Annotated in this window: 9 protein-coding genes; all 9 read right to left on the reverse strand. The window is 73.9% G+C overall.

Annotated elements, in window-relative coordinates; genetic code table 11:
- On the reverse strand, positions 1–8,559 hold an 8,559-nt coding region (locus ACSC1Q_RS41125), incomplete at its 3' end, for a type I polyketide synthase (RefSeq protein ID WP_436764170.1).
- Between the two features lie 28 nt (positions 8,560–8,587).
- Positions 8,588–9,478 carry an FG-GAP repeat domain-containing protein gene (locus ACSC1Q_RS41130; RefSeq protein WP_436764171.1) on the reverse strand — a complete coding sequence of 297 codons (891 nt, stop codon included), beginning with the start codon at positions 9,476–9,478 and terminating at the stop codon, positions 8,588–8,590.
- 287 nt (positions 9,479–9,765) lie between these two features.
- A complete protein-coding gene (locus ACSC1Q_RS41135; protein WP_436764172.1) occupies positions 9,766–10,539 on the reverse strand; it encodes an ABC transporter permease subunit in 774 nt (257 codons plus the stop codon).
- Positions 10,536–11,435, reverse strand: coding sequence for an ABC transporter ATP-binding protein (locus tag ACSC1Q_RS41140; protein ID WP_436764173.1), 900 nt, complete (start codon positions 11,433–11,435; stop codon positions 10,536–10,538). The genes ACSC1Q_RS41135 and ACSC1Q_RS41140 overlap by 4 nt, the downstream gene beginning before the upstream one ends.
- Before the next feature lie 30 nt (positions 11,436–11,465).
- Positions 11,466–13,010: an isochorismate synthase gene (locus ACSC1Q_RS41145; RefSeq protein ID WP_436764174.1), complete on the reverse strand. Its 1,545-nt coding sequence runs from the start codon at positions 13,008–13,010 to the stop codon at positions 11,466–11,468.
- Positions 13,011–13,025: 15 nt separating this feature from the next.
- Positions 13,026–14,645 (reverse strand): (2,3-dihydroxybenzoyl)adenylate synthase, encoded by a 1,620-nt coding sequence (locus tag ACSC1Q_RS41150; protein WP_436764175.1) that lies wholly within the window; start codon positions 14,643–14,645, stop codon positions 13,026–13,028.
- 29 nt (positions 14,646–14,674) lie between these two features.
- Positions 14,675–24,373, reverse strand: a complete 9,699-nt coding sequence (locus ACSC1Q_RS41155; protein WP_436764176.1) for a type I polyketide synthase — start codon at positions 24,371–24,373, stop codon at positions 14,675–14,677.
- Positions 24,374–24,402: 29 nt separating this feature from the next.
- Entirely contained in the window at positions 24,403–35,382 is a 10,980-nt protein-coding gene (locus ACSC1Q_RS41160; protein WP_436764177.1) for a type I polyketide synthase, read from the reverse strand.
- Between the two features lie 33 nt (positions 35,383–35,415).
- Positions 35,416–41,802, reverse strand: coding sequence for a type I polyketide synthase (locus ACSC1Q_RS41165; protein WP_436764178.1), 6,387 nt, complete (start codon positions 41,800–41,802; stop codon positions 35,416–35,418).
- Positions 41,803–41,902: the final 100 nt, after the last annotated feature.

A 41,902-nucleotide genomic window follows, 5' to 3' on the forward strand; every position in this document is an offset into this window, starting at 1 on the left:
CGACCAGTCCACGTGCGGCGAGGGCTCCTCGGCGTGCAGGGTCTGCGGCATGACGCCGTTGCGCAGCGCCATCACCATCTTGATCACACCGCCGACACCGGCGGCGGCCTGTGCGTGACCGATGTTCGACTTCAGCGACCCCAGCCACAACGGCCGGTCCGCGGGCCGGTCCTGGCCGTAGGTCGCGATCAGCGCCTGCGCCTCGATCGGGTCACCCAGAACGGTCCCGGTGCCGTGCGCCTCGACCACGTCCACATCGGCGGTCGACAGGCCCGCGTTCGCCAGCGCCTGGCGGATCACCCGCTGCTGCGCCGGACCGTTCGGGGCGGTCAGGCCGTTGCTCGCACCGTCCTGGTTGATCGCGCTGCCCCGCACCACGGCCAGCACCCGGTGACCGTTACGCTCGGCGTCCGAGAGCCGCTCGACGAGCAGGACGCCGACGCCCTCGGCCCAGCCGGTGCCGTCGGCCTCCGCGGAGAACGCCTTGCAGCGCCCGTCCACCGACAGCCCGCGCTGCCGGGAGAACTCCACGAACGTACCGGGCGAGGCCATCACCATCACGCCGCCCGCGAGCGCCAGGTCGCACTCGCCCGTACGCAGTGCCTGCGTGGCCAGGTGCAGCGCGACCAGCGACGACGAGCACGCCGTGTCGACCGTGACCGCGGGACCCTCCAGGCCCAGGGTGTAGGACACCCGGCCGGAGGCGACGCTGGCCAGGCCGCCGGTGAGAAGGTAGCCCTCCACGGACTCCGCGCCCTCGAAGCGCCGTGGCCCGTACTCCATGGGGGCGATGCCGGTGAACACCCCGGTCTGGCTTCCCCGCAGCTCCGCCGCGTCGATGTCGGCGTGCTCGATCGCCTCCCAGGACGCCTCCAGCAGCAGCCGCTGCTGCGGGTCCATCGCGAGCGCCTCACGCGGCGAGATGCCGAAGAAGCCCGCGTCGAACTCGGCCGCGTCGTAGAGGAACCCGCCGTACCGGGTGGAGGAGGTGCCCCGGTCGTCCGGGTCGCCGGAGAACAGCCGGTCCAGGTCCCAGCCACGGTCGGTGGGGAACTCGCCGACCACGTCGGCACCTGCGGCCACCAGGTCCCACAGGTCCTCGGGCGAGGACACCCCGCCGGGGAACCGGCAGGCCATCCCCACGATCGCGATCGGCTCGTCGTACCCGGCCGCCCGGACCGCCGGGGAGGCAGAAGACACCGCCGTCGTGGTGTCGCCGAGCAGTTCCGCCCGCAGGTACTCCGTCAGCACCGCCGGTGACGGGTAGTCGAACAGCAGCGAGCTCGGCAGCCGCAGGCCGGTGGCCGTGTTGAGCCTGTTCCTGAGCTCGACCGCGGTCAGCGAGTCGAAGCCCGCGTCCTTGAACGCGCCCGTCGCGCTGATCACGTGCGGTGTCACGTGCCCGAGCACCAGGGCCGCCTGGCCCCGGACCAGGTCGAGAAGCGTGCGCTCCTGCTCCTCCGCGCTCATCTCGCGCAGGAGCTGCCCGAGCGCCACGTCGCCGGACGCGCCGGTCGCGCGGCGCTCGATCGGCTTGCGCAGCAGGGCGCGCAGCATCGCGGGCGCCGGGTCGGCGACCTTCGCGAGGCTCAGCCGCGCGGGAAGCGCCGTCTCCGCCGACGCGGCGAGCGCCTCGTCGAAGAGCGCGAGCGCCTGCTCAGGCGGCAGCGGGGCGACGCCCAGCCGTGCCCACCGCGCCAGGTCGGCCGTGGCGAGCGTCGCCCCCATGCCGCCGAACTCCGAGGAGTTGTCCCACAGGCCCCACGCGAGCGCCGTCGCGGGCAGGCCGAGCGTGCGGCGGTGCCGGGCCAGGCCGTCCAGGAACGCGTTGGCCGCGGCGTAGTTGGCCTGGCCCGCGCTGCCCAGCGTGCCCGCGCACGACGAGAACAGCACGAACGCCGACAGGTCGCGGTCGCGGGTCAGCTCGTGCAGGAGCCAGGCGGCCTCCGCCTTGGTCCGCCACACGGCGTCGAGCCGTTCCGGGCTCAGGGCGGAGACGACGCCGTCGTCCAGGACTCCGGCGATGTGCACGACCCCGGTCAGCTCCGGGCAGGAGTCGACGAGCGCGGCCAGCGCGTCGCGGTCGGACAGGTCGCACGCGGTCAGCTCGACCCGCGCGCCGAGCGCGGCCAGCTCGGCCGCCAGCTCGACGGCCCCGGCCGCCTCAGGGTCGCGGGTGGGCAGCACGAGGTCGCGTACGCCGTGCGCGGTGACGAGGTGCCGGGTGACCACTCGCCCCAGCCCGCCCGTGCCGCCGGTGACCAGGACGGTGCCGCCGGGGGTCCACGGCGCCTCCCCGGGGGGCAGGTCGCGCTTGGCCAGCCGGGGGACGAATATCCTTCCTTCGCGTACGGCCAGCTGCGGCTCGTCGTAGGCGAGGGCGGCGGCGACGACGTCCTGGGAGGCGCCGTCGTGGTCGAGCAGCACGAACCGGCCGGGGTACTCGGTCTGCGCGGACCGCACCAGACCCCAGACGGCCTTCGCGGCCAGGTCGGTCCCCTCGCCGGTCGCGCCCTCGGTGAGGATCACCAGCCGCGAGGACGAGGGGTGGTCGCCGGTGAGCCGGTCCTGGACGGCGGAGAGCACGCGCAGCACGGCTTCGCGTGCCCGTGCCGTCTCGTCACGCTCGTCCTCGCCCTCGTACTCCAACCAGTCCAGGAACGCGTCGTCGGAGGCCGGGGCGCCGCCGGTCGCCGGTACCGGGACCCAGTCGACCGCGAACAGCCCGACGTGTTCCGTGGGCACGCCGCCGGGGCCGCCTGTCTCCAGCCAGTACCGCTCGCGCTGGAAGGCGTAGGTGGGCAGCTCGACGTGACCGGCGGGCACCGAGGCGAAGTAGGTGTCCCAGTCGACGGCGGTGCCGCAGGTGTGGAGCCGGGCGATGGCCTGCACGAAGGTGCGGATCTCCTCGCGCTCCTTGCGCGCGGCCGCGACGAACACGCCGTCGGCGAGCGTCTGCTGGGCCAGGCCGGTCAGGATGCCCTCGGGTCCGACCTCCAGGAAGACGTTCGCCTCGGTGGCGCCGATCGCGTCGGCGAAGCGGACCGGCCGCCGCACGTGCTCGACCCAGTACCGGGCGTCGGTGAGCTGCCCGGGGGTCGTGAGGCCACCGGTGACGGCGGATACGACCGGGATGTGGGGCTCGTGGTAGGTGACGGTGGCCGCGATCCGCCCGAACTCGGCGAGCATCGGCTCCATCAGCGGCGAGTGGGAGGCGTGCGAGACCCGCAGCCTGCGCTTGCGCACGGTGACCCGCTGGGCGATCTCCTCGACCACGGACTCGACACCGGAGATCACCACCGAGGTGGGCGCGTTGACGGCCGCGATGGCGACCTGGTCCTCGCGTCCCTCGATGAACGGCAGCACGTCGGCCTCCGACGCGGCGATCGCGAGCATCGCCCCGCCCGGGGGAAGCGCCTGCATCAGCCTGGCCCGTGCCGCGACCAGCGTGCAGGCGTCGGCCAGGGAGAAGACTCCCGCCACGTGGGCGGCGGCGATCTCGCCGACGGAGTGGCCGGTCACGACGTCCGGCGTGACGCCCAGGGAGGCCAGCAGTCGGGAGAGCGAGACCTCGAAGGCGAAGAGGGCGGGCTGGGTCATCAGCGTCTCGTCGAGCACGCCGCCGGGGTCGGCGAACATCGTCTCGCGGAGCGGGTGCGGCAGCTGCCCGTCCAGCAGGGCGCAGATCTCCTCCAGCGCCTCGGCGAACACCGGGAAGGCGGCGGCCAGGTCGCGGCCCATGCCCAGCCGCTGGCTGCCCTGCCCGGTGAACAGCAGGGCGAGCCTGCCGCCGTGGCCGCTGCCGGTCACCACGTCGGGCGCCGCCGTACGCCCGGCCAGTGCCCGCAGGCCCGCCAGCAGTTCCTCTCGGTCGGCGCCGACGACCACCGCGCGCTGTTCCAGCGGCGCGCGTCCGGCGGCCAGGGCGGCGCCGGTCGCGGCGATCGGCGTGTCCGGCGTCGTCCACGACGCGAGCCGCGCGGCCTGCGCCCGCAGCGCCTCCGGGCTCCTCGCGGAGATCAGCCAGGGCGTGACGGGCGGTTCGACGGCGTCGGCCTCGACCTCGTCCTCCGCCGGACCCTGCTCGATGATCACGTGCGCGTTGGTGCCGCTGATCCCGAAGGAGGAGATCGCCGCGCGGCGCGGGCGGTCCTCGACGTCCCACGGGCGAGCCTCGGTCAGCAGCTCGACGGCTCCGGCCGTCCAGTCCACGTGCGGCGAGGGCTCCTCGACGTGCAGGGTTCGCGGCAGCGTCCCGTGCCGCATCGCCATCACCATCTTGATCACACCGCCGACACCGGCGGCGGCCTGGGCGTGGCCGATGTTGGACTTCAGCGACCCCAGCCACAGCGGCCGGTCCTCGGGACGGTCCTGGCCGTACGTGGCCAGGATGGCCTGCGCCTCGATCGGGTCGCCCAGCATGGTCCCGGTGCCGTGGGCCTCGACCGCGTCGACGTCGGCCGCCGACAGGTTCGCGCTGGCCAGGGCCTGGCGGATCAGGCGCTGCTGGGAGGGGCCGTTGGGAGCGGTGAGGCCGTTGCTCGCGCCGTCCTGGTTGATCGCGCTGCCGCGCATGACCGCGAGGACCCGGTGGCCGTTGCGCTCGGCGTCCGAGAGCCGCTCGACGAGCAGCATGCCGAGCCCCTCGGCCCAGCCGGTGCCGTCGGCCTCCGCGGAGAACGCCTTGCACCTGCCGTCCGGGGACAGGCCGCGCTGCCGGGAGAACTCCACGAACATGCCGGGCGAGGCCATCACGGTCGCGCCGCCCGCGAGGGCGAGGTCGCAGTCGCCCGACCGCAGGGACTGCGCGGCCAGGTGCAGCGCGACCAGCGACGACGAGCACGCCGTGTCCACCGTGACCGCCGGGCCCTCGAACCCGAACGAGAACGCCACACGACCGGAGATCACGCTGCTGGTGGTCCCGGTCAGGACGTAGCCCTCGGCGTTCCCGGTGGCCTCGTGCAGCCTCGGGCCGTAGTCCTGGGCCGTCGCGCCGGCGAACACCCCGGTGCGGCTCCCGCGCAACCGGCCGGGGTCGATCCCGGCCCGCTCGATCGCCTCCCACGAGGTCTCCAGCAGCAACCGCTGCTGCGGGTCCATGGCCAGCGCCTCGCGCGGCGAGATGCCGAAGAAGCCGGGATCGAACTCCGCCGCCTCGTACAGGAATCCGCCGTGCCGGGCGTAGGACGTGCCGCTGCTGTCGGGGTCCGGGTCGTACAGGCCGCCCAGGTCCCAGCCGCGATCGACGGGGAACTCCCCGATCGCGTCCCGCTCCGAGAGCACCAGCTTCCACAGGTCGTCGGGAGAGACCACACCCCCGGGGAACCGGCAGGCCATGCCGACGATCGCGATCGGCTCGTCGTGGCCCACGGCCCGTTCCACGGCCGGCACCGGCGCCGAGCCGGCGGGGTCGCCCGCGAGTTCCGTACGCAGGAACGCGGCGAGCCCGGCCGGCGTGGGGTAGTCGAACAGCAGCGAGGTCGGCAGCGTCAGGCCGGTGGCGGTGTTGAGCCTGTTCCTGAGCTCGACCGCGCTGTAGGAGTCGAATCCGAGCGCCTTGAAGGCGGTGCCCGCGTCCACGGTCGCGGTGGTGGCGTGGCCGAGCACGAGCGCGACGCAGGTCCGTACGAGGTCGAGGAGCACCTGCTCACGCTCCGGCCCGGCCAGCCCGGCGAGGCGGCCGGCGAGCGGCCGGGTGTCGTCGGCCCTGTCCGATCCGGATCCGGATCCGGATCCGGCGGCGGCGGGTGGCGGCGGGGCGGTGTCGGTGAGCCAGTGGCGCGTGCGCTGGAAGGCGTAGGTGGGCAGCGGGACGCGCCGGGCGCCGGGGAACAGCGCCTCCGCGTTCACCTCCGCGCCACCGGCCCGCAGCGCGGCGAGCGCGAGGGCCGCGGTGAGGGGTTCCGGCCGCCCGTCCCGCAGCGTGGTGACGAACAGCGCGCCGGAGTCCGGCGGCAGGCACTGCTGTCCCATCGCGGACAGGACGGCGCCAGGGCCGATCTCCACGAACGTGCTCACGCCCTCGGCCGCCAGGGCGCGGACGCCGTCGCCGAACCGCACGGCCTCGCGCACGTGCCTGACCCAGTGCTCGGGCGAGCACAGTTCCCGGCCGGACGCGGTGGCGCCGGTGAGGTTCGACACGATCGGGATGACCGGCTCGTGGTAGGTGAGCGACTCGGCCACCCGCCGGAACTCCGCCAGCATCGGATCCATCAGCGGCGAGTGGAAGGCGTGGCTGACGCGCAGGCGACGGACCTTGCGCCCGCGCCCGCGCATCTCCTCGGCGATCTCGGCGACGCGGCTCTCCGCGCCGGAGACGACCACGGACTCCGGCCCGTTGATCGCGGCGATGCTCGCCGAGGCGTCGAGGAGGGGGAGGATCTCCTCCTCCGTGGCCTGGACGGCGACCATCATCCCGCCGGGCGGCAGGTCCTGCATCAACCTGCCGCGCGCCGAGACCAGGGCGCAGGCGTCCTCCAGCGACAGCACGCCGGCGATGTGCGCGGCGGCGATCTCACCGATGGAGTGACCGACGAGACGGTCGGGGCGGATGCCCCAGTGCTCGTACAGCCTTGTGAGGGCGACCTCGAAGGCGAAGAGGGCGGGCTGGGTCGTCCCCGTCTCGTCGAGCCGCCCGCCGGGGTCGGTGAACATCGCTTCGAGCAGGTCGCCCTCGAAGCGGGCGGCGACCTCGTCGAGGGCCCGCGCGAAGACGGGGTACGTGTCGTAGAGCTCCCGTCCCATGCCGGGGTGCTGGCTGCCCTGCCCCGCGTAGAGGAAGGCGATCTCGCCGGTGCGCGGCCGGCCCGTCACGATCTCGGCGGCGAGCTCGCCGCGGGCCAGCTGCCCGAGTACGTCGGTCAGGCGCTCCGGCTCGTCCAGGACGACGCTCGCCCGGTACGGGAAGGCGGTGCGCGTCGTGGCCAGCGAGTAGGCGACGTCCACGGGGTCGGCGCCGGGGGTGGCGAGCAGGTGCTCGCGCAGCCGTACGGCCTGGCCGCGCAGCGCGGCCTCGCTCTGCCCGGAGAGCGACACGATCAGCGGCCCGGCGAGCGACGCGGACGACACGGGTGGCACGGACGGCGCGGGTGGCACGGACGGTAGGGACGACTCAAGCGGCGTGGATGACGCAGGCGACTCGGACAGCTCGGACGGCTCAGACGGCTCAGACGGCGCGAGCGATGCGGACAGCTCGGACAGCTCGGGCGATGCGGGCGGCTCGGACGGCGTGGGCTGCAGGGGCGGTGCGGACAAGGCGGACGGCCCGGAGGGTGCGGGTTCCTCTTGCGGGTACTCCGCGAGCACCATGTGGCAGTTGGCTCCGCCCATGCCGAACGAGCTGACCCCGGCCACCAGCGGCACGTCGGCGCGCGGCCAGGGGCTCAGCTCCGTGTTGACCCGGAGGTTGAGCTCGTCGAGGGGGATGAGCGGGTTGGGCGTCTCGAAGTTCAGCGACGCGGGCAGCTCGCGGTGGCTGATGGCCAGCGCGGTCTTCAGGAGGCCGACGATGCCCGCGGCCCCTTCGAGGTGGCCGACGTTGGTCTTGGCCGAGCCGACGAGCAGCGGCGCGCCCGGCTCCCTCGCGGTGCCGATGGCGGTGCCGAGCGCGCGCGCCTCGATGGGGTCGCCGACCCGGGTGCCCGTGCCGTGCAGCTCGACGAACTGGACGTCGGCGGCGCTCACCCCGGCACGCTCGCAGGCCAGGCGGATGACCTCCTCCTGGGCGTGCTGGTCGGGGACGGTGAGGCCCTCGCCTCCACCGTCGTTGTTGACCGCGCTGCCCGCGATCACGCAGTACACCCGGTCGCCGTCGGCGAGCGCGCGGGACAGCGGCTTGAGCACGACGATCCCGCCGCCCTCGCCGCGCACGTAGCCGTTGGCGCGCGCGTCGAAGGTGAAGCACCTGCCGTCGGGGGACAGGGCGCCGAAGCTGGCGGCGGCCAGCGTGCTGTCGGGGGTGATGTTGAGGTTGACGCCACCGACGATGGCGAGTCCCGACTCGCCGTTCCGCAGGCTCTCGCACGCCAGGTGCACGGCGGTCAGCGAGGCCGACTGCGCCGAGTCGACGGTCAGGCTGGGGCCCTGCAGCCCGAGGGTGTAGGAGATCCGGTTCGCGAGCAGGGCGCGGCTGAGGCCGGTCAGGCTGTGGCGGGACACGTTGCCCTGGAGCAGCTGGGCGTAGTCGCCGGCCATGGCGCCGATGTAGACGCTCGTGCCGGTGTCGCGCAGGCTCTCCGGGACGATGCCCGCGTCCTCCAGCGCCTCCCAGCTCAGCTCCAGGACCAGCCGCTGCTGGGGGTCCATCATCGCGGCCTCGTTCGGCGCGATGCCGAAGAACTCGGCGTCGAACTCGGCGATTCCGTCGATGAAACCGCCGCGCATCGAACTGGTCTCCGGCGAGTTCCACCGGCCGTCCGGCACCTCGGTAATGGCGTCACGGCCATCGCGAAGAAGGCGCCAGAAAGATTGGGGATCGGGAGCGTGGGGAAGGCGACAGGATATGCCGACGATCGCCACAGCGTCGTCGGAAAAAGTACGGGAGGAGAGTTCGAATTGCATTGAACCTATCCAGATTCCGACGGAGTGATCAGCTGATGACGTCGTACATCCCGAATCCGGTGGCGACGGTTACCGGCTCCTGGAAAAGCTCCAGCGGGGAATCGGGATTGAACTTCCCGCTGTGCCGGTAGGCGGCGAGCGTGCCGTCCTGGTGCAGCCCGAGCAGGTCGGGGTGCCCGTCCATGTCGATGTCCGTGAGCGCCATCAGGCGCATGTCCTGCCAGCCGGTGGCGACGGTGTGCCAGGTGCCCCCGGTCGCCGTGCCCGGCTTCCCGTCGAACTCGTACAGGGCGAGGTCGCCGTTGGCCCGGCGGACCAGCAGGTCGAGGTCGCCGTTGCCGGTGAAGTCGGCCATCGCGACGGGGAGGTCGTCGACGTCGATCTCGGTGAGCCGCACCGGATCCTTGTCGTAGGTCTCGTTGCGCAGGACGCCCAGGTCACGGTGGGGGAACACGTCCACGTTGCCGGCGTCCTTGCCCCGGCCGAACGTGTCGTCCGTGCCGGTGCCGGTCACGTCGGCGAACCCGATCGTCTCCCACTGCCGGCCGTCGTCGCGCCTGCCGGACACCCGGATCGGCTCGTCGAACGGGCCGATCTCACCCGGTGCGCCCAGGTTCCGCAGCAGGAAGAAGCCGTGCTCGCCGTTCTCCCCGGGGTTGATGTCGAACTCGTGGGCGCTGAACGCGCAGATGTCCGCCTGCCCGTTCCCGGTGGCGTCGATCGCCCGGACGAAGAAGAAACGCCACCAGCCGAAACCCTCACCGATACTGACCGGTTCATCGAAGGTGGCGGTACCGTTGAATTCACCGCTGTGCGGATATACGAAGAGCTCGCCCGTTTCCGTGTTTCGTACGAGCAGGTCCGGCCGCCCGTCCCCGCGGAAGGACCGGCACTGACCGTTCGCGAAATTCGGTGCCATTCTTGTAGCTCCTCCCGCCGGGTTTACCGAACCTCAGTATTCGCGAGGCGGGAGAAATCGGGTAACCCCTAAGGGCCATTAAAAGCGCTGGTAGAGCCACCTATAGGGGGCGGAACACGGCGACGCCCGGCGGGCCGGAGCGGCCACCGGGCGTCGGGCATCGGCGCCGGGCGCCGAGTGTCGGACACCGGACGTCGCGTCAGGCGCCGAGCGTCGTGCGTCGTGCTGAACACCGGGCGCCGGTGTCGGGCCCCGAGCACCGAGCATCGGGGCCGGGGCCGCCGCCGTCAGGCGTCCCGCGTGCGGAACACCGCGAAGGCCACGACCAGCAGGACGGCGGTGAAGGCGGCCATCAGGCCGAGCCCCGTCCAGGGCGCCAGCCGCTCCGCGTTGTGGACGGTGGTGGTGACCCGGAGGCCGGCCGCGATCGGCCAGTACGTGCTCACCCAGTCCCCGACGGCCTCGGGCATGAGCCTGGGCCCGATGATGGGGATGATGAAGTTGACGGCCACCACCACGGTCGTGGCGGCCATCGTGTCGCGCAGCAGGCAGCCGAGCGCCACGCCGGTGAGCCCCACCAGGACCCAGATCAGCCCCATGCCGACGACCGCGCGCAGGACGCCGGGCTGGCCGAGCGTCGCGGACGGGGCTCCGGCGCCGCCGATCACGGTCTGGCCGACGAGGAACGCGCCGAAGGCGGCGATCTCCCCCGCCACCAGGGCGGTCAGGCCGAACGTCCAGACCTTGGCGGCGAGCAGCCGTCCCCGGCGGGGGACCACGGTCAGGCTCGTGCGGATCATCCCGGTGACGTACTCGGAGGACACCACCAGCACGCCGAGCGCGCCCACGGCGATCTGGACGAACAGGAACCCCCCGTACATGCTGATGTAGGTGGGGTCGAACGCCGCTCCCGCCTCCCGATAGCCCCTCGCCGCGCCGTTGGCGGTGAGCGCGCCCGCGCCCACCATGACGGCGACGGTCGCCAGCAGGATGGGGACGTTGGACGGTATCGTCCGGAACTTGGTCCATTCCGACCGCATCGTGTCCGCGACGGCGCTCATGCCGCGCTCGCCTGGAACTCGACGCTGTCGCGGGTCAGATCCATGTATGCCTGCTCCAGCGATCGTTGTGGTGTCAGTTCCGTCAGTACGACCCCGGCGGCCAGCGCGGCCTCGCCGACGCGCCTCGCCTCCAGCCCGGTGACGACGAAGGAGCCGTCGGTCCCCTCCTGGACGGAGCCGCCCGCCTCGACCAGGTGGGGGACGAGCCGGTCCTTGTCGTCCGTCCGCACGAGCACGTTGGAGCCCTGCCGGACGAACTCGCCGATCCCGATGTCCGCGATCAGCTTCCCCCTGCCGATGACGACGAGGTGGTCGGCGGTCTGCGCCATCTCGCTCATCAGGTGGCTGGAGACCAGGACGGTGCGGCCCTCCCCGGCCAGCCCGCGCATCAGCTCGCGGATCCACTTGATGCCCTCGGGATCCAGGCCGTTGACCGGTTCGTCGAACAGCAGCACCTTCGGGTCGCCGAGGAGCGCCACCGCGATCCCGAGCCGCTGGCCCATGCCGAGGGAGAAGGATCCGGCCCGTTTGCGCGCCACCGACTCCAGCCCGACCAGCTCCAGCACCTCGTCCACCCGGTTGCCCGGGATGCCGTTGGTCTGGGCGAGACAGAGCAGGTGGTTGCGTGCCGTACGGCCCTTGTGCAGCGCGCGGGCGTCCAGCAGGGCGCCCACCTCACGCATGGGCCTGGCCACGCCCACGTAGTCGTGGCCGTTCACCGTCACGCTCCCGGCGTTCGGCGCGTCGAGGCCGAGGATCATTCGCATCGTCGTCGACTTGCCCGCTCCGTTCGGGCCGAGGAAGCCGGTGACCCGGCCGGGCTCGACGGTGAACGTCAGGTCGTCCACGGCTGTCCTGTCGCCGAAGCGCTTCGTCAGTCCGTCTATCTGGATCACGTTGAAGTGCCTCTCGTGCGTGTTTCCCGATCAAGAGGTTCTCGCCCCGTCCGGCCCGTACGCGGGCACGGCAAGAGCATCGAGCATAGGGCGGAACTTGAGCCCGGTCTCCTGGAGCTCCACATCCGGGTCGGAGCCCGCGACGATCCCGCAGCCCGCGTAAAGAGTGGCGGTTCCCTCGTACAGGTGGGCGGAGCGGAGGGCGACGGCGAAGTCCCCCTCCTGGTCGGCGTTCATCCAGCCGACCGGGCCCGCGTACCAGCCCCGGTCGAAGGGTTCGGTCGCGGCGATCCAGTCGAGCGTCCCCTTCCGGGGGTGGCCGCCGACGGCCGGGGTGGGGTGCAGCCGCTCGACGAGGTCGAGCACGCCGGTGTTCTCCGGGTCGGCGATCTCGCCCTCGACGCGGCTGTGCAGGTGGCGCAGGTTCGGCAGGTCGAGCACGTGCGGCTCGTCGGGCACGGAGACCTCCCGGCACACCTGCTCGAAGGCGTGGCGGACCATCTCGGTGACGACCTGCTGCTCGCGCCGGCACTTCTCGTCCTCCAGCAGGGCGGCGCGCAGCCGCGCGTCCTCTGCCGGGGTGGCGCCGCGCGGCATGGACGCGGCCAGGCTCATCGACCGGGCCCGTCCGGCGTGCAGGCTGACCAGCCGTTCCGGGGTGGCGCCGACGAAGGCGTGCCCGTCGGCCGCGACGGCGAAGACGGTGGTCCCGGACCGCTTGCCGAGCAGGGAGCCCAGCACGGACGGCACGTCGTAGGGGCAGGGCGAGGTCACGCGCAGCTGGCGGGCGAGGACCGCCTTGTCGAACCTGCCCCGGCCGATCTGGTCCGCCGCCCGCGCGACCAGCGCCTTCCACTCGGCGGCGGGCGGGATCTCCGTGACGGTCGTCCCGGCGAGGTACGGGCTGGGGCACGGGCGCCCGCCCGCGGCGGCGAGCAGGCCGCACGCCTGGGCGATCACCCCCGCCACGTCGTCCCGCACGGGGTGACCGGGATCGACGCTCACGCTGAGCACGAGCGTGGTCCGCCCGTCCCGGTCCCGGGCGACCAGGATCCGGGGCACCCACATCAGCGCCTCCGGGAGCGGCCCCGGCCGCGGGGCGAAGGCGAAGCCGCCGACCAGCGACGGCGTGCCGCGCGGGCCGGGGCCGCCGGTCACCGCGTTCTGGAGGGTCCTCTCCCAGCTCGCCCGGACGCCGGCGAACCGGCCCGCGCCGCGTTCGACGAAATCGGCCGCGCTGCCCATCGCGATCACACTCGACTCCGGCGACACCCAGACGAACGCCCGTCTCGTCCGCGCGAACACCGGCACGAGGAGCCCGGCCGGATCGACGGGGTCGATCTCCTGGCGCCACGTCGCGAGGGTCCTGCTCGCGCTGTTGCGCGCCTCGGCGGTCGCCTTCGCGTGCACCTCCAGGAACCCGGCCAGGTCGATGTCCGGCAGGCGCGGGTCGATGCCGGGCGGGTACGGGGAGATGTCCGGCGGGTACAGATCGGTGCCCGGCGTGCGCGGGCCGGTGTCCGACGAGTACGGGTCGGTGTCGGGCGGGTACGGGTCGATGTCTGGCTGGTGCATGGAGAACGTCCTCTGTTAACCGAACATGCCCACGAGCTGTTTCTTGCTGACCTTGCCGAGCGGCGTGACGGGGAGCGCCTCGACGATCTCCAGGCGGTCGGGGAACTTGAAGGCCGCGACGCCGCGCCCGCGCAGGAACGCGGTGAGCTCCGCCAGCGTCGGGGGCGTGCCCCGGGGGACGACGCAGGCGCAGCTCCGCTCGCCGAGGATCTCGTCGGGCAGGCCCACGAAGGCGGCCTCGCGGACGTTCGGATGAGCGAGGAGGTGGTTCTCCACCTCCTCCGCCGCGATCTTGTCGCCGCCCCGGTTGATCTGGTCCTTCACCCTGCCCTCGAAGATCACGTGCCCGGTCGGCAGCAGCCGCACCAGGTCGCCGCTCCGGTAGAACCCGTCCGCGGTGAACGACCGCGCGTTGTGCTCGGGCGCCCGGTAGTAGCCGCGGGTGGTGTACGGCCCGCGGGCCAGCAGCTGGCCCACCTCGCCGGGGGCGACGTCTTCGTCGTCCTCGTCCACCACCCGCACCTCGTCGTCCGGGGAGACGGGCAGCCCCTGGCTGATCAGGACCACGTCCGCCGGGTCGTCCGGCCGGTGGAAGCCGCACAGGCCCTCCGCCATGCCGAAGGCCTGCTGGAGGCGGCAGCCGAGGGCGGGCTCCACCCGGCGGGCCAGCTCGGGCTGCAGCTTCGTGCCGCCGATGGTCACGCGGCGCAGGCTGGAGATGTCGTGCTCGCCCCACTCGGCGGCCTCCATCCAGAGCAGGGCCGCGCCGGGGATGAGGCCGGTCTCGGTCACCCGCTCGCGCTCGACGAGCGGGAAGGACTCGTCCGGGCTGGGGCCCGGTGCCAGCACGAGGGTCCCGCCCGCGTGGAAGGTGGCCAGCAGCCCGTGGGTGAGCGGCCAGTTGTGGCTCAGCGGCAGGCTCACCAGGTGAACGGTGTCCTCGTCGTAGCCGCAGGCCTCGGCGACCGCGCGCCCGCTGTAGCTCCATTCCTGGTGGGCGCGCGGCACGAGCTTGGGGACCCCGGTCGTGCCGCCGGACAGCAGGAAGAGCGCCACCCCCGCCGGGTCGGGGCGGGGCAGATCGGGCAGGGACCCGCCCCGGACGTCGCCCAGCGCCACGAACCCGCACGAGCCTTCCGGGTCACCCGGGCCGCCCGGGTCTCCCGCGACGAGGACGTGTTTGACGGTGGGCACGCGGGCGACGACCTCGGCGGCCAGCTCCCGGTAGTCGAACCCGAGATGCGTGTCCGCGACGACGTACGCGACCGCCTCGGTGAACTCGCAGAAGTAGGTGATCTCACTGCTGCGGTGCGCGGGCAGCGCCAGGACCGGCTGGGCGCCGATCCTGAACAGCGCGAAGAACAGCGTCACCAGCTCCGGCACGTTGGGCAGCTGCACGACGACGCGGTCTCCGGCGCCGATGCCGAGCTCGTGCAGCCCGGCCGCCATCCGGTCGGCGCGCGAGTCCAGCTCGGCGTAGGTCCACCGGTGCGAGCCCACCACGAGGGCGGTCTTCCCCGGGTGGGAGCGGGCCAGCCGGCGCAGGAACTCGCCGAGGTTCTCGTCGGTCCAGTGGCCCGCCGCCCGGTAGCGTTCCGCGAACTCCTCTGGCCAGGGGGTGAATCCTTCGAGCACGGGGGCGTCCTTTCCTTCTCAGCTCCGTCTCAGCCCGCGGTCGAGACCGCGACCGGGAGTGTGGCCGTGGCCTCGGCGAGCAGGTGTTCCGCCAGCTCGGCCGGGGTCGGGTAGTCGTAGACCGCGTCGGCGGCCAGCGCGATGCCGGTCAGCTCGCCGAGCCGGTTGCGCAGTTCCACCGCGGCCATCGAGGAGAAGCCGAGTTCGAAGAACTCCGCGTCGGGCTCGACCGCGCCGGGCAGCGGAAACCGCAGGATCGCGGCGGCCTGGCGGCGCACCACGTCGAGCAGGATGCCGTGGTGCTCCTCGGCCGGGCTGTCGTCCAGCAGGCGGCGGAAGGCGGCGACGCCGTCGACCACGTCCTCCGGCTCGTCCTGGAGGAGTACCGCCTCGGGGATGGCGTCCAGCAGCCGGGAGCGCGTCGCGGCGGCCAGCGCGATCCAGTCGGGGTCGGCGACGACGAGCGTCGTGTCCCCCTGGCGCAGCGCGTGGCGGATCGCCGCGACCGCGTCGGCCGGTTCCCTCAGGCCGGCCGCGCAGGACAGCACCGGCAGCCCCGCCTCGCGCCGCCCGGCGGCCAGCGCGTTGAAGTACTCGTGGGCCGACGCGCCGTCCTCGCCCCAGGCCGCCCCGGCCGGTGCCAGCATGACGAAGGCGGACAGGTCCGCCGGGCGGGTCCGCTCGTCGAACAACCGGGCCGCCTCCGGCGTCGTGCAGACGACGGCGGTCACCGGGAGGTCGAGGAGGGCCGAGAGAGCCGGGAGACCCGAGAGGCCGTCGCCGATCGCCCGCACGACCACGCCGGGCTCGTCCGCGAGCCTGGCGTCGGGCTCGGTGAGGACGACCTGGTCCGCGCCGTTGCGCGCGGCCCATCTGCCCAGCTCCGCGGCGGTCTCGTCGAGCGGCCCGGCCAGCATGACCGTGCCGCTGGGCCGCCAGTCCGTCCCCAGCGCCGCTCCCCGGCACGGTGCCGGTCGCAGCCTGCGCGCGAACACCCCGCCGGGCCGTACGGCCAGCTCGTCCTCCCCGGTCACGCCGGAGAGCGCCACGCACAGCTGTCGCAGCACGTGCTCGTCCAGCCTGGCCGGGAGGTCGACCATCCCGCCGTCGCGCAACAGCCCCTGACGGGCCATGGTCCTGAGCGCGCCCCATGCCCGTACGGTCACCGGCACGACGTCCCCGTCGGACGGCGAGACCCGGACCGCGCCCCGCGTGAGCACCCATACCGGCGCCGAGCCGGGCGCGACCTCGGGAAGGGGCGCGCCCTCCGGCAGCAGGTAGACGATGCCCGCCGCCCCCGCGTCGGAGGCGGGCGGCTCGGGGAGTACGACGGTGTCGGCGCCGTGCGCGGCCAGCCCGGCCGCGAGCGCCCGGCCCGCCCCGGTGGCGTCGTCCGGCGCGACCACCGGCCAGGTCCCCGACAGGACCGGCGCGGGCAGGTCGGTGAGCGGCTGCCAGCCGAGCTGGTAGCGCGGGTGCTCGTGCTCGGCGCCGGTGGCCCCGTCGCCGCCGTGCAGCCTGGCCAGCGCGGGCAGCAGGTCGTCCAGCGTGGCCCCCGCGCCGAGGCCGAGGGTGGCGAGCAGCCCGTCCAGGTCCTGGCGCGCGACGGCGTCCCACAGCTCCCGGCCGGGCTGCGCGGCCGTCCCGGCCGCCGTGGTCGAGGCCGGGGGCGGGTCGGGCCAGTAGCGCTGCCGCTGGAAGGGGTAGGTGGGCAGCCGCACGGTCGCGCCCGCGCCGACGACCGCGCCCCAGTCGACGTCGGTGCCGTGCGCGGAGACCCGCGCCAGCGCGTCGAGCAGCGCGGCCGCCTCCGGCCGGTCGCGGCGCAGCGCCGGAACGGCCACCCCGTTCCAGCCCTGTACGCAGTCGCCGACCATCGCCGACAGCACGGCGTCGGGGCCGAGCTCCAGGAAGGTGGTGACGCCACGACCCTGCAGCGTCCTGACACCGTCGCAGAAGCGCACGGCCTGCCGCAGGTGCCTGGCCCAGTACTCCGGCGAGGTCAGCTCCTCCGTGGTGGCGGGCTCGCCGGTGACGTTGGAGATGACGGGGATCGCGGGCGGATGGTAGGTCAGCCCCCTCGCGACGTCCAGGAAGTCCTCCAGCGCCGGTTCCATCAGCGGCGAGTGGAAGGCGTGGCTGACGGCGAGCCGCTTGGTCTTGTGCCCGCGCCCGGCCAGCAGCTCCGCCAGCTCCAGCACGCTCTCCTCGGTGCCGGACAGGACCACGGAGGCCGGTCCGTTGACCGAGGCGATTCCCGCCCGGTCCTCGTACCCGGCCAGCAGCGGCAGCACGTCGGCCTCCGCCGCGCGCACCGAGACCATCGCCCCGCCGGGCGGCAGCGCCTGCATCAGGCCGCCGCGCGCGGCGACGAGCGTGACCGCGTCGTCCAGCGACAGCACGCCCGCGACGTGCGCGGCGACGAGCTCGCCGACGGAGTGGCCGGCGAGGAAGTCCGGGCGCACCCCCCACGCCTCCAGGCAGCGGAACAGGGCCACCTCGACGGCGAACAGGGCGGCCTGGGTGTAGCGGGTCTGCTGGAGGAGCGCGGGGTCGCCGGTGATGACGTCGCGCAGCGGCCGGTCGAGGTGGCGGTCGAACCGGGCGCACACCGCGTCGAACGCCGCCGCGTACTCCGGGTAGGCCGCGTACAGCTCCTCACCCATCCCCTGCCGCTGGCTGCCCTGGCCGGTGAACAGGTACGCGAGCCTGCCCCTGGCGGCCGAACCGGTGATCACGTTGTCCGCCGGCCGCTGCGCCAGCGCGGCGTCCAGCCCGGCGGTGAGCTCGTCGCGGGTGGCGCCGAGCACGACCATCCGGCGCTTGAACGCCGAGCGCGTCGTGGCCAGGGACCGGGCCACGTCGGCCGCCGAGTGCCCCGTCCACGACTCCAGGTGGCCGCGCAGCCTGCGCGCCTGGGCCCTCAGCGCGTCCTGCGTCTTGGCCGACAGCACCCACGGGATCAGCGGGCGCTCGGGCGCGTCCCGCGTCTCCGCGGGCTCCTCCGGCGCCTGCTCCAGGATGACGTGGGCGTTGGTGCCGCTGATCCCGAAGGACGAGACGCCCGCGCGGCGCGGCCGCGCGGTCTCGGGCCACGGCGTGGCCTCGGTGAGCAGGCGCACCGCGCCCGCCGACCAGTCCACGTGCGTGGTCGGCTCGTCCACGTGCAGGGTCCGGGGCAGCACGCCGTGCCGCATCGCCATCACCATCTTGATGATGCCCGCGACCCCGGCGGCGGCCTGGGTGTGGCCGATGTTCGACTTGATCGAGCCGAGCCAGAGCGGCCGGTCCTCGGGACGGTCCTGGCCGTACGTGGCCACGATGGCCTGCGCCTCGATCGGGTCGCCGAGGGTGGTGCCGGTGCCGTGTCCCTCGACGGCGTCGACGTCGGCGTTGGTCAGCCGGGCGTCGGCCAGGGCCTGCTCGATCAGGCGCTGCTGTGAGGGGCCGTTGGGAGCGGTGAGCCCGTAGCTGGCGCCGTCCTGGTTGATCGCGCTGCCGCGTACCACCGCGAGGACCTGGTGGCCGTTGCGGCGGGCGTCCGACAGCCGCTCCACCAGGAGCATGCCCACGCCCTCGCCCCAGCCGGTGCCGTCCGCCGCGTCGGCGAAGGACTTGCAGCGGCCGTCGGCGGCGAGGCCGCGCTGGCGGCTGAAGTCGACGAAGACCGCGGGGGTGGAGAGCACGGTGACGCCGCCGGCGAGCGCGAGCGAGCACTCGCCCCTGCGCAGCGCCTGCATCGCCATGTGCAGCGCGACCAGCGAGGAGGAGCACGCCGTGTCCAGGGTGACCGACGGGCCCTCGAAGCCGAACGCGTAGGACACCCGGCCCGAGGCGACCCCGGCCGAGACGCCGGTGCCGACGAAGCCGTCCAGGTCGCTCGGCACGTTCTGCAGGTGCACCCCGTAGTCGTGGTACATCAGCCCGACGAACACGCCCGTGCTGCTGCCGCGCACGGCGGCCGGGTCGATGCCCGCGTGCTCCAGCGCCTCCCACGAGCCCTCCAGCAGCAGCCGCTGCTGGGGATCCATCGCGACGGCCTCCCTCGGGGAGATGCTGAAGAACGACGGGTCGAACGCGGTGGCGTCGTAGACGAACCCGGCCTCCCGCGCGTAGGTGGTGCCGGGGTGCTCGGGGTCGGGGTGGTAGAGCTCGTCCAGGTTCCAGTTTCGGTCGGGGGGGAACATCGACATCGCGTCGCCCTCCCCGGCCACCAGGTTCCACAGGTCGTCCGGGCCGGTGACGCCGCCGGGCAGCCGGCAGCTCATGCCGACGATGGCGATCGGCTCCTCCGCGCTGATCGCGCCGTGAGCGGACACCGCCGCCTTGGGGCCGTCGAGGAGCCTGCCGCACAGATACTGGACGAGGGCGACGGGCGTCGGATAGTCGAAGATCAGTGTGGCGGGCAGCCGCAGCCCGGTGGCCGCGTTCATCCGGTTCCGGAACTCCACCGCCGTCAGCGAGTCGAAACCGGCCTCGTTGAGGGGCCGGTCCTGCTCCACGGCGCCCGGGTCGGGATAGCCGAGCACGGTCGCCACCTGGTCGAGCACCAGGTCCATCACGACCTTGTGGTGCTCGCTCTCCGGCAGGCGGGCCAGGCGCTCGCGCAGCTGCGACGCGGCGGCCGGGTCGGAGCCGACCACCCGCCGCTTGGAGACGGGGACCAGCCCCCGCAGGATCGCGGGCAGCGCGCCGAACTGCGCCGCCATCCGCAGGTTGCGCAGCTCCAGCCGGATGGGGACGAGCGCCGCCCGGTCGGCGGCGCAGGCCGTGTCGAGCAGGGCGAGGCCGTCCTCGGTGGTCAGCGGGACGACTCCGGTACGGGCCAGCCTGGCCCGGTCGGCGTCGCCGAGAGTGCCGGTCAGCCCGCTGTCCTGCTCCCACAGGCCCCAGGCCAGGGAGAGTGCGGGCAGGCCGAGCCTGCGCCGCCGTACGGCGAGGGCGTCGACGAACGCGTTGGCCGCCGCGTAGTTGCCCTGGCCGGGGCCGCCGAAGACGCCCGCGGCCGAGGAGAACAGCACGAACGCGGAGATCGGCAGGTCCTTGGTGAGCTCGTGCAGGTTCAGCACGGCGTCGGCCTTGGGGCGCAGCACGGCGTCGATCCGCTCGGGCGTCAGGGTGGCGAGCACGCCGTCGTCGAGCGTGCCCGCCGTGTGGACCACCCCGGTGAGCGGGCGCTCGGCGGGGACGGTGGCCAGCACGGCGGCGAGGGCCTGGCGGTCGGCGGCGTCGCAGGCGGCGACGGTCACATCGGCGCCGAGTTCGGCGAGCTCGGCCACGAGCCGGTCCGCGCCCTCCGCGCCGGGGCCGCGACGGCTGGTCAGCAGCAGCCGCCGCACGCCGTGCGCGGTCACCAGGTGGCGGGCGACGAGGCCGCCCAGGGTGCCGGTGCCCCCGGTGATCAGCACGGTCCCGCCGGCCTCCCAGCCGGTGCCGGTCCCGGTGCTGGGCTCTGCTCCGGTCTCGACGCCGGTCTTGGGGCCGGTCTCGATCGCGTCGGATCCGGCACCAGGCTCGGTGATCGAGTGGCGGGCGAGCCTCGGGACGAGGACCTCGCCCTCGACCAGGGCGGCCTGGGGCTCTCCCGAGGTGGCGGCGGCCAGTACGGCCCGCCACGACGCGTCCGTGCCGTCGACGTCCAGCAGGACGAAGCGGCCGGGGTTCTCCGACTGCGCCGAGCGGATCAGCCCCCACACGGCGGCGCCGGGCAGGTTGTCGCCCGCCACCACTCCCTCGGTGACGACGACCAGGGGAACGTCGGCGTACCTGTCCTGGTCGAGCCAGGACTGCGCGACCGCGAGCACCTCGGTGGTCGCCGCCCGCGCCCCGTCCGCCGGGTCGACGTCGCCGACCGGGCTACAGGGCAGGAACGCCAGCCTCGGCACCGGCCCGTCCGGGTCCGGCGCGCCGACCCTGGCTCCGGCCGCCTCCAGGACGGTGCCGAGCCGCGAGCCGTCGCCACCGGCGATGACGTAGTGCGCCCCGCCGGGCTCGCCGGGCTCGACAGCCGCCACGGGCTGTGCCGCGACCCAGTCGAGGGCGAAGAGCGCGTCGCGCAGCGGGTCGGTGCCCGTCTTGAGGTCCCCGGCGGCGAGCGCCCGTACGACCAGGGAGTCCACGCAGGCGACGGGCGTGCCCGCGGTGTCGGCGACCTCGACGCGGACGCCGTTCGTCCCGGCGGGCGAGAGCCGCACGCGCAGGGCGGCGGCGCCGGTGGCCGCGAGCCGCACGTTGGTCCAGGCGAACGGCAGCATCGGGCCGCCGGACGCCCCGGAGGTCCCGGAGGTCCCGGAGGTCTCAGCGTCGAAGAAGCCGCCCACGGCGAGCGGCTGGATCGCCGCGTCGAGGAGGGCGGGGTGCAGGCAGAACTCGCCGGCCCCGGTGCCCTCCGGCAGCGCGACCTCGGCGAAGATCTCCCGGTCCCTGCGCCACACCGCGGTCAGGCCTCGGAAGGCCGGGCCGTAGTCGACGCCGATCCCGGCCATCAGCTCGTACACGTCGCCCGCCTGCAGCGCCGTCGCGCCCGGCGGCGGCCAGGAGGGCTCGGCGAAGGTGGCCGCGGCGGTGTCCTTGGCGAGGAAGCCGCTCGCGTGCCTGGTCCACGGTTCCTCGTCGGCGCGGGAGTGGATGGTCAGCGGGCGCCTGCCGTCCTGGTCGGGCGCGCCGACGGCGATCTGCACGTGCACGCCGCCGGTGGCGGGCAGGACGAGCGGCGCCTGCAGCGTCAGCTCCTCCAGCAGGTCGCAGCCGACCTCGTCGCCCGCCCGTACGGCCAGCTCCACGAAGGCGGTTCCCGGCAGGAGCACCTGCCCGTTGACCGCGTGGTCGGCGAGCCAGGGGTGCGTCTTCAGCGAGAGCCTGCCGGTGAGCAGGACGCCCTCCGCGTCGGCGAGCGACACGGCGGCGGCGAGCAGCGGGTGCCCGGTGGTCCCGAGGCCGAGCTGCGCGAGGTCGCCGCTGGTCTGGACGCTGCCGGGCCAGTAGTGCTGGTGCTGGAAGGCGTAGGTGGGCAGATCCACCCGGCGGGGACCGGCCGGGGCGACGGCTCGCTCCCAGTCCACGTCGCCGCCGCGTACCCACACCTCGGCCGCGCTCGTCCACAACCGGCGCAACCCACCGTCGTCACGCCGCAACGTGCCCACCACCACACAGGCATCCGCGACCCCGGCGGCCTCCACACTCTCCAGCACCCCGATCCGCAACACCGGATGCGCACTGCACTCCACGAAGAACCGGAACCCCTCACCCGCCAGCGCCTCCACCGCCGGACCGAACCCCACCGTCTCGCGCAGATTCTCGTACCAGTACGCGCCACCGGCCTCCACACCCTCCAGCCAGCACCCCCGCACCGTCGAATACCACGGGACCTCACCGCTCCTGGGGGTCACCGGGGCCAGCAGCCTCGCCAGCTCGTCCTGGATCGCGGTGACGTACGCGGAGTGCGAGGCGTAGTCCACCTCGATCCGCTTGGCCCGCACCCCGGCCAGCTCGTACTCGGCGAGCAGCCCGTCCAGCGCGTCCACGTCACCCGACACCACCGTCGAGGCAGGGCCGTTGATCGCGGCGATCGACACCCGGCCCTCCAGACCCGCCAGCCGCCCGGCAACCTCCGCCGACGGCAGCGGGACCGACACCATCCCGCCCCGACCCGCCAGCGCCACGATCGCCCGGCTGCGCAACGCCACCACCCGCGCACCGTCCTCCAACGACAACGCACCCGCCACCACCGCGGCCGCGATCTCCCCCTGGGAGTGACCCACCACCGCCGCCGGCTCCACCCCCAGCGAACGCCACACCTCGGCGAGCGAGACCATCACCGCCCACAACACCGGCTGCACCACATCCACCCGGTCAAACCCCGGCTGACCCTCCTCGGCCCGCAACACCCCGGTCAACGACCAGTCCACGAACCCCGACAGCGCCACCTCACACTCCGCCATCCGCCCCGCGAACACCGCCGAGGTCTCCAGCAGCTCAACCCCCATCCCCAGCCACTGCGACCCCTGACCCGGGAAGACGAACACCGTCTTGCCCGTGGTCCCCGCCGCTCCCTCGACGGCGCCCGACACCGTGCCGGAGGCGAACCGCTCCAGGGTCGCCGTCAGCTCGGCCCGGTCCCCCACCACCACCGCGCGGCGCTCGAAGGCCGTCCGCGACACCGCGAGCGAGTGCGCCACGTCGGCCACGCCCAGCCCGGCGCGCCCGGCCGTCCACGACGCGAGCCGCCCGGCCTGCGCCCGGAGCGCGTCGCCCGTCTTCGCCGACAGCACCCACGGCGCCACCGGCGTCTCCGGCAGCACCGGCAGCACCGGCAGCTCTGCGGGCGCCTCGGCGGTCTCCTGGGCGGGGGCCTCCTCGATGATCACGTGCGCGTTGGTGCCGCTCATGCCGAACGAGGACACGCCCGCCCTGCGCGGTTCCGCTCCGGCCGGCCAGGGACGGGCCTCCGTCAGGAGCTCCACGTCGCCCGCCGTCCAGTCGATCTGCTCGGAGGGCTCCTCGGCGTGCAGGGTGGCGGGCATGACGCCGTTGCGCAGGGCCATCACCATCTTGATGACCCCGGCGGCACCGGCGGCGGCCTGGGCGTGACCGATGTTCGACTTCACCGAGCCGAGCCACAGCGGCCGGTCCTCGGGACGGTCCTGGCCGTACGTGGCCAGGATGGCCTGGGCCTCGATCGGGTCGCCGAGCGCGGTGCCCGTGCCGTGCGCCTCGACGACGTCGACCTGCACGGGCGCGAGCCTGGCGTCGGCGAGCGCTTGGCGGATCACCCGCTGCTGCGAGGGGCCGTTCGGCGCGGTGAGGCCGTTGCTCGCGCCGTCCTGGTTGATCGCCGATCCGCGGATCACCGCGAGGACCGGGTGGCCGTTGCGGCGCGCGTCCGACAGCCGCTCGACCAGGAGCACACCGGCGCCCTCGGCGAGCGCCATGCCGTCGGCGGCGTTGGAGAACGCCTTGGAGCGCCCGTCCTTCGCCAGCGCGCGCACCCGGCTGAAGCCGACGAACGTGCCGGGGGTCGCGAGCACGGTCACCGCTCCGGCCAGCGCCATCGTGCAGTCGCCGTTGCGCAGCGCGCGCACCGCGAGGTGGAGCGCGACCAGGGACGACGAGCAGGCGGTGTCGATGGTGACGGCCGGGCCCTCCAGCCCCAGGGTGTAGGAGATGCGGCCGGACACCACGCTGGTGGCGACGCCGGTCATCATGTAGCCCTGCAGCTCCGGCGGCGCCTGCGTCATCATCGTGAGGAACTCGGGGCTGTTCGCGCCCACGAACACGCCGGTCCTGCTGCCGTGCAGGGTGGCCGGGTCGATGCCGGCCCGCTCGATCGCCTCCCACGAGGTCTCCAGCAGCAGCCGCTGCTGCGGGTCCATCGCGACGGCCTCGCGCGGGCTGATCCCGAAGAAGCCCGGGTCGAACTCGGTGATGTCGTGCACGAACCCGCCCTCGGCGACGTACGAGGTGCCGAACGCGTCGGGGTCGGGGTTGTAGAGCGTCTCCAGGTCCCAGCCGCGTCCCTCGGGGAAGTTCGAGATGGCGTCGGTCCTGTCGGCCACGACCCGCCACAGGTCCTCCGGGCTCTCGACCTCTCCCGGGTAGCGGCATCCGATGCCGACGATGGCGATGGGCTCGTGGTCCTTCTCCTCGGCCGCGTGCAGGCGCTTCTTGCTGTCGTGAAGCTCGGTCGTCACTCGCTTCAGGTACTCGACGAGCTGTGCTTCTGTCGCCATCTGCCTTCCTCTCTCGCTACTACGCCTGCTCAGGAGATGCCGAGCTCGTTGTCGATGAAGTTGAGAATCTCGTCCGCCGTCGCGTCGGCCAGCCGGCCGGCCACGTCCTCCTCGGCCGGTCCGGAGTCCGGGCGCCTCTCCTTCCAGGAGAAGAGCAGCTGCTCCAGCCGGGCCGTGATGTCCTCGGAGGTCTCGCACCCGGCCGCGACGACGGCCAGCCTGGCCTCGATGCGGTCGAGCTCGGCCAGGATCTGCCGGTCCGCGCTGTGCGCCGGTGGCGCGATCTCCTCCAGCAGGTGCCCGGCCAGCGCGGCGGGGTTGGGATAGTCGAAGACCAGGGAGGCGGGGAGCCGCAGCCCGGTGGCGGTCCTGAGGCGGTTGCGCAGTTCCACCGCGGTCAGCGAGTCGAAGCCGATCTCCTTGAACGCCCGGCCGGGCTCCACGGTCTCGGACCCGGCGAAGCCGAGCACCGCGGCCACGTGGCTCCGTACCAGGTCCAGCAGCATCGGCGTCCGGTCGGCCTCGGGGAGGGCCGCCAGCCGGTCGGTGAGTGACTCGGTCTCCTGCGACTCGGCCGTCACGACGCGGCGGGCCGTGGTCCGCACCAGGCCGCGCAGCAGCGGGTGCCCGAAGCCGGCCGCCGCGCCCGCGCGCAGCGTGGCGAGGTCGAGCCGCATGGGTACGAGTGCCGCCTGGTCCGCGCCCAGGGCCAGGTCGAACAGGTCGAGGCCCTGGTCCAGGTCGAGCGCGCCCATCCCGGACCTGTTCAGCCGGCCGATGTCGGCCTCGTCCAGGTGGCCGGTCATCCCGCTGCCGCTTCGCGGCGACCACAGGCCCCAGGCCAGCGACGTCGCCGCCTGCCCGCGTGCCCGGCGGTGCTGGGCGAGCGCGTCCAGGAAGGCGTTGGCCGCCGCGTAGTTGCCCTGGCCGGGGCTGCCGAACACACCGGCCGCGCCCGAGTACAGCACGAACCGCGCCAGGTCGAGCCCGGCGGTGAGCTCGTGCAGGTTGACGGCCGCGTTGACCTTCGGCCGCAGCACGGCCTCGACGCGTTCCGGGGTGAGCGAGGAGATCATCCCGTCGTCCAGCACGCCCGCCGTGCTGAACACGCCGGTCAGCGGGTGCTCGGCCGGGATGTCCGCGAGCAGCGCCGCCAGGGCGTCCCGGTCGGCCGCGTCGCACGCGACGATCCGCACGGTGGCGCCCAGCCCGGTCAGCTCCTCCTCCAGCGCGGCGGCGCCGTCGGCCTCGGGGCCACGGCGTCCGGCCAGGACCAGGTGCCGCACGCCGTGCCCGGTGACCAGCCGCCTCGCCGCGAGCGCGCCGAGCGCGCCGGTGCCGCCGACGACGAGCACGGTGCCCTCGCCGTCGAGCTCGGCGGGCGTGGTCAGCACGACCTTGCCGATGTGGCGGGCCTGGGCGACGTGCCGGAACGCGTCGCCGGCCCGGCGGACGTCCCAGTCGCGGATCGGCGGCAGCCGGAGCGCGTCCTCCGCGAACAGCGCGACGACCGTGGCGAGGATCTCGCCGGTGCGCGCGGTGTCGAGCCGGGTGAGGTCGAAGTCCTGGTAGCGGGCGGGGAGCATCGCGGCCGGGTCCCGCACGTCCGTCTTGCCCATCTCGACGAACCGCCCGCCGGGCCGCAGCAGCCCGAGCGAGGCGTCGACGAACTCCCCGGCGAGGGAGTTGAGGACCACGTCCACCCCGGCGCCGAAGGTCCGCGCGAACTCCAGCGTCCGCGAGGAGGCGATCCGCTCGCGGGGCACGCCCAGCGCGTGCACCGCGTCCCACTTGCCCTCGCTCGCGGTGCCGTAGACCTCGGCCCCCAGGTGGTGGGCGAGCTGCACGGCGGCCGTCCCGACGCCGCCGGCGGCGGCGTGCACCAGCAGCGACTCTCCGGCGCGGAGATCGGCCAGGTCCACGAGCGCGTGGTAGGCGGTGACGAAGGCGATCGGCACGGACGCCGCCTCGGCGAACGTCCACCCGTCGGGGATCCGGGCGAGCAGCCGGTGGTCGGTGACGGCGAGCCGGGCGAAGCCGTCGACGATGCCCATCACCCGGTCGCCGACCGCGAGCGTGGTGACGTCGTCGGCGACCTCGGTGACGACGCCCGCGCCCTCGCCGCCCATGGGGGCGTCGCCGGGGTACATGTCCAGGGCTATCAGCACGTCGCGGAAGTTCAGCCCCATCGCCCGGGTGGCGATCCTCACCTGGCCGGGGGCCAGGGGCGGGTTGTCCGAGGGCAGCAGCGCCAGGTTGTCGACCGTGCCCCGGCCGGTCACGTCCAGCCGCCAGTTCGCGGTCCCGGCGGGCGGGACCAGCGCGTCGCCGCGCCCGGATCCGGCGCGGGCCAGCCTGGGCGTGTACGCCGTCCCCTCGCGGAGCGCGAGCTGGATCTCCCCACCGGCCAGTACGGCGGGCAGCGCCCGGTAGGAGTCCGGGTGCCCGTCCAGGTCGAGCAGGATCAGCCGGTCCGGGTTCTCCGACTGCGCCGACCTGGCCAGTCCCCAGACTGCGGCGTTGCGCAGGTCCGCGACCTCGTCGTGGCCGGTCGCGGCGACCGCGCCGTGGGTGACGAGGACGAGCCGCGAGGACGGGAAGCGCTCCTCGGCCAGCCAGGTCCGCAGCAGGTCGAGCACCTCGCGGGTGCGGTCGGCGACGACCCCGGCGAGCGGGCCCGCCGGTCCGCCGTCCAGCGACACGCACACCAGGTCGGGCACCTGTTCCGTCGCGAGGAGCGCGGCCAGGCTGTCGTATCGCGCGGCGTCGATCCCGGCCCTGGACAGGCCGGTCGCGTCGCCGACGGCGGCCCACCGCTGCCCGGCCGGTGCCTCTCCGGCCGGGACGGGCGCCCAGTCGAGGGCGTAGAGCGAGTCGCGTGCCGTACCGGCGGCCGGGGCGGTGCTCGCGGCGGGCAGCGGGCGCAGCAGCAGGGCCGCCACGTCGGCGACCGGGGCGCCCGCCTGGTCGGTGACGGTGAGCGCCACGCGCCCGGCCTCCGGGATCGACAGCCGGGCCCGGATCGAGGTGGCCCCGGTGGCGTGCAGCCGCACGCCGGTCCAGGCGAACGGCATCTGCGGCCCGGCCTGCGCGCCGGTCGGGTGCAGCGCGACGGAGTGCAGCGCCGCGTCGAGGAGCGCGGGGTGCAGGCCGAACCCGCCGGTGTCCGTGCCCTCCGGCAGGGCGACCTCGGCGAAGACCTCCTCGCCGCGCCGCCAGACGGCGTGCAGTCCCTGGAAGGTCGGGCCGTAGCCGAGACCTGCCTCGGCCAGCCAGCCGTACATGCCGGACACGTCGACGGCCTCGGCGCCCTCGGGCGGCCAGGTCGCGGTGTCCTGGACCGGCCGCCGGGCGGCGCCGGTCGCGAGGACGCCGACGGCGTGGCAGGTCCACGGGTCGTCGGACAGCCCCCGGTCGGGCCGCGCGTGGACGGCGAGCGTGCGCCGTCCCTCGTCGTCGGGCGCGCCGACGGAGAGCTGCAACTGGACCGCGCCCCGCTCCGGCAGGGTGAGCGGCGCCTGGATGGTGAGCTCGTCGACGAGGTCGCAGCCGACCTCGTCACCGGCGCGCAGCGCGAGCTCGACGAAGGAGGTTCCCGGCAGGATCGCCTGCCCGTTGACCGCGTGGTCGGCGAGCCACGGGTGTGTCCTCAGCGAGAGCCTGCCGGTGAGCAGGACTCCCTCCGCTCCGGCGAGCGACACGGCCGCGCCGAGCAGGGGGTGCCCGGCCGCGCCCAGGCCCGCGGCGCCGACGTCGCCGGGCTGGGAGGTGCGCTCCTCCAGCCAGTAGTGCTGGTGCTGGAAGGCGTAGGTGGGCAGGTCGACGACGCTGGGCCGGGCGGGGGCGACGGCCCGCTCCCAGTCGACGTCGCCGCCGCGCGCCCACAGCTCGGCCGCGCTGGACCACATCCGGCGCTGGCCGCCCTCTTCGCGCCGCAGGGTGCCGATGGCCGTGACGTCGTGGTCGGCCGCGTCCGCGGTCTCCTGGACGGCCATGGTCAGCACGGGGTGGGCGCTGCACTCCACGAAGACGCCGTGACCCTGCTCCATCAGCGCGCGCACCGACGGCTCCAGCTGGACCGGACGGCGCAGGTTGGTGTACCAGTACCCGGCGTCGAGCTCGGCGCCGTCGATCCAGCCGGCGGTCACGGTGGAGAAGAACGGGGTGTGGCCGGTACGCGACGCGACCGGCGCCAGCAGCGTGGCGAGCTCGTCCTCGATCGCGGTGACGTGCGCGGAGTGCGAGGCGTAGTCGACCTCGATCCGCTTGGCCCGCACCCCGGCCGCCTCGCAGTCGGCGAGCAGCTCCTCCAGCGCGTCCACGTCACCGGAGACGACCGTGGCGGCCGGGCCGTTGATCGCGGCGATCGACACCCGGCCGTCCCAGCGGCCCAGCCGCCCGGCCACCTCGGCCGACGGCAGCGCGACGGAGACCATCCCGCCCCGGCCGGCCAGTGCCACGATCGCCCGGCTGCGCAGCGCCACCACCCGGGCGCCGTCCTCCAGGGACAGCGCGCCCGCCACCACCGCGGCGGCGATCTCACCCTGGGAGTGACCCACCACCGCCGCCGGTGTGACGCCGAGCGACTGCCACAGCTGGGCGAGCGAGACCATCATCGCCCACAGCACCGGCTGGACCACGTCCACCCGGTCGAAGCCCGGCTGGCCCTCCTCGGCCCGCAGCACCCCGGTCAGCGACCAGTCCACGAACTCCGAGAGCGCCACCTCGCACTCCGCCATCCGCGCCGCGAACACCGCCGAGGAGTCCAGCAGCTCGACACCCATGCCGAGCCACTGCGACCCCTGACCGGGGAAGACGAACACCGTCTTGCCGCCGGAGCCGGGCGTGCCCTCGATCACCCCGCTGACGGCGGCGCCGTCCGCGAGCCCGCGCAGCCCGGCGAGCAGCTCGTCGTGGTCCGTGCCCACGACCACCGCGCGGTGGTCGAACGCGGACCTGGAGACGGCGAGCGAGTGGGCCACGTCCTCCGGGCGCGCCCCGGATCCGGCGAGCGCCCGCGCCAGCCGTCCCGCCTGGTCGCGCAGGGCCTGGGCGGTCCGCCCCGACAGCACCCACGGCACCGCGGGCAGCGCCGGAAGTTCCGCCGCCTCGTCCTCCCGGGCGTCGTGGGCGGGGGCCTCCTCCAGCACCACGTGCGCGTTCGTGCCGCTGATGCCGAACGACGAGACGGCGGCGCGGCGCTCGCGCCCGCTGTCCGGCCAGGTGACGGCCTCGGTCAGCAGCTCCACGCCGCCGGACGACCAGTCCACGTGCGGGCTCGGCTCGTCCACGTGCAGCGTCTTCGGCAGCACGCCGTGCCGCATCGCCATCACCATCTTGATGACCCCGGCCACCCCGGCCGCCGACTGGGTGTGGCCGATGTTCGACTTCACCGAGCCGAGCCACAGCGGCCGGTCCTCGGGCCGGTCCTGGCCGTACGTGGCGAGCAGCGCCTGCGCCTCGATCGGGTCGCCGAGGGTGGTGCCCGTGCCGTGCGCCTCGACCGCGTCCACGTCCGCGGGCGACAGGCCCGCGTTCGCCAGCGCCTGGCGGATCACCCGCTGCTGCGAGGGGCCGTTCGGCGCGGTGAGGCCGTTGCTCGCGCCGTCCTGGTTGATCGCCGACCCCCGCACCACCGCGAGGACCGGGTGGCCGTTGCGGCGCGCGTCCGACAGCCGCTCGACCAGGAGCATGCCGACGCCCTCCGACAGGCCGAAGCCGTCCGCCGCGCCGGCGAAGGCCTTGCACCGGCCGTCCCTGGCGAGCGCGCCCTGCAGGCTGAAGCCGATGAAGCCGAGCGGGGTGCACATCACCGTGACACCGCCCGCCAGGGCGAGGTCGCAGTCGCCGTTGCGCAGCGCCTGCACCGCCAGGTGCAGCGCCACCAGCGACGACGAGCACGCCGTGTCGACCGTGACCGCGGGCCCCTCGAACCCCATCGCGTACGCGACGCGGCCGGAGGCGATGCTGCTCAGCGTGCCGGTGACCAGGTGCCCGATGGACTCCAGCGGGACCTGGTCGGAGTGGCGGCCGTACTCCTCGTAGGCCGCGCCCACGAACACGCCGGTCCGGCTGCCGCGCAGCGAGCCGGGGTCGATGCGGCCGTGCTCGATCGCCTCCCAGGAGGCTTCGAGCAGCAGCCGCTGCTGCGGGTCCATCGCGAGGGCCTCGCGCGGGCTGATCCCGAAGAACTCGGGGTCGAACTCGCCCGCGCCGAGCACGAAACCGCCGTCTTGTGTGTACGAGGCGAAGACCGCCTCCGGGCTCGGGTCGTAGATCCCGTCGACGTCCCAGCCCCGGTTGCCGGGCAGCCGGGAGATGGCGTCCCCGCCCTCGGCGACGAGCCGCCAGAGGTCGTCGGGGCCGTTCACCCCGCCCGGGGTGCGGCAGCTCATCCCGACGATCACGATCGGGTCGTCGGACACGTCGCCGCGAACCGCACCGGCGGTCACGACGTCCCCCCGCACGCCCAGGATCTCGGTCCTGGCCAGCTCCGCGAGCGCCTTCACGTTCGGGTAGTCGAAGACCACGGTGGCCGGCAGGCGGATGCCGAGGGCGAGGTTGAGCCTGCCGCGCAGCTCGACGGCCGTGACGGAGTCGAAGCCGAGGTCGCGGAAGGCCCGGTCGACGCCGACCTCCGACGGGTCCGCGTAGCCGAGCACCCCGGCCACCTCCTTGCGGACCTGGGCCACCAGGAGGCGGGTCTGGTCCTGCGGGCTGAGCCGGACCAGCTGGGCGCCCAGCTCGGACACCTCTCCGGCACCCTCGCCGCCGGTCGCGCCGCCGGTTTCGAGCACCGCGACGGCCTCGGGGACGCCCTCCAGCAGCGGGCGGCGGCGGGCGATGGTGAAGAGCGGGGCGAAACGCGGCCAGTCGATGTCCGCGATCACCAGGGTGGTCTCGTCGTCGTCCAGCGCCTGCCAGAGTCCCTCGACGGCCGTGAGCGGGTCCATGTAGCGGACGCCGCTCCTGCGGGCGTCGTCCTCGCCGAGCAGCGTGGTCATCCCGCCACCGGCCGCGTCCCAGAAGCCCCAGGCGATCGCCGTCCCGGGAAGGCCCCGGGAGCGGCGGTGCGTGGCGAGCGCGTCGAGGAACGCGTTGCCCGCGGCGTAGGCGCCGTTGTGGGAGCCGCCCCAGACACCGGCGCCGGAGGAGAACAGCACGAAGGCGTCGAGCGGTCCGGCGAAGAGCTCGTCCAGATGGACGGCGCCGGTGATCTTGGCCCGGGTGGCCTCGGCCAGCTCGTCCGGGCGAAGGTCGAGCAGCGGCTGGATGTGCGGGACCCCGGCGGTGTGGAAGACCGACCGGATGGTGTCGCCGCCCGCCTCGACCTCGGCGACCAGCGCGGCGAGCGCGGCGCGGTCGGCCACGTCGCACTTGGCGACCGTGACCCGCGCGCCCAGTTCCTCCAGTTCGGCGACGAGTTCCGTGACGCCGGGGGCGTCCGGGCCGCGCCTGCTGGTGAGGAGCAGGTGCTCGACCCCGCCGCGGGCGAGCCCGCGCGCCACGTGCGCGCCCAGGCCGCCGGTGCCGCCGGTGATCAGGGCGGTGCCGCGCGCCCGCCAGCGCTCGGCCGGGACCGGCCGCCGCCTGGGCGCCCTGGTCAGCCTCCTGGCGAAGGTCCCGGAGGCGCGGACGGCGAGCTGGTCCTCCTCCCCGGCTCCGGCGAGCACGCTCACCAGGCGGTTGAGGACGCGCGTGTCGAGGGTCTCCGGCAGGTCGACGGTGCCGCCCGGCCGGTCGGGGTGCTCCAGGGCGAGGACGCGGCCCAGCCCGGCCACCGCGCCCTGCCCGGGGTCGCGGACGAAGTCGACGCGGCTCACGCTCTCGCCGCCGTCGGTGCCGATCCACAGCGGCACGTTCAGGCCATCCGTGGCCTGGATCAGCGAGAGGGTCCGGGGCAGGTCGCAGTACAGGGTGAGGACGCCGACGGGGGCATCGTCGCCGTACGGCAGCGCCTCGCCGCCGGAACCGTCGCCCAGCCCGACCACCTCGGGCCTGGCCCCGTGCCGTTCGAGGGCCTCGGCGACGGCGAGCACCGAGGCGTCGGCGGCGCGCGCCGCCGGGACCGCGATCAGCCAGGTGCCGGACAGCGCGGACGGCCTGGCGTCCGGCAGGGTGACGGGTTCCCACGTCACGTGGTAGCGCCACGAGTCCAGCACGTCCTGCTCGCGCCTGCTCCGGCGCCAGGACGACAGCGCGGGCAGCACGGCGGCGAGCGGCGAGCCGTCCTCGATGTTCAGCGTCGCGGCGAGCGCGGCCACGTCCTCGCGCTCCACGGCCGACCAGAACTCGGGGTCGACGGCGTCGGCCGCCTGCTCGGGCGCGGCGCCTCCCCGCATGAACCAGAAGCGCTTGCGCTGGAAGGCGTAGGTGGGCAGGTCGACGCGCCGGGGGCAGGCGTCGGCGAAGTAGGCGTCCCAGCCGACGGCGACGCCCCTGCCGTGCAGGTGGCCGAGGGCCTCGACGAGGGCTCGCGCCTCGTCGCGGTCCCTGCGCGCGGTCGGCACGAAGGCGACGGCGTCGTCACCGTCGAGGATCTGCCTGGCCAGGCTGGTCAGGACGGCGTCGGGGCCGATCTCGACGAACACCGTGGCGCCGCCTGTGCGGGCGGTGGTGACGGCGTCGGAGAAGCGGACGGCCTGCCGTGCGTGGTCCACCCAGTAGGCGGGGTCGGTCAGCTGTCCCGGCTGGGCGCGCCTGCCGGTGACGTCGGAGACGATCGGCACCTCCGGCTCGTGGTAGGTCAGCGACCGGGCGACCTCGCGGAACTCGTCCAGCATCGGCTCGACCAGCGGCGAGTGGAAGGCATGCGAGACGCGCAGCCGCCGGGTGCGGGCGCTCACCAGGGCGGCGATCTCCTCCACGGCGGCCTCGCCGCCGGAGATCACCACGGCCTCCGGGCCGTTCACCGCCGCGATGCCGACGTCACGCCCCTCCAGCAGCGGCAGCACCTCGGCCTCGGAGGCGGCGATCGCCAGCATCGCCCCGCCCGCCGGGAGCGCCTGCATCAGCCGGGCCCGCTCGGAGACCAGCGTGCAGGCGTCGGGCAGCGAGAGCACCCCGGCCACGTGGGCGGCGGCGATCTCCCCGACCGAGTGGCCGACGAGCACGTCCGGGGTGACGCCGAGCGAGGTGAGCAGCCGGTAGAGGGCGACCTCGAAGGCGAACAGCGCGGGCTGGGTCATGCCCGTCTCGGCCAGCACCTCCTCGGGACCGGAGAACATCGCCTCGCGTACGGGATGCGGCAGCATCGGGTCCAGGACCTTGCAGACCTCCTCCAGCGCGTCGGCGAAGACCGGGAACGTCGCCGCGAGGGACGCCCCCATGCCCACCCGCTGGCTGCCCTGGCCCGCGAACAGGAAGGCGAGCTGCCCGCCCGTCCCGCTTCCCGTGACGGTTCCCGGCAGGGGCGCGCTCTCCGCGAGGGCCTGGAGACCGGCCAGGAGCTCGGCCCGGTCCGCTCCGACGACCACCGCGCGCTGGTCCAGTACGGCCCGGCCGGCCGCCAGGGACCAGCCGACGTCCTCGATCGGCAGGTCCTCGTGCGCGGCCGCCCAGGTGTGGAGCCGGCCGGCCTGCGCCGCGAGCGCCTGCTCGTCCCTGGCGGAGACCAACCACGGCACCAGCGGGAGCGGCAGCCTCTCCGGCTCGGCCTCGTCGGGCCGGACGGGCGTCTCCTCGATGATCATGTGGGCGTTGGTGCCGCTGAACCCGAAGGCCGAGACGGCCGCCCGGCGCGGCGCGTCGTGACGCTCCCAGGCGCGGGCCTCGGTGAGCAGCTCCACCGCGCCGGCCGACCAGTCCACGTGCTCGGTCGGCTCGTCCACGTGCAGCGTCCTGGGCAGCACGCCGTTCCGCAGGGCCATCACCATCTTGATGACGCCGCCGACCCCGGCGGCGGCCTGGGTGTGGCCGATGTTCGACTTCAGCGAGCCCAGCCACAGCGGCCTGCCGGGAGCCCGGTCCTGGCCGTACGCGGCGAGGAGCGCCTGCGCCTCGATCGGGTCGCCCAGGGTGGTGCCGGTCCCGTGGCCCTCCACCGCGTCGACCTGCGAGGGCGACAGGCCGGCGTCGGCCAGCGCCTCCCTGATCACCCGGATCTGGGAGGGGCCGTTCGGGGCCGACAGGCCGTTGCTGGCGCCGTCCTGGTTGACCGCGCTGCCACGGATGACCGCGAGCACGTTGTGCCCGTTCGCCGTGGCGTCGGAGAGGCGTTCGAGCAGCAGCACGCCCACGCCCTCGCCCCAGCCGGTGCCGTTCGCCGCGCTCGCGAACGACTTGCACCTGCCGTCACTCGCCAGGCCCCGCTGCTGGGAGAACTCGATGAACGTGTTCGGGGTCGCCATCACCGTGACGCCTCCAGCGAGCGCCAGCGAGCACTCGCCCCTGCGCAGGGCGTGCACCGCCAGGTGCAGCGCGACCAGCGACGAGGAGCACGCCGTGTCGACGGAGACGGCCGGGCCCTCCAGGTCCAGGGCGTAGGCGACCCGGCCCGAGGTGACGCTGCCGAGCGCCTCCGCGCGGAAGTAGTCGTGGTACATGACCCCGGCGTAGACCCCGGTACGGCTGCCGCGGACCGACACCGGGTCGATGCCCGCGTTCTCGAAGGTCTCCCAGCACGTCTCCAGGAACAGCCGCTGCTGCGGGTCGGTCCCGATGGCCTCGCGCGGGGAGATGGAGAAGAATCCCGCGTCGAACTCGGCGGCGTCGTAGAGGAAGCCGCCGTGCCGTGAGGTGGTCGTGCCCGGGTTGTCCGGGTCGGGGTGGTAGAGGTCCTCGCGCCAGCCACGGTCGGCGGGGAACTCGGAGATCCCGTCACCGCCCTCGGCGACGAGCCGCCACAGCTCCTCGGGCGAGGTGGCCCCGCCCGGGTAGCGGCAGCTCATGCCGACGATCGCGATGGGCTCGCGGTCGCGGCCCTCGATCTCGTGCAGCTGCCGACGGGTTTGCTGGAGGTCGGCCGTAACCCGCTTCAGGTAGTCCCTGAGCTTGTCCTCGTTTGCCATCTCGGGTATTCCTTCTCAGCAGAAGCGCACAGGTCAGGAGACTTCAAGCTCGTTGTCGATGAAGGCGAACATCTCGTCGTCGGTGGCCGTCTCGAAGTGGTCGGCCGCGCCGGAGCCGTTGAGGCCCGTCAGGAAGTCCTTGAGACGGGCGACCAGCCGGTTGCGGGCGACGCTCTCCTCCGCCAGCCCGGTCACGGTGCTCTCGATCTTCTCGATCTCGGCGAAGAGCCGCAGGATCTGCGCCTCCTCGTCCTCCGCCCCGTCGAAGTGGTCCACCAGATACTCGATCAGCTCGATCGAGGTGGGATAGTCGAAGACCAGCGTGGCCGGCAGCCGGAGCCCGGTGACGGCGCTGAGCCTGTTCCGGAACTCGACCGCCGTGAGGGAGTCGAAGCCGAGGTCCTGGAACTGGCGCTGGGGCTCGATCGCCGAGGCGTCGGTGAAGCCGAGGACCATCGCCGCCTGGCCTCGGACGAGGTCCGAGAGCGCCGCCTGGCGCTCCGCGGGCTCCATCGCGGCGAGCCGGTCGGTGAGCCCGTGCATGGCACCCGCCCTGGGCAGTGCCGTACGGGCCGTGGTCCTGGCCTGCACGAACCGGGCGGCGATCAGCGCCGGAAGGTCGTGACTCAGACCGGCGTCGAACAGGGCCAGCCCGTCCGCCACCGGCAGCGGCTTCAGGCCCATCCGCTCCATGCGGCGTATGTCGGCCTCGGTGAGGTCGTCCGCCATGCCCCCGCTCTCCCACAGGCCCCAGGCCAGCGAGGTGCCCGCCAGGCCCTGTGACCTGCGGTGCTCGGCCAGGGCGTCGAGGAAGGCGTTGGCCGCGGCGTAGTTGCTCTGACCGGCGCCGCCGAGCACCCCGGAGAGGGAGGAGAAGAGGACGAACGCGGACAGGTCGAGGTGCTGGGTGAGCTCGTGCAGGTGCCGGGCCGCGTCGGCCTTGGGCCGCATGACCCGGTCCAGCCTTTCGGGGGTGAGCGCGGTGATCACGCCGTCGTCCAGGACCCCGGCCGCGTGCACCACGCCGCTCAGCGGGTGCTGGACGGGGATGGCCGCGATCAGCTCGGCCAGCGTGTCCCGGTCGCCGACGTCGCAGGCCGCGACCGTGACCGTGGCGCCCAGCTCGGTCAGCTCGGCGACCAGGTCGGTGACGCCGGGGGCCTGCTCGCCGCGCCGGCTGGCCAGCAGCAGGTGTTTGACCTGGTAGGTGGCGGCCAGATGCTTGGCCACCAGCGCGCCCAGGCCGCCGGTGCCGCCGGTGACCAGCACCGTCGACTCCGGGCCGAAGTCCAGGCGCTCGTACTCCGGTACGGCCGCGCGGGCCAGGCGAGGCGACCACAGCGCGCCCGCCCGCACCGCGATCTGCGCCTCGCCGGAGGCGAGCGCCTGGTCGACCGTTCTCGGGTCCAGCGGCCCGGCCTCCACGTCCAGCAGCGCGAACCGGCCTGGCTGTTCCGCCTGCGCCGCCCGCACCAGGCCCCACACCGCGGCCTGTGCCGGATCCACGTCCTCGACCTCGGCGACCGCCACCGCGCCCCGCGTCACGAGCACCAGCCGCGAGGAGGCGAACCGCTCCCCGGCCAGCCACTCCCGTACCAGGCCCAGCGCCTGGTGCACCCCGGCCTGGACCTCGACCAGCACGCACTCCGGGATCTCACCGGTCAGCGAGTCGGCCAGCGAGTCGGTCGGCGAACCGGCTGGTGATTCGGCCCGCGATTCGGCCACCACCCACCCGGGCGTCTCCGCGGCGGCGGAGACGGCCGGAGCCGCGCTCCACTCCAGCCGGTACATGTTCTGGCCCGCGGTGTTGCCCAGCCCGGCCGTGGACAGGGCCCGAAGCGTGAGCGCCTCGATGTCGGCCACGGGCACGCCGCTGCCGTCGGCGATGTTCAGCGTGAGGCCGACACTGCCGACGTTGGCGGTGGCGTTTCTCGTCGCTCTGACGCGCAGGGTGGTGGCGCCGACCGCGTGGACCGACACCCCATTCCAGGCGAACGGCAGATACGGCCGACCCGGCTCCGGAGCGGGCAACAGATCACCCAGCGCGCTGGCGTGCAACGCCGCGTCCAGCAACGCCGGATGCACCCCGAAACGCGCCGCGTCCCCATGCGCCTGCTCAGGCAACACGATCTCGGCCAGCACCTCACCGGGACGCACCCACGCCCGCGCCAACCCCTGGAAGGTCGGCCCGTACTCCAGGCCGATCTCCGCCAGCCGCTCATACAAGTCCTCGACCGCGACCCCCACCGCATCAGCCGGAGGCCACACCGCCACCTCAAAGCCCGGCTCTGTGCTCTGTTCGGCCAGCTCGCCTTGCGCGTGCAGACTCCAGTCCTGGACATCGTGGGCTCGCGAGTGAATCGCCACCGGCCGCCCACCCGACTCCTGCAACGCGCCGACCACCACCTGCACCCGCACGCCACCGTCCTCGGCCAGCACCAACGGGGCCTGCAACGTCAACTCCCGCACCAGCGGGCACCCCAACTCCTCACCCGCGCGACCGGCCAGCTCCACCAACGCCGTCCCCGGCACGATCACCGTCCCGTTGACCACGTGATCGGCCAACCACGGCTGCGCGGCCACCGACAGACGACCACTGAAGACCACCGACTCACCACCGGCGACCTCCGTCACCGCGCTCAGCAGCGGGTGATCGACCCCCTCCAGCCCGGCCGCGTCCATGTCCCCGGCCTCGGCCTGCGCCGCCACCCAGAACCGCTCCCGCTGGAAGGCATACGTCGGCAGATCCACCCGCGCCGGCCGAGCCGGAGCGAAGAACGCCTCCCAATCAACCGCGACCCCACGAACCTGCAACTGCCCCAGAGCCCTGACCAGCGTCCGAGCCTCATCCCTGTCCTTACGGGCGGTCGAGACGAACACACCGTCCTCGACACTCTGCTGAGCCAGCGCGGTCAGCGTGGTGTCCGGCCCGATCTCCACGAACACGTTCGCCTGACAGGCGGCCACCCCGTCGGCGAACCGCACCGCCTCCCGCACATGCCGCACCCAGTACGCCGGGTCGGTCAACAACCCCGGCTCGGCGGGACGGCCCGTCACATTGGAGACGACCGGGATACTCGGCTCGGCGAAGGTGAGTGCGGAGACGATCTGCTCGAACTCCGCCAGCATCGGCTCCATCAACGGCGAGTGGAACGCGTGCGAGACCCGCAGCCTGCGCGTCCGCGCGCTCACCAGGGCGGCGATCTCCTCCACCGCGCTCTCGCTACCGGAGATCACCACGGCTTCCGGCCCGTTGACGGCAGCGATGCCGACATCCTGGCGGCCTTCCAGGAGGGGAAGGATGCCCGCTTCGGGGGCGGCGATGGCCAGCATCGCCCCACCCTCCGGAAGCCCCTGCATCAACCGCGCCCGCGCCGTGACCAGAGCACACGCGTCAGGCAACGAGAGCACCCCCGCCACGTGAGCAGCCGCGATCTCCCCCACCGAGTGACCCACCAGCACATCCGGGGTCACCCCCAGCGAAGCCAGCAGCCGGTACAGGGCCACCTCGAAGGCGAAGAGGGCCGGCTGGGTCATGCCCGTCTCGGCCAGCACACCGTCAGGGTCGGAGAACATCACCTGGCGTACGGGGTGCGGCAGCAGCGCGCAGACCTCGTCCAAAGCCTCGGCGAACACCGGGAACGCCGCCGCCAGCTCACGGCCCATCCCCACCCGCTGACTGCCCTGACCCGCGAACAGCATCGCCAGCCTGGCTCGCCCGCGTACCGGACCGGACTCGACCACCGGCTCGCCCGGCTCGCCCTCGGCCAGTGCCGACAGCGCCTCCAGCAGTCCGGTACGGTCGGCGCCGACCACCGCCGCGCGCTGCTCCAGCAGCGCCCGGCCCGTCGCCAGCGACCAGCCGACATCCGCCACGTCCAGCTCCGGCCGCGCCAGCATCCAGGACCTGAGGTGCCGCGCCTGTGCCCGCAGCGCCGCCACCGACTTCCCGGAGAGCAGCCACGGGACGGCGGGCAGGACCTCGCCCGGCTCACCGTCCGGTTCGGCCGGAGACTCCTCCAGGACGACGTGCGCGTTCGTGCCACTGATCCCGAAGGACGAGACCGCCGCCCGGCGGGGGCCGTTCTCCGGCTCCCAGGGACGGGCCTCGGTCAGCAGCTCCACCGCGCCCGCCGACCAGTCGATGTGCTCCGACCGCTCCTCGGCGTGCAGGGTCTGCGGCATGACACCGTTGCGCAGCGCCATCACCATCTTGATCACACCGGCCACACCGGCGGCGGCCTGCGCGTGACCGATGTTCGACTTGATCGAGCCGAGCCAGAGCGGCCGGTCCTCGGGACGGTCCTGGCCGTACGTGGCGAGGATGGCCTGTGCCTCGATCGGGTCGCCCAGGACGGTCCCGGTGCCGTGCGCCTCGACCACGTCCACGTCCGCGCTCGACAAACCGGCGTTGGCCAGCGCCTGCCGGATCACCCGCTGCTGCGAGGGACCGTTCGGGGCGGTCAGGCCGTTGCTCGCGCCGTCCTGGTTGACCGCGCTGCCCCGCAGGACCGCGAGGACCTGGTGACCGTTGCGCCGCGCGTCCGACAGCCGCTCGACGAGCAGCATGCCCACGCCCTCCGAGAGGCCGACGCCGCCCTCCGCCTGGGCGAACGCCCGGCAGCGGCCGTCAGGCGACAGGTTGCGCTGCCGGGCGAACTCGATGAACGTCCACGGGGTGGCCATCACCGTCACCCCGCCCGCCAGAGCCAGATCGCAGTCACCCGAGCGCAGTGCCTGCGCCGCCAGGTGCAGCGCGACCAGCGACGACGAGCACGCCGTGTCCACGGTCATCGCCGGTCCCTCGAACCCGAAGGTGTACGACACCCGGCCCGAGGCGACGCTGCCCGAGTTGCCGGTGCCGATCAGGCCCTCCAGCTCCTCCGGTACGGAGGAGAGCTGGTTCGCGTAGTCGTGGTACATCACCCCGGCGAACACGCCCGTCCGGCTGCCGCGCAGCCCGTGCGGGTCGATCCCCGCGCGCTCGATCGCCTGCCAGGAGCTCTCCAGCAGCAGTCGCTGCTGCGGGTCCATCGCCAACGCCTCGCGCGGCGAGATCCCGAAGAACCCGGGGTCGAACTCGGCGGCGTCGTACAGGAAGCCGCCGTGCCTGGTGTAGGAAGTGCCACGGTTGCCGGGCTCCGGGTCGTACAGCTTGTCCAGGTCCCATCCGCGATCGGTGGGGAACTCGCCCACCGCGTCGCCCGCCCGCGCCACGAGCCGCCACATGTCCTCGGGCGACTCGACCCCGCCGGGGTAGCGGCAGGCCATGCCGACGATCGCGATCGGCTCGTCGTCCCCGGCCGGGACCCGCGAGGTGACCGCGACCTCCCGCTTGCCGAGCAGCTCGCCGGACAGGAACGGGACGAGCGCCGCCTGGGTCGGATAGTCGAAGATGAGCGTGGCCGGCAGCCGCATTCCGGTGACCTGGCCGAGCCGGTTACGGAACTCCACCGCCATCAGCGAGTCGAAGCCGAGCTCCTGGAAGGAGACGCCGTCGTCGAGCGCGGACGCGTCGGCGAATCCGAGGACCACGGCCAGCTGGTCGCGTACCAGGTCCTCCAGCACGGCCCGCTGCCCTGCCGGAGGCAGGCTCGCCAGCTGCTGCTTCAGGGTGGCCGCCGCCTCCGAGGCCGCCGTGACCACCCGCCTGGCGGGGGCGGACACCAGGCCGCGCAGCAGCGGTGGCAGCGAGTCCGCGTGACCGCTGAGGATCTTGAAGTTGAGCTGGGCCGGGAGCAGCGTGGCCCGTCCCGTGCCGAGTGCGGCGTCGAGGAGGGTGAGGCCGTCCTCGGTGGTGAGCGGGTCGACGCCGGAGCGCGCGAGGCGCCGCAGGTCGGCCTCGTCCAGGTCGGCCAGCCCGCCCTCGCGCCACAGGCCCCAGGCGAGCGAGGTTGCCGCCAGGCCCCGTGATCTGCGGTGTTCGGCCAGGGCGTCGAGGAAGGCGTTGGCGGCGGCGTAGTTGCCCTGCCCGGGACCACCCAGCACCCCGGCCATCGAGGAGAACAGCACGAACGCCGACAGGTCGAGGTGTTGGGTGAGCTCGTGCAGGTGCCAGGCGGCATCCGCCTTGGGCCGCATGACCCCATCCAGCCGCTCGGGGGTGAGCGCGGTGATCACACCGTCGTCCAGGACCCCGGCCGCGTGCACCACACCCCTGAGCGGATACTCCGCCGGGATACCCGCGATCAGCTGCGCCAGCGCGTCCCGGTCACCGACGTCGCAGGCCGCGACCTCGACCGTGGCGCCCAGCTCGGTCAGCTCCGCCACCAGGTCGGTGACTCCCGGCGCCTGCTCGCCGCGCCTGCTGGCCAGCAGCAGGTGTTCGACCTGGTAGGTGGCGGCCAGATGCCTGGCCACCAGCGCGCCCAGGCCACCCGTGCCACCGGTGACCAGCACCGTGCCCTCCGGCCTGAACACCGGAACACGATCCTCCTCGGCCGGCGCCACCGCCGTACGCACCAGACGCGGTATCCACACCGCACCGGCGCGTACCGCGACCTGCGCCTCACCCGAGGCG

This window comes from Streptosporangium heterodermiicola, assembly GCF_051390675.1.
In the GTDB taxonomy this organism is placed as follows: Bacteria; Actinomycetota; Actinomycetes; order Streptosporangiales; family Streptosporangiaceae; genus Streptosporangium.

Coding starts and splice junctions, on each gene's coding strand:
- ACSC1Q_RS41130 (WP_436764171.1), bottom strand. CDS start 9,478: ATGGCACCGAATTTCGCGAACGGTCAGTGCCGGTCCTTCCGCGGGGAC.
- ACSC1Q_RS41135 (WP_436764172.1), bottom strand. CDS start 10,539: ATGAGCGCCGTCGCGGACACGATGCGGTCGGAATGGACCAAGTTCCGG.
- ACSC1Q_RS41145 (WP_436764174.1), bottom strand. CDS start 13,010: ATGCACCAGCCAGACATCGACCCGTACCCGCCCGACACCGACCCGTAC.
- ACSC1Q_RS41155 (WP_436764176.1), bottom strand. CDS start 24,373: ATGGCGACAGAAGCACAGCTCGTCGAGTACCTGAAGCGAGTGACGACC.
- ACSC1Q_RS41160 (WP_436764177.1), bottom strand. CDS start 35,382: ATGGCAAACGAGGACAAGCTCAGGGACTACCTGAAGCGGGTTACGGCC.